This window comes from Bombilactobacillus mellis (genome assembly GCF_000967245.1).
Taxonomy (GTDB): Bacteria; Bacillota; Bacilli; order Lactobacillales; family Lactobacillaceae; genus Bombilactobacillus; species Bombilactobacillus mellis.
The window spans coordinates 562,770-620,440 of sequence record NZ_KQ033877.1 but is presented as its reverse complement, the minus strand read 5'-3'; the positions used below and the strand labels follow the sequence as shown (position 1 = coordinate 620,440).

Annotated in this window: 53 protein-coding genes, 7 tRNA genes, 1 pseudogene and 1 other annotated feature (1 of these 62 only partly in view); of the genes and pseudogenes, 19 read left to right on the top strand and 42 right to left on the bottom strand. The window is 33.1% G+C overall.

Features of this window, described 5'->3' with window-relative positions:
* Nucleotides 1-142 carry the beginning of an ABC transporter permease gene (locus JG29_RS03035; RefSeq protein ID WP_045922425.1) on the bottom strand. Its footprint begins 1,070 nt before the window's first position, so 142 of the gene's 1,212 nt are visible here — the first part of the coding sequence; the start codon lies at nucleotides 140-142; the stop codon falls past the left edge of the window.
* A complete protein-coding gene (locus JG29_RS03030) occupies nucleotides 139-876 on the bottom strand; it encodes an ABC transporter ATP-binding protein (protein WP_045922424.1) in 738 nt (245 codons plus the stop codon). The genes JG29_RS03035 and JG29_RS03030 overlap by 4 nt, the downstream gene beginning before the upstream one ends.
* Nucleotides 877-974: 98 nt before the next feature.
* Here JG29_RS03030 and JG29_RS03025 point away from each other — a divergent pair, with 98 nt between their 5' ends.
* From JG29_RS03025 to JG29_RS03015, 3 genes are all read left to right on the top strand, one after another.
* Complete coding sequence (locus JG29_RS03025) at nucleotides 975-1,415, top strand: HIT family protein (protein WP_045922423.1); 441 nt, start codon at nucleotides 975-977, stop codon at nucleotides 1,413-1,415.
* A gap of 3 nt (nucleotides 1,416-1,418) precedes the next feature.
* A complete protein-coding gene (locus tag JG29_RS03020) occupies nucleotides 1,419-1,694 on the top strand; it encodes a hypothetical protein (RefSeq protein ID WP_045922422.1) in 276 nt (91 codons plus the stop codon).
* Nucleotides 1,695-1,806: 112 nt separating this feature from the next.
* Entirely contained in the window at nucleotides 1,807-2,730 is a 924-nt protein-coding gene (locus tag JG29_RS03015) for a peptidylprolyl isomerase PrsA (RefSeq protein WP_045922421.1), read from the top strand.
* Between the two features lie 92 nt (nucleotides 2,731-2,822).
* Here JG29_RS03015 and JG29_RS03010 read toward each other — a convergent pair whose 3' ends face one another.
* From JG29_RS03010 to JG29_RS02990, 5 genes are all read right to left on the bottom strand, one after another.
* Nucleotides 2,823-3,770, bottom strand: a complete 948-nt coding sequence (locus tag JG29_RS03010; protein ID WP_045922420.1) for a 3'-5' exoribonuclease YhaM family protein — start codon at nucleotides 3,768-3,770, stop codon at nucleotides 2,823-2,825.
* Between the two features lie 4 nt (nucleotides 3,771-3,774).
* Complete coding sequence (locus JG29_RS03005) at nucleotides 3,775-6,249, bottom strand: ATP-binding protein (RefSeq protein ID WP_045922419.1); 2,475 nt, start codon at nucleotides 6,247-6,249, stop codon at nucleotides 3,775-3,777.
* Nucleotide 6,250: 1 nt separating this feature from the next.
* Complete coding sequence (locus JG29_RS03000; protein ID WP_045922418.1) at nucleotides 6,251-7,438, bottom strand: metallophosphoesterase family protein; 1,188 nt, start codon at nucleotides 7,436-7,438, stop codon at nucleotides 6,251-6,253.
* Nucleotides 7,439-7,533: 95 nt separating this feature from the next.
* Nucleotides 7,534-7,875, bottom strand: a complete 342-nt coding sequence (locus JG29_RS02995; protein WP_045922417.1) for a YlbF family regulator — start codon at nucleotides 7,873-7,875, stop codon at nucleotides 7,534-7,536.
* Between the two features lie 17 nt (nucleotides 7,876-7,892).
* Nucleotides 7,893-9,998, bottom strand: coding sequence for a transglycosylase domain-containing protein (locus tag JG29_RS02990; protein ID WP_084232514.1), 2,106 nt, complete (start codon nucleotides 9,996-9,998; stop codon nucleotides 7,893-7,895).
* A 33-nt stretch (nucleotides 9,999-10,031) separates the two neighbouring features.
* Here JG29_RS02990 and JG29_RS02985 point away from each other — a divergent pair, with 33 nt between their 5' ends.
* Nucleotides 10,032-10,895, top strand: a complete 864-nt coding sequence (locus JG29_RS02985; protein WP_045922416.1) for an RluA family pseudouridine synthase — start codon at nucleotides 10,032-10,034, stop codon at nucleotides 10,893-10,895.
* Here JG29_RS02985 and rbsK read toward each other — a convergent pair.
* From rbsK to JG29_RS02970, 3 genes and pseudogenes are all read right to left on the bottom strand, one after another.
* Nucleotides 10,888-11,820 carry a ribokinase gene (rbsK, locus tag JG29_RS02980; RefSeq protein ID WP_045922415.1) on the bottom strand — a complete coding sequence of 311 codons (933 nt, stop codon included), beginning with the start codon at nucleotides 11,818-11,820 and terminating at the stop codon, nucleotides 10,888-10,890. The two genes, JG29_RS02985 and rbsK, sit on opposite strands and share 8 nt — an antisense overlap.
* 198 nt (nucleotides 11,821-12,018) lie before the next feature.
* Nucleotides 12,019-13,728 carry an arginine--tRNA ligase gene (gene argS / locus JG29_RS02975; RefSeq protein WP_045922724.1) on the bottom strand — a complete coding sequence of 570 codons (1,710 nt, stop codon included), beginning with the start codon at nucleotides 13,726-13,728 and terminating at the stop codon, nucleotides 12,019-12,021.
* A gap of 956 nt (nucleotides 13,729-14,684) precedes the next feature.
* Nucleotides 14,685-15,120: pseudogene (locus JG29_RS02970) on the bottom strand (terminase TerL endonuclease subunit); the annotation flags it as partial.
* 370 nt (nucleotides 15,121-15,490) lie between these two features.
* On the opposite strand from JG29_RS02970, the gene JG29_RS02965 reads away from it, so the two are divergent.
* Together JG29_RS02965 and JG29_RS02960 are read left to right on the top strand one after the other, a co-directional pair.
* Complete coding sequence (locus JG29_RS02965) at nucleotides 15,491-15,664, top strand: type II toxin-antitoxin system HicA family toxin (RefSeq protein WP_045922413.1); 174 nt, start codon at nucleotides 15,491-15,493, stop codon at nucleotides 15,662-15,664.
* A 30-nt stretch (nucleotides 15,665-15,694) separates the two neighbouring features.
* Entirely contained in the window at nucleotides 15,695-16,111 is a 417-nt protein-coding gene (locus JG29_RS02960; RefSeq protein ID WP_045922412.1) for a type II toxin-antitoxin system HicB family antitoxin, read from the top strand.
* Nucleotides 16,112-16,501: 390 nt separating this feature from the next.
* Here the strand turns inward: JG29_RS02960 and JG29_RS02955 are convergent, their stop codons facing one another.
* Both JG29_RS02955 and JG29_RS02950 read right to left on the bottom strand, forming a co-directional pair.
* Complete coding sequence (locus JG29_RS02955; RefSeq protein WP_045922411.1) at nucleotides 16,502-16,699, bottom strand: hypothetical protein; 198 nt, start codon at nucleotides 16,697-16,699, stop codon at nucleotides 16,502-16,504.
* A gap of 45 nt (nucleotides 16,700-16,744) precedes the next feature.
* Nucleotides 16,745-17,503, bottom strand: a complete 759-nt coding sequence (locus JG29_RS02950) for a TVP38/TMEM64 family protein (RefSeq protein WP_045922410.1) — start codon at nucleotides 17,501-17,503, stop codon at nucleotides 16,745-16,747.
* A 175-nt stretch (nucleotides 17,504-17,678) separates the two neighbouring features.
* On the opposite strand from JG29_RS02950, the gene JG29_RS02945 reads away from it, so the two are divergent.
* Together JG29_RS02945 and JG29_RS08565 are read left to right on the top strand one after the other, a co-directional pair.
* Nucleotides 17,679-18,056 (top strand): DUF2513 domain-containing protein, encoded by a 378-nt coding sequence (locus JG29_RS02945; RefSeq protein WP_045922409.1) that lies wholly within the window; start codon nucleotides 17,679-17,681, stop codon nucleotides 18,054-18,056.
* Between the two features lie 343 nt (nucleotides 18,057-18,399).
* The gene (locus JG29_RS08565; protein ID WP_052696288.1) at nucleotides 18,400-18,603 is read left to right on the top strand and encodes a hypothetical protein; all 204 of its coding nucleotides are present in this window, start codon (nucleotides 18,400-18,402) and stop codon (nucleotides 18,601-18,603) included.
* Between the two features lie 289 nt (nucleotides 18,604-18,892).
* Here JG29_RS08565 and JG29_RS02935 read toward each other — a convergent pair.
* Nucleotides 18,893-18,963: transfer RNA gene (locus JG29_RS02935), tRNA-Gly, on the bottom strand.
* Between the two features lie 78 nt (nucleotides 18,964-19,041).
* Here JG29_RS02935 and JG29_RS08660 point away from each other — a divergent pair.
* Nucleotides 19,042-19,887 carry a YitT family protein gene (locus tag JG29_RS08660; protein WP_045922723.1) on the top strand — a complete coding sequence of 282 codons (846 nt, stop codon included), beginning with the start codon at nucleotides 19,042-19,044 and terminating at the stop codon, nucleotides 19,885-19,887.
* Between the two features lie 53 nt (nucleotides 19,888-19,940).
* Here the strand turns inward: JG29_RS08660 and JG29_RS02925 are convergent, their stop codons facing one another.
* From JG29_RS02925 to JG29_RS02885, 9 genes are all read right to left on the bottom strand, one after another.
* Nucleotides 19,941-21,296 (bottom strand): FAD-dependent oxidoreductase, encoded by a 1,356-nt coding sequence (locus JG29_RS02925; RefSeq protein WP_045922408.1) that lies wholly within the window; start codon nucleotides 21,294-21,296, stop codon nucleotides 19,941-19,943.
* Between the two features lie 572 nt (nucleotides 21,297-21,868).
* Complete coding sequence (locus JG29_RS02920) at nucleotides 21,869-23,128, bottom strand: BspA family leucine-rich repeat surface protein (protein WP_045922407.1); 1,260 nt, start codon at nucleotides 23,126-23,128, stop codon at nucleotides 21,869-21,871.
* A 1,401-nt stretch (nucleotides 23,129-24,529) separates the two neighbouring features.
* Nucleotides 24,530-25,225 (bottom strand): CPBP family intramembrane glutamic endopeptidase, encoded by a 696-nt coding sequence (locus JG29_RS08560; RefSeq protein WP_052696287.1) that lies wholly within the window; start codon nucleotides 25,223-25,225, stop codon nucleotides 24,530-24,532.
* Between the two features lie 44 nt (nucleotides 25,226-25,269).
* A complete protein-coding gene (locus tag JG29_RS02910; protein ID WP_045922406.1) occupies nucleotides 25,270-25,482 on the bottom strand; it encodes a hypothetical protein in 213 nt (70 codons plus the stop codon).
* A 225-nt stretch (nucleotides 25,483-25,707) separates the two neighbouring features.
* Nucleotides 25,708-26,022, bottom strand: a complete 315-nt coding sequence (locus JG29_RS02905; RefSeq protein ID WP_045922405.1) for a DMT family transporter — start codon at nucleotides 26,020-26,022, stop codon at nucleotides 25,708-25,710.
* 415 nt (nucleotides 26,023-26,437) lie between these two features.
* Nucleotides 26,438-26,686, bottom strand: coding sequence for a hypothetical protein (locus JG29_RS02900; protein WP_045922404.1), 249 nt, complete (start codon nucleotides 26,684-26,686; stop codon nucleotides 26,438-26,440).
* A complete protein-coding gene (locus JG29_RS02895) occupies nucleotides 26,673-27,563 on the bottom strand; it encodes an ABC transporter permease (RefSeq protein ID WP_045922403.1) in 891 nt (296 codons plus the stop codon). Before JG29_RS02895 ends, JG29_RS02900 begins: the two co-directional genes overlap by 14 nt.
* On the bottom strand, nucleotides 27,547-28,506 hold the full coding sequence (locus tag JG29_RS02890; protein WP_045922402.1) for an ABC transporter ATP-binding protein: 960 nt from the start codon (nucleotides 28,504-28,506) through the stop codon (nucleotides 27,547-27,549). Before JG29_RS02890 ends, JG29_RS02895 begins: the two co-directional genes overlap by 17 nt.
* The gene (locus JG29_RS02885) at nucleotides 28,503-28,691 is read right to left on the bottom strand and encodes a hypothetical protein (protein ID WP_045922401.1); all 189 of its coding nucleotides are present in this window, start codon (nucleotides 28,689-28,691) and stop codon (nucleotides 28,503-28,505) included. The genes JG29_RS02890 and JG29_RS02885 overlap by 4 nt, the downstream gene beginning before the upstream one ends.
* A gap of 692 nt (nucleotides 28,692-29,383) precedes the next feature.
* Between JG29_RS02885 and JG29_RS02875 the strand changes: the two genes are divergently transcribed.
* From JG29_RS02875 to JG29_RS02860, 4 genes are all read left to right on the top strand, one after another.
* Nucleotides 29,384-30,313 carry a ParA family protein gene (locus JG29_RS02875; protein ID WP_052696286.1) on the top strand — a complete coding sequence of 310 codons (930 nt, stop codon included), beginning with the start codon at nucleotides 29,384-29,386 and terminating at the stop codon, nucleotides 30,311-30,313.
* A complete protein-coding gene (locus JG29_RS02870) occupies nucleotides 30,303-30,716 on the top strand; it encodes a hypothetical protein (RefSeq protein ID WP_045922399.1) in 414 nt (137 codons plus the stop codon). The genes JG29_RS02875 and JG29_RS02870 overlap by 11 nt, the downstream gene beginning before the upstream one ends.
* Nucleotides 30,703-31,494, top strand: coding sequence for a hypothetical protein (locus JG29_RS02865; protein WP_045922398.1), 792 nt, complete (start codon nucleotides 30,703-30,705; stop codon nucleotides 31,492-31,494). Before JG29_RS02870 ends, JG29_RS02865 begins: the two co-directional genes overlap by 14 nt.
* Nucleotides 31,495-32,065: 571 nt before the next feature.
* Nucleotides 32,066-32,983 (top strand): hypothetical protein, encoded by a 918-nt coding sequence (locus JG29_RS02860; RefSeq protein WP_045922397.1) that lies wholly within the window; start codon nucleotides 32,066-32,068, stop codon nucleotides 32,981-32,983.
* A 965-nt stretch (nucleotides 32,984-33,948) separates the two neighbouring features.
* On the opposite strand, the gene JG29_RS08760 is transcribed toward JG29_RS02860, so the two are convergent.
* The 5 genes from JG29_RS08760 to JG29_RS02835 form a co-directional block, all read right to left on the bottom strand.
* Complete coding sequence (locus JG29_RS08760; RefSeq protein ID WP_156961608.1) at nucleotides 33,949-34,125, bottom strand: hypothetical protein; 177 nt, start codon at nucleotides 34,123-34,125, stop codon at nucleotides 33,949-33,951.
* Nucleotides 34,126-34,584: 459 nt separating this feature from the next.
* Entirely contained in the window at nucleotides 34,585-34,821 is a 237-nt protein-coding gene (locus tag JG29_RS09010; RefSeq protein WP_427846149.1) for a BspA family leucine-rich repeat surface protein, read from the bottom strand.
* Nucleotides 34,822-34,950: 129 nt separating this feature from the next.
* The gene (locus tag JG29_RS02845; RefSeq protein ID WP_052696285.1) at nucleotides 34,951-36,096 is read right to left on the bottom strand and encodes an FRG domain-containing protein; all 1,146 of its coding nucleotides are present in this window, start codon (nucleotides 36,094-36,096) and stop codon (nucleotides 34,951-34,953) included.
* 116 nt (nucleotides 36,097-36,212) lie between these two features.
* On the bottom strand, nucleotides 36,213-36,392 hold the full coding sequence (locus JG29_RS02840) for a hypothetical protein (protein WP_045922395.1): 180 nt from the start codon (nucleotides 36,390-36,392) through the stop codon (nucleotides 36,213-36,215).
* A gap of 169 nt (nucleotides 36,393-36,561) precedes the next feature.
* Entirely contained in the window at nucleotides 36,562-37,533 is a 972-nt protein-coding gene (locus JG29_RS02835; RefSeq protein ID WP_198139889.1) for an LAPAL motif-containing putative phage structural protein, read from the bottom strand.
* 1,132 nt (nucleotides 37,534-38,665) lie between these two features.
* Between JG29_RS02835 and JG29_RS02830 the strand changes: the two genes are divergently transcribed.
* The 3 genes from JG29_RS02830 to JG29_RS02820 are packed head-to-tail and all read left to right on the top strand — an operon-like array spanning nucleotide 38,666 to nucleotide 40,889.
* Nucleotides 38,666-39,394: a lantibiotic protection ABC transporter ATP-binding protein gene (locus JG29_RS02830; RefSeq protein ID WP_232297074.1), complete on the top strand. Its 729-nt coding sequence runs from the start codon at nucleotides 38,666-38,668 to the stop codon at nucleotides 39,392-39,394.
* A 2-nt stretch (nucleotides 39,395-39,396) separates the two neighbouring features.
* A complete protein-coding gene (locus tag JG29_RS02825; RefSeq protein ID WP_045922393.1) occupies nucleotides 39,397-40,155 on the top strand; it encodes a lantibiotic immunity ABC transporter MutE/EpiE family permease subunit in 759 nt (252 codons plus the stop codon).
* Complete coding sequence (locus JG29_RS02820; RefSeq protein ID WP_045922392.1) at nucleotides 40,152-40,889, top strand: lantibiotic immunity ABC transporter MutG family permease subunit; 738 nt, start codon at nucleotides 40,152-40,154, stop codon at nucleotides 40,887-40,889. The genes JG29_RS02825 and JG29_RS02820 overlap by 4 nt, the downstream gene beginning before the upstream one ends.
* Before the next feature lie 467 nt (nucleotides 40,890-41,356).
* Here the strand turns inward: JG29_RS02820 and JG29_RS02815 are convergent, their stop codons facing one another.
* Both JG29_RS02815 and JG29_RS02810 read right to left on the bottom strand, forming a co-directional pair.
* A complete protein-coding gene (locus JG29_RS02815; RefSeq protein ID WP_045922391.1) occupies nucleotides 41,357-41,557 on the bottom strand; it encodes a hypothetical protein in 201 nt (66 codons plus the stop codon).
* A gap of 428 nt (nucleotides 41,558-41,985) precedes the next feature.
* A complete protein-coding gene (locus JG29_RS02810) occupies nucleotides 41,986-42,522 on the bottom strand; it encodes a helix-turn-helix domain-containing protein (RefSeq protein WP_232297073.1) in 537 nt (178 codons plus the stop codon).
* Between the two features lie 846 nt (nucleotides 42,523-43,368).
* Between JG29_RS02810 and JG29_RS02805 the strand changes: the two genes are divergently transcribed.
* Nucleotides 43,369-44,220, top strand: a complete 852-nt coding sequence (locus JG29_RS02805; RefSeq protein WP_052696284.1) for a DUF3862 domain-containing protein — start codon at nucleotides 43,369-43,371, stop codon at nucleotides 44,218-44,220.
* A 446-nt stretch (nucleotides 44,221-44,666) separates the two neighbouring features.
* Here JG29_RS02805 and JG29_RS02800 read toward each other — a convergent pair.
* Nucleotides 44,667-44,750 (bottom strand) — tRNA-Leu (locus tag JG29_RS02800).
* Nucleotides 44,751-44,809: 59 nt separating this feature from the next.
* On the opposite strand from JG29_RS02800, the gene JG29_RS02795 reads away from it, so the two are divergent.
* Nucleotides 44,810-45,658: an NAD(P)H-hydrate dehydratase gene (locus tag JG29_RS02795; RefSeq protein ID WP_045922389.1), complete on the top strand. Its 849-nt coding sequence runs from the start codon at nucleotides 44,810-44,812 to the stop codon at nucleotides 45,656-45,658.
* 73 nt (nucleotides 45,659-45,731) lie between these two features.
* On the opposite strand, the gene JG29_RS02790 is transcribed toward JG29_RS02795, so the two are convergent.
* The 4 genes from JG29_RS02790 to JG29_RS09005 form a co-directional block, all read right to left on the bottom strand.
* Complete coding sequence (locus JG29_RS02790) at nucleotides 45,732-46,079, bottom strand: carboxymuconolactone decarboxylase family protein (protein WP_045922388.1); 348 nt, start codon at nucleotides 46,077-46,079, stop codon at nucleotides 45,732-45,734.
* Nucleotides 46,080-46,189: 110 nt separating this feature from the next.
* Complete coding sequence (locus JG29_RS02785; RefSeq protein ID WP_045922387.1) at nucleotides 46,190-47,854, bottom strand: putative polysaccharide biosynthesis protein; 1,665 nt, start codon at nucleotides 47,852-47,854, stop codon at nucleotides 46,190-46,192.
* Between the two features lie 36 nt (nucleotides 47,855-47,890).
* Nucleotides 47,891-50,311 carry a leucine--tRNA ligase gene (gene leuS, locus JG29_RS02780; RefSeq protein ID WP_045922386.1) on the bottom strand — a complete coding sequence of 807 codons (2,421 nt, stop codon included), beginning with the start codon at nucleotides 50,309-50,311 and terminating at the stop codon, nucleotides 47,891-47,893.
* 38 nt (nucleotides 50,312-50,349) lie between these two features.
* Nucleotides 50,350-50,554 (bottom strand) — a binding site (T-box leader).
* A 44-nt stretch (nucleotides 50,555-50,598) separates the two neighbouring features.
* Nucleotides 50,599-51,720, bottom strand: coding sequence for a glucosaminidase domain-containing protein (locus JG29_RS09005; RefSeq protein ID WP_052696283.1), 1,122 nt, complete (start codon nucleotides 51,718-51,720; stop codon nucleotides 50,599-50,601).
* 92 nt (nucleotides 51,721-51,812) lie between these two features.
* Here JG29_RS09005 and JG29_RS08550 point away from each other — a divergent pair, with 92 nt between their 5' ends.
* Nucleotides 51,813-52,439, top strand: coding sequence for a phosphatase PAP2 family protein (locus tag JG29_RS08550; RefSeq protein ID WP_052696282.1), 627 nt, complete (start codon nucleotides 51,813-51,815; stop codon nucleotides 52,437-52,439).
* On the opposite strand, the gene JG29_RS02765 is transcribed toward JG29_RS08550, so the two are convergent.
* The 8 genes from JG29_RS02765 to JG29_RS02725 form a co-directional block, all read right to left on the bottom strand.
* On the bottom strand, nucleotides 52,378-53,871 hold the full coding sequence (locus JG29_RS02765; protein ID WP_084232508.1) for an MDR family MFS transporter: 1,494 nt from the start codon (nucleotides 53,869-53,871) through the stop codon (nucleotides 52,378-52,380). The two genes, JG29_RS08550 and JG29_RS02765, sit on opposite strands and share 62 nt — an antisense overlap.
* Before the next feature lie 9 nt (nucleotides 53,872-53,880).
* Nucleotides 53,881-55,080: a methionine adenosyltransferase gene (metK, locus tag JG29_RS02760; protein ID WP_045922385.1), complete on the bottom strand. Its 1,200-nt coding sequence runs from the start codon at nucleotides 55,078-55,080 to the stop codon at nucleotides 53,881-53,883.
* Nucleotides 55,081-55,183: 103 nt separating this feature from the next.
* A complete protein-coding gene (locus JG29_RS02755) occupies nucleotides 55,184-56,365 on the bottom strand; it encodes an SAM-dependent methyltransferase (protein ID WP_045922384.1) in 1,182 nt (393 codons plus the stop codon).
* Nucleotides 56,366-57,236: 871 nt separating this feature from the next.
* A tRNA-Val gene (locus JG29_RS02745) sits at nucleotides 57,237-57,309 on the bottom strand.
* A 3-nt stretch (nucleotides 57,310-57,312) separates the two neighbouring features.
* A tRNA-Glu gene (locus JG29_RS02740) sits at nucleotides 57,313-57,384 on the bottom strand.
* A 17-nt stretch (nucleotides 57,385-57,401) separates the two neighbouring features.
* A tRNA-Val gene (locus JG29_RS02735) sits at nucleotides 57,402-57,474 on the bottom strand.
* 3 nt (nucleotides 57,475-57,477) lie between these two features.
* Nucleotides 57,478-57,549: transfer RNA gene (locus tag JG29_RS02730), tRNA-Glu, on the bottom strand.
* Nucleotides 57,550-57,571: 22 nt separating this feature from the next.
* Nucleotides 57,572-57,662 (bottom strand) — tRNA-Ser (locus JG29_RS02725).
* Nucleotides 57,663-57,671 lie beyond the last annotated feature (9 nt).

Sequence of the window (57,671 nt, the reverse complement as noted above, 5' to 3'; positions counted from 1 at the left end):
TTAAAGCTTGTGAATACCAAAATCCCACTGCTCCCAACATAAAGATAAGGGCAATAATAAAATATTCATTAAAAACTAATTTTAAAAATTTTCTCTGTTCTTTAACGTGATTTATAAAACGTTGCTGCCATAAGGCTTTCATCCTTGGGCATCCTCCTTGGACATTTGCACATATAATTCCTCAAGATTAGCTGCATCCATCTGAAATTCTTTTTGAATTTGTTCCAAAGTACCTTGAGCCCTAACTTGACCATGATTAAGCAACACAAAGCGATCGGCACTTTGTTGGGCATTTGTTAAAATATGAGTGGACATCAAAATGGCCGCGCCCTGCTGCTTCTTGTCTTGAATTAGTTTTAACAAGTCTCGAACAGCTAGTGGATCTAAACCGGTAAAGGGTTCATCAATAATAAATAATTGTGCGGGTGTCACAAAAGCACAAACAATCATAACTTTTTGCTTCATTCCCTTAGAAAAATTAATCGGAAACCAGTTTAATTTATTATCTAAACGAAAAATTTTTAAAAGTTTTTGTGCTTGCGGCCAGGTTTTTTGCGGATCCAAATTATAAGCCATCATGGTTAATTCTAAATGCTCTTTCAAAGTCAATTCAGGATATAAAACGGGTAACTCCGGAACGTAAGCTATTTTTTGACGATAGGCTTGAATGTCATCAGCTAAGGTCAAACCATCAACAGTAATCGTTCCTTGTTGCGGCTGCAAAAGGCCCATAATATGTTTGATTGTGGTGGATTTACCCGCACCATTTAAGCCAATTAAAGCCACAGTTTGTCCATTTTCTACTGTGAAACTTTCATGCTGTAAAACTGGTATGCGACCATAGCCGCCGGTCAAGTTTGTTATTTTTAATGTCATAAATTTAACCCTACTCTCTTCAAATCGGCTGTAATTATGATAGCATTAAATATGAATAAGTTGGAATTTTTATTCATATTTTAAAGGAGGTTTTTTCAATGAGTAACCCTGAAACGGATTGTGTTTTTTGTAATATTATTGCCGGTCAAATACCTAGTTATACCGTCTATGAAGATGAGGTAGTTAAAGCCTTTTTAGATATTTCACAGGTAACACCCGGACACGTACTTTTAGTCCCTAAAAAACACGTTAAAGATATTTTTGAATATGATGCACAGCATGCAGGAACAGTTTTTGCGCGAGTTCCCAAAGTTGCTCGGGCCATTCGCGCAGCTAATCCGGAGATTCAAGGTATGAATATATGTATTAATAATGGTAAAATTGCTTATCAATCAGTCTTTCATTCCCATATCCATCTTGTGCCACGTTATAGTAACGAAGATGGTTTCCAAATGAAATGGGCCGATAATACCGATCAATATGATGAACAAAAACTCACGCAAATTGCCCAAAAAATTGCCCAGCAGATAGGAGAATAAATCATGAAAAGTCTATTATCCGGCTTTTTAGTGGGAGCAACTCTGGGAACTGTCGGAGGCTTTTGGCCGCAGCCATTAATCAAAAACTCAGCTGAAGACTCTCTCAGTTCTTGGCCACAACAGTTTAAAATTATTACTAACCAGCTCAAACAAGATGTAGTTCCTACTGTAAAAGAAATACAACAAAGTATTGCGGAAAGCAAGCTGCAAATTGATGATGATTTAAAGCAAATAATTAACTCAGCTAATAACCTAAAAACGGATTTGCCGAAAAAATAGTGAAATTTATGTGAAATTTATTTTATAGTGCTATAAAATAAACTTAAAGTATGTTATCTTGATAGTTGTTATCTTGATAAGATAAAACTAGATTGGATGTGTGATAAAAGTTATGTCAAAAAAGTTAAATAAATTTATGTTGGCGCTGGTCGCCTTCTTGTCAGTTACACTTGTTGCCGGCTGTTCCAGCAACAAAGCTGTAGTTACAATGAAGGGTGGTAAAATCACTCAAGAACAGCTGTACCAAAAAATGAAAAAGTCTCAGGCTGGCCAACAAGCACTGCAGCAAATGATTATTTCTCAGGCTTTAAAAGATCAGTATGGCAAAAACGTCAGTGATAAAGAAGTCAATAAAGAATATAATCAATATAAAGATAAATACGGATCCCAGTTTGACAGCTTATTACAGCAAAATGGTCTAGATGCAGCTTCATTTAAAGATACCATTCGGACTAACCTGTTAACTAAAGTGGCAGTACGTAAGGAAACTTCGATTTCGCAAGCAGAATTAAATAAACAGTGGAAAAAGTATACTCCTAAAGTTACTGTGCAACACATTTTAGTTAAGGATGAAAGTACTGCTAAAGATGTGATTAAGCAACTGGATGATGGTGCTAGTTTTAATAAGTTGGCTAAGAAGTATTCTACTGATTCGGGAACCAAGAACAGTGGTGGTAAATTACCAGCCTTTAACAATAGTGATACCTCTTTGGATGCTAACTTTAAAAAGGCAGCTTTAAAACTCAAGCAGGGACAATATACCAAAGAACCAGTTAAATCTTCTTATGGTTATCATGTTATTAAGATGATTAAACACCCAGGTAAAGGTACTTTGAATAGTCACAAGAAGGAATTGGAAAATCAGATTTACGCTGCACGGATGCAAGATTCTGCCACTATGCAAAAAGTAATCTCTAAAGTCCTTAAACGTGCTGATATTTCGATTAAGGATAATGATATGAAGAATATCTTATCAGGTTATCTGGCTAATGACAAAAATGCTAAAAAATCACAATCCTCTTCTTCCAACAAATAATTAACTGCATTATAAAGTTTGTTTTAATTAAAAATAGCCTTAACTTCACAACCGAAGTTAAGGCTATTTTTTTCAGGTCAGAAACTCACTTTTTAATCCTTGAAATTAGGCACATAAAAACGGCGATTGTCCATTCCAAAAATACGATCGGTAAATTGACCCGGAGCCACCTTTTGTTGGGCTTTGGTAATCATATTTATGGCCGCATCCAATTCATCTAAACTGTGCAATACTTCAGCTTCTAATAATTGCGGCCTTTTTGGAGAGCCGTATTCATAAAGTCCATGGTGGGCAATAATCATATGTCTTAACAGCAGCACCTCTTCTGAATTAGCATCCAGATGCAATTGTTTACAGGCAGTCACGATTTCACCATCAATAATAACAATATGACCTAATAAATTACCTGCCAATGTATATTGCGTGTTCAACACACCGCTTAATTCACTGGTTTTGCCTAAATCATGTAAAATTACACCTGCTAGTAATAAAGACTGATTAATTTGCGCATAATGTTGACAAACATCTAAGGCTAAACGAGCAATGCTTAATGTATGATAAGCTAAACCGCCGGCATAATCATGATGATTCGATTTCGCCGCTGGATATTCAAAAAAGCTTTCTTGATGCTGCTTTAATAAAAAGCGAACAATCCGATTCCATTCCGGTTGCGTAATTTGAAACAATAACTCATTAATTTGGTCTTGTAGTTGCTGCTTCTGTAAAGGAGCATGTTTAATTAGCTGACTCCAAGAATAAGTCTCAGCAGCAGCTATTTTCATTGCAACAATTTTGATTTGTAAGCTGCCTTTATATAACTCGCATTTACCGGTCAAATCTACTACTTTACCTGCCGTAAAATTTAAAACATCTTGGGCAGTAGCATCCCAAAATTTACCGGGTAACTCAGCCGTTGCATCCGCAAAAATAATTGCTAAAAATTGTTTCTGATTGCGAGCTATACGGACATCCACTTGTTTGATTAAAACTGGTAATTCAAAATCCATTCCTGCTTGTAAATCGGCCAAATTTTTACTCATTGTTTTATCCTTTCAGTTTTAATACATGGTCCATCGGAAAAAGAGCTGCGGTCTTATCAGCAGTACAAACATAAATAACTTGGGTAGTTTTGGCTAAGTGCTTAATAATTTTACTAATGTTGTTCTGGCGAGATTGATCAAAATCTACCAAGGCGTCATCAATTAAAATCGGCATGACTGTTAAATCCGCGATTTCAGCAATAAAAGCCAAATCTAAAGCTAGATATAACTGTGCAGCTGTTCCCTGTGATAATTCATGAACGTCAAAAGAGTCATGATCTGCGGTTAATAAAACTAATTGATTAGGCGTAAATTTAATTTGGATATAGTGCCCATCAGTCAATAATTTAAAAAATTCTTCTGCTTGTTTGATTAAGCGGGGAAAACGATTAGCACTAGCAACATTTAAAGTTGTATTAATCCAATCTACTGCCATAGTATTACTCAGCCATTGTTTAAAAGTATCAAGTAAATCAGTATTATTAAATTCAATTGCCTGCACTAATTGCTGATAAGTATTATCATGGGCTAACTGTTGGGCCTGTGCTTGCAGCTGGGCTTGTTGTTGAGTATTCTGATTTAACTCTTGTTGCACTTTTTTTAAGTCCTGTTGGGCTTGGTGCTGTTTTTGCGTTAATTGCTGCGCACTGTTTATCTTTTGCAAATCTGCTAATACTAATTTGAGATTCTCTTCTAAGACCGCCAGGCGTTGGACTTGTTGTTGCCGCTTTTTTTGGTGTTGGATTAATAAATCCAATTCTTGATCAGTTAGTAAATGATATTTATGACGGAGATTTTGCAACTGTTGTTGTTGCTTATGCAAATCTTGTTTAAATTCATTTATTTTAGGTGCAACTTCTTGTAAATTAGCTGTTTGTAGTTTTTTTAATTCGACTAAATGTTGATATTTTTGATAACTGGTTGTAAAAAAAGCAAAATCAATTATTTGCGGCGCCTTCACAGACAATAACTGCTTCACTTGCTGCTGCCACTTTTGGTAAGAACAGTCATACTGCGCAATTTGTTTTTGATTAGCCTGCTGTTGCCGGCGCAAATGTGCTAATTGGGTTATGGTTCCCTGTAAAGAGATTACTTCTTGATTGGTTAATTCATCTACGCCAGCTTCATGTTTAAAATTAATGATTGGTTTTGTGAATTTTGTTGTTGCCCAATGAAATGGTTTCTTTGTCAAAAACCAAACATTTCCTAATAAAAAAAGGCATCCAACTATTGCTGGTAAGATCCAATGATGAGTTATTACCAGACCAGCAATCATTAAAAACGAGGCCACAATAACACTAACTAAGACAACCACTAGCGATTTCTTGCGCATCCGTGAGTGATTTTTTTTGAGCAATTGTTGAAAATTCTGCAATTGCTTTGTAGTTAGAGGTTGCGCTGTTGTCGCCAAATGTGGATTTTGTTGGAGCAACTCCTGTTGCTGCTGCTGTAATTGTTGCTGTTGTGGCTGCAGCGTGGTTTTTAAGTTTTGCGCTTGTGTTTGTAATTGTCCACATTGACGCTGTAAATTATCAAAATCAGTTTGATGCGCAGTAAAATATTCTAATTGCTGAGCTTGTTGCAAAGTAAGTTGCCGATTCTGCTGCTGGAGGCTATCTATAATTTGCTGATCCGTTTGTATTTGTTGTTTATATTTATAAAAATCCCTTTCCTCTTCATGACTAATCGCCAAAGAGGACTGAAGCTGTTGTTTTAACTGTTGCCATTCTGCATATTGCTCCCATTGTTGCTGTAGAGTCAACCAATAATCAACTGCCTGCTGCGCACTTTGTTGTTGCGCTCGCAGCTGCACTTGCTGGTTCTTTAATTGCTCTTTTTGACGAAGTAATTGCTGATAATGTTGGTTTTCCTCGGCTACTTGTTTTAAATTGTCATTTAATTCTTCTCTTTTTTTCAACAAAAGATTTAAAGGTTGTTTTCTGCCCCGCGGACGATATAAACTATTAGCCTCTTTTTGCATTTTTTGCCGCAACTGCAACCACTCATTGGAACCAATGACCCCCAAAGCCAAAATTCGTTCCAATAATTCATCCGCTGATAATTTATAAACTTGCTCTAAAGATTCACGATTGATAAAATTCGTTTGCGCAAATAAGTCAGCAGTCATCGGCTGTAGCCATTTTTGATAAAGTTCTGCCGAAACGGCTTGATTATTTTTAAAAACTTGTAATTTTTCGGTCTTTTTATTTTTTACCCGCTGAATAACCCACTGATTCTGTGTGGCATCTAAAGCATAAATCTCACCGCCATATTGATTGCTGATATGCGGCAAGTAGCGCCAATACTTTTCTTGACCGCGTGCAGATGCAAAACCAAATAAGATAGACCTGATAAAATACAACAATGTGGTTTTACCAGTTTCATTATTACCGCAAATAATTTGATAGTCCGATTGAAAATTTAATTGTGTATCTACCCAGCAGCCGAATCCATAAATATTTACACCTGTTATTCGCAACTTAATCCTCCATTTTATTTTGACTCATGGTTTTCAGTACGTCTTGTTTCAATTTGTTTAAAAAATCCTCCTCTTGTAATAAATCTTTGATGGGAGTTACTTGTTGCAACTTTCCCAATTTATCCGCAATATTATCAGGTGTAAAAATTTCCTGGGCTGCCTGCTGCCAAAAGGTTTCATCAAGGGATTGATAAATTGTACGCGAGTTAATCTGCGGCACTAGACTATAAATATAGTTAAAATGATCAGAAGTAATCTGTTGTTGTAAACTAGCCAGTAATTCACCTGAATTAACTAATTTTTGCAAGTCGGGATCTAAACATTCAAAATTCTCTAAGGTCAGAGTAAGCAAAGAATTATTTTTGTTTGCTATTTTTTGTTTTATTTGAGTTAACAGCTCATCCAGGTTAGTAACATTTTGTACGTCTAAGCGGCAATTGTGCCAAATAATACGAGCAATGGGACGAAATTCAACTGTAGTGGTCTGCCCATCCCACTCTACTAAATAATACCCTTTAGCCCCGCTTTCTTGCTGCTGACGTCCTTGTAAATTACCCGGATAAATGATATAAGGATTTTTACATAAAATTTGTTGTTGATGAATGTGTCCCAAAGCCCAATAATCATAGCCTTTATTCTGTAAATCCTGTAAAGTAAAAGGTGCATATGGATTCTGTTGAGCCACACCTAATTGACCGTGCAAAATACCAATTTGATAGTCCACATTGGATAAACGTCGTGGAAAATTCTGGGCCATATCTTGATAGATATGGTTTTTATCATAACTAAAACCACTAATAGCAATCCGTTGGTTTAAACCCAAATCCCAAGTTATAGTAGTAATCTTGGGACCAAAAACAAAGACATTGTTTGGATAAGTAATAATTGCTTTGGATGGGGTCCAATAATCATGATTTCCAAAAATAATTAGGACCCGAATATTTTTTTGCGCCAGTTGCTGAAATTTAGCCTGTAAATAAAGTTGCGCCTGTAAATTGCGTTGCACATTATCAAACAAATCACCTGCAATAATAATAAAATCTACTGCAAAATTGATGGCATCGGCTACTAATTGATCAAAAGTTTGGTAAATTGAATTGACTACGGACTCTTTGATCGCCGCCGGCAAATAAGTTAGCCCCTTAAACGGACTGCCTAAATGTAAATCAGCTGTATGAATAAATTTCATCTAATACCTCGATCACAGCTACACTACTGTCAAAAATTTTCTATTCTAAAACACAAAAAAGACGACACTTACCATAAGTATCGCCCCAATTACAATCATCCCTGATATATTTCAGCCACAGGTTTAGAAATTATCTTATTTAATTCTTCCATCATCGCATTTACTTTTCGTTCTTGTTCCATTAAATTTTTGATGGAATCAAACTTAGATAATTGTGTGGAGAGATCCTGTAAATTCTTAATTTCTTCATCAGTAATTTGTTGACCACTTAATTCTTTTTGTTGATAATCCAATTGCATCTTTTGTAATTTTTGAAAAAGGCTATAAGCCATAGCGTCGGCTTTCATCTGACTAAAAGCACCCTGTAGTCCCATAATTTCTGGAGTTTGACGCAATTCATTCTCCAATTGGTTGGCAGTGTCATAAACGTTGATCATTGATTATATTCTCCTTTTTAATGTCCTATAAAACCTTTGATTTGATTATACCATTGACTGACTCCCTGGCGAGTATTATTAAAATTATTAATCGTATCTTCCACTTTTTTCCGCATTTCCCCACTAAAGTTGTTAAACCAATCTTGCGGTGAATTATGCTGATTACGTTCCGCAATTACAGCAGCATCCTCTACTTGAAAAGCAGTATTTTTAGTATGCGGTAAAATATTTTCCAATTCATTTTTAAATAACGGAGCAATTCCTTGTTCATTACTATCCTGCAAAAAATGATTTTGATCAGTTTTATCAAAGCCAATCCAAGTAGCAACTACAATATCGGGCGTATATCCTACTATCCATTGGTCTTTAGTGCCAGAACCATATTCAGCCGGCACTTCAGTACTACCAGTTTTTCCGGCTAAACGATAACCATTAGGTTTAGCATTCTGGCCTGTACCTTGATCAAAGACCCCTAACATTAAACTCGTCATTGTTTTAGCAGTTGACTTGCTCATGATTAATTTCGGAGTATCATTATGATTTTGGGCAATCACTGCCCCAGTAGCATCAACAATCTTTGTAATAAAATGAGTATTAGCTAAGCGGCCTTCATTAGCAAAGGCAGTATAAGCACGTGCCAGTTGATAAGGGGTCAAACCAGTCTGCAACCCACCCAAGGCTAAAGCCAAATTGTGATCAGACTTCGGTACTTTAATGCCAAAGTTCTCCATAGCGGCTACGCCTTTGTTGATTCCAATTTTGTCTAATAACGCAACTGCCGGAATATTTTCACTTTGGGCCAACGCTTGATAAAGAGGAATTTCATCAGAAATTGAGCCGTCAGCATTAGTAGGAGTATAATGATTTTTACCAAAGCTGGTTACTTGATTGGGCAACATGGAATCTAATTTATATCCCCGCTCAATGGCAGGAGTATAAACTGCCAAAGGTTTGATAGTTGAGCCCGGTTGTCGATTCATTTGCGTTGCGCGATTTAAACTACGAAAAGCATGATGGCCGCGCCCTCCTACTATAGCACTCACACCGCCATTTTTGGGATTCACAGCAATGGAAGCGCCCTGAGCTAACGTGCCATCAGCAGCGTTAGCCGGAAATAAATAATCATTATCAAAACTGGCCTGCATTTTTTGTTGGACAGTCTGATTTAAAGAAGTGTAGATGGTATAGCCCTTATTTAAGATATCCGACTCCGATAAATGATACTTGGTTTCTGCTTCAGAAATCACCGCATCGAAATAAGAAGGATAACGATAGCCATTTTGTTTTTGGTAACCATTAGTAATAGTTAAAGGTGCTTTTTGTGCCAATTGCATTTGCTGAGATGTTAGTTTATTATTATCCCGCATTAATTGTAAAATTAAATTGCGTCGTTGCTTGGAATTTTGGGGATTACGAATCGGATCATAAAAGCTGGGATTGCGCAACATGGCCGCCAAAGTAGCAGCCTGACTGGCATTTAATTCACTTGCATCTTGAGCAAAATAGCGCTGGGCAGCATCTTGCACACCCCAGACGCCATTGCCAAAATAGGAATTATTTAAATACATTGATAAAATATCTTTTTTACTATAAACATGGTTAATCTCTACTGCCAAAAAAAACTCTTCCGCTTTTCGCACTAACGTCTGTTTCTGTGTTAATAATGCATTTTTGGCCAATTGCTGGGTAATAGTGCTTCCGCCACCGCTGATTTGATGATGTAAAAGAAAACCCAAAGCACTACGCGCGTAACCACGAATACTAAAACCATAGTTACGCCAAAATGTGCGATCTTCTGTTGATATCACAGCATTTTGCATTGCCGGGGAAATCCGCTCTAAATTAACATAGGTCCCTTTTTGAGCATATAGCGACCCGGCCTTATGTCCGGAATCATCCATAATTGTCGTTGTCGTTTGTAACGAGGCCTTTAAATTAGCAATGTTGGCTGTTTTTGCTCGAAAAGTCAAGATAACACTACAAACTAAAAAGAAACTTAGAAAGGTTAAAAGTAGCCACCGCCACAAGTGATAGCGTCTGAAAAAATAGTGGACAAATTGTCCTAACTTAGAGAACCAGTTTTTTAAATATTGTTGCAAACTTAGTTTTTCATTATGTTTCATAGTTAATATTTTACCATAAAAAGGAGTCAAGCCGTGTTTCTAGAACGCCACTTCATTATTAAGGATTTGCCTAATCCCCTAACAATTCGTACTGCGCTTAAAAAATGGTATTTACCCCGCAAATGGCAGCACAAATTACGGAGTCAACGCCGTATTCTTATTAACCACCAATATCGTCCTTTTAATACTCTTTTAGATAATGGCGATCAAGTAGACTTCAGCTTAGACCTCAATTTTAAAAATCAAAACTATTTAGCAGCAGCTCAGTATGATTTCTCTGTCTGTTATGAAAATTCCGATTTACTGGTCATTAATAAACCAGCAGGTATTAAAACCCACCCTAATCAACCGCAGGAAAATGATACTTTGTTCAACCAAGTTCGAACCTATCTCGGATTTAATCCGCTCATGATTCATCGTCTTGATAAAATGACCAGCGGCTTGATTATGATTGGTAAAAATCCGCTTATTATTCCAATAATGAATCGGCAGTTATCACAAAAAATAATGTCCCGCAATTATCTCGCCGTTACTCAATATAATCCTCAAGCAGCCCATGTTGGCTCTATTAAACGACCTCTCGGCCACGATCTGCTTGATCCCCGAAAACGGCAGATTACTTCTCAGGGCCTTTTTGCTTGGACAGATTATCGAATTATTCAACACAATCAAAAATATGCTTTAGTTCAGCTGCAATTGCATACCGGACGCACTCACCAAATCCGTGTTCATCTGCAATCTATTGGTATGCCAATTTTAGGTGATCCACTCTACGGAACAACAAGTACCCGCATGTATCTTCATGCCTATCAATTAAAATATCAGAGACCCTTTTCTCAAGACTTTCAGACCGTCACTATTTCTATTCCTGCTGACTTTTACCAACTAACTAATTAAAATAAGACTGTACTTGGTCAGCAGTAGGAATAGACGGCTGAGCTCCCAATTTCTGAACCGCCAAAGATGAAGCTCGATTAGCGTATAAAGTTGCCGCTACTAAGTTACTAAAATCAGTTTTCAAAACTGCTCCCAAAGCGCCAATAAAAGTATCGCCAGCAGCAGTCGTGTCCACTGCTTTAACTTTAAACGCGTCGACAAATTGATCAATTTTGTGTTGATTATCATAAATATAAGCGCCCCGGGCTCCTAACGTAATAATGGTCCGAGCACAGCCTTGTTTCTGGAAAAAGGCAGCAGCCTGCCGCATCGAATTTAAGTCCGTAACCGAAACATTGCTTAGCGCTTGAGCCTCTGTTTCATTAGGGCAGATTAAATCTGTAGCCGCTAATAATTGGGCGGGAATTTGATCCAGTGCGGGAGCAGGATTCAAAATAGTTTTGACTCCAACATTATGAGCATAAACAAAGGCTGCAGTGGTAACTTCTACTGGAGTTTCAAACTGACTAATCAAAAAATCTGCTTCTTTAATTATGGAATGAGCATTTTTTACATCGGTTAGTGATAAATTTTGATTAGCCCCACCGTAAACTAAAATACTATTTTGACCGGTAGTCGTTTGTAATAAAATATAAGCTTGTCCAGTATCTTTTTGGTGATCAACCACAATATGGTCCGTCTCGATATGATCTTTTTTGAGAGTTTCCAGTAAAAAATTTCCCGTCTCATCTTGACCCACGCGCCCGATAAAAGCGGTCTGAGCTCCACCAGCCCGCGCGGCTGCCACGGCTTGATTAGCACCTTTACCTCCGGGTGCAGAATTTTTCCCTGTCATACTCAAAGTTTCTCCTGGTTGTGGTAAACGGGAGATTTGCAGAATTGAATCTAAGTTTAAACTACCTAGAATAACGATTTTATTAGCCACTTTATTTACTTCCTTATCTTAATCTAAAGCTGATTGATTTTAGCCTACCATAGACGACTTTATTAAACAATTAACATTAATAGTTCCAGGTCAAATATTTCTCAGTCAACATTAAAATATTTATTTTTATTTTTAACCAAAAAAATACCTCATGATTACACCAGTAATCACGAGGCCAGATTAACTTACTTAATCACATTACATTTCATCTGGCGCTTGAACGCCTAACAGCCGTAAAGCTTCTTTTAAAACAATCGCAACGGCTTGAACTAAATTTAAGCGGGCTGCTAACTGGTCATCATCAACTAATACTTTAGTCTGTGCATAGTAATGATTAAAAGATTTTGCTAAATGCAAAGCATATTTAGCAATTACTGAAGGCTCTCTTAACTGTGCTGCCTGCTGTACGGTTTCTGGGAAATTAGCCAAATGTTTTAAAATGTCCCAAGTAACATCATCTACATCAGTATCAAACACCGCCGCTTCATCTTGAGCTTGTGGTCCAGCCTTGCGCAAGATGCTCATTGCCCGGGCATGAGTATATTGGACGTAAGGTCCAGTTTCACCTTCAAAACGGACTACCTCTTCCAAATTAAAATCAAAGTTATCAGTCCGATTATTTTTTAAATCATGGAAAATAACTGCACCTACACCTACAGCATGAGCCACCTGATCTTTATTAGCCAAAGTAGGGTTTTTTTCTGCAATTTGTTCTTGAGCTAATTGAACTGAATCATGTAAGACATTTTCCAGTAAAATTACTCGACCTTCTCGAGTAGAAAGCTTTTTCCCGTTAGCCGTAATCAACCCAAATTTAATATGTTCAATATCTTGGGCCCAAGTAAAGCCCATTTTTGCTAAAACGGCTTTTAATTGTTCAAAATGAATACTCTGTTCACTACCTACCACATATAAAGATTTTTTAAAATGATAAGTCCGTTTGCGATATAAGGCCGCCGCTAAGTCCCGTGTAATATATAAGGTAGCTCCATCAGATTTCTTAATTAGCGCTGGCGGCAGATCGGAACCTAAATCAACAATTTCAGCGCCCTTACTTTCCTGTAATAAGCCCTTATGCTCCAGTAGGTCTAAGATTTCATCCATTTTATCATTATAAAAAGCTTCCCCATTATAGGAGTCAAACTTAATTCCCAATTCATCATAAACTTTCATAAATGACTTTAAGGATTCTGAACGGAACCATTGCCAAAGTTGGGTAGCTTCTTCATCACCATTTTCTAATTTTTTAAACCATTCCCGTGCTTCTTCATCTAATTCAGGATGTTCTTTATCTAATTTATGAAATTTTACATAATATTTTTGTAAATTAGTGATAGGATCTTTTTTAACATCGGCTTCCGAACCCCATTTTTTATAGGCAACCATTAATTTACCAAATTGGGTTCCCCAATCACCCAAGTGATTAATTTTCACAGGGTGGTAATTTAGTTTATCTAAAATTAAGGCAATGGAATTGCCAATAACAGTCGAACGCAAATGACCCATTGACATTGGTTTAGCAATATTGGGTGAAGACATATCAATCGTGACGACAGAATTTGCACCCACAGTAGAATTGCCAAAGTTATTTTTTTGTTTAATAACTTCCTCAATAGTTGTGGCGGCGATATCTTTTCTTTGTAAAAAGAAATTAACGTATGGTCCTTGAGCACAAACTTGAGCAAATTGACTGCTATCCACCTCTTTAGCCAAGTTTTGGGCAATTTTTACCGGCGCCTGATGTAATTGCTTAGCTAAACGAAAAGTAGGAAACGCAAAATCACCTAATTGAGAATTTTTAGGTATTTCTACCATTTGTTGAACTTGTTCTGGACTGATTGTTATTTCGTCTAAATTTTTTAAAGCTTCGTAAACAGCTTGTTGAACCAATTGTCGAGCTTGATTAATTTTCAAATTTATCTTTCTCCTTAACAATTTAAAAAAGTCCCTTTCAATAAATTATGAAAGAGACGAGAAAACCCGCGGTACCACTCTAGTTGATTAGTAATAATCCACTTGAATTAAAAAATATTATAAAAAATACAAAGACGCGACGGTATTAATTAGGATCAGTTCTCACTCTCCTGACCTCACTGTCACTACAACTAACTTAACACTTTATTTCTTTGCGAACTTATAATAACTGAAAATCTCATTCTTTGCAACTTTTATTTAATTCGCTGCACAATCGCATATTTAACCGCTAAAAAGTTCCAAGATTTTTTAATTTAAATTGTTGAGCATGTGTAATTTTCGTTTGATAAGATTGCAAATCACTCTGCCAGCTTAAGTCTGAATAGGAATGTTTTTTAAATTTCTTGCTTTTTAATACAGTGTATTGTTTTATAAAATGTTAAGGAAAGGATGCAAGAGATGAACAAACACAAAAATGACTTTCTATTTTAGATTAAAACCTGAAAAAACACATAGCAAAGTAACATATATGAAAAATAGAGAACAAAAGTGTCATACTTTTAACCGAACAATAAATTAAAACATATAGGGATAATATTAAAAGAACATAGATTAATAGCTTATCAAATATAAATTCTATAAACCTATATTTAAGAAATATGTTTATTTTATTAAAGAAATGCATAATTATACATGAATAATAAAACACTATTATACTACTTACTCAATAAGAAAAATATTTGTTCAAAATCCATTAAAAATTACTTTGTTCAAGTTTAATCATAATTACTTCATTCATGGTTATTTTCATTATTATTCAAGCTCATTTTAATGCATTGGCATTATGGCCAATATTTGTTTGTATATTTTTAATATTTATACCAATAATAAGCAGTTTTTTAAATATCATCGTCCTCACCACTCATCATTCCTGATTTAGGATCATTGAATCAATCCAAAACCTGTTTTTCTGTCATTCTGTAAATTTGTTTGTCAGGATCATTAACGTCAGCAAAATCTTCAAAATGATACATTTCTTAATTGCATCCACCACATCAATTTTTAAAGTGGCTTTAGTCTTATCAACTTGAATGCCAATTTTATCTTAGAATATTCTGCATTTAACAATACCTTTTCCATAATTTTGTCATCAAGTCTAGTAACTGTTTCTTCAACAAATATCTTTTGCAAGAATTTAGTTGGGGCTTTTAACTCACTAGTACATTGTCGAATTGGTTCTAATGGCCAACCAGTATTTAGTTCTAATTGTTTAATTGTTGGTGTAGCACCCCAAGCATCATATCTGAAAAAGATAACTTCCAAATTATGCATGTCTATATAATTCAATAGCCATTGATAAACTTGTTCTTCATTAATTAATCCTTCTGTTTAATGTTTCAAATTATAAAGCATATTAATATTAACCTTGACAGCCCTCTGATATTCACACAACGCTTTATCAAAATTCTTTTTGTTAATCTTGCGATTATTAATTTTTATATACCTAACTACTGAGTTATAAAGTAGATCTACTATTACAAAATCCAAATCTTTTTAAATGACTTTACCGCCAACAACTATTTTAAATAGTTTGTCTTTAACATTACTTAGTAACATATACTCTTAATATTTTCTTTGCTTCTTTATCACTCATCTTTTACTACCTCTATTTTTAAAAAATTATTATCATAAATATGTCTTTTTCTATTATTTTATACGTGTAATATGGTATACTTATATTTATTGGGAGGTAAGTATGAAACGTCGATTACTTATTAAAGCTTTAGAAGCCGATGGTTGGAAATTAGTTCGTAACGGAGCTAATCACGATGTTTATCGAAAAGGTAATAAAACTGAACCAATCGAAAGACACCGAGAAATACCTGAAAGACTTGCTAAAGCTATCCTAAAAAGAAATGGGTTAAAATAACCCCTTTTTATGGAACGAAAGGAGTTCATTATGAAAAAAAAATTTCAAAATGTTGTTGATGCATACCCTGTAATTATTAGCTATGATAGTAATGAAACAGAATACCCATATTTTGCACATATAGTTGACTTGGATAGTGATACTACTGGTCAATCACTTGAAGATGTAATTAAAATGGCTAGATGTGCAATTGGAGATGAAATTATAGCCCGACAAGATGAAGGTTTGGATGTTCCCAAAGCCTCCCGCAATGTCCAGGCAGATAGTAAAGACGATATAGTCACCTATATTGATATTAATGTTAATAAATATCGTGCAACAATTGATAATCGTACTGTCAAAAAGACTGTTACAATTCCTAGCTATTTAAACGAATTGGGCCAAGAAAAAGGTATTAACTTTAGTGAGGCATTAACAAATACGCTACGAGAAAAATTAAACATTTAGCCACTAATATACGTGGCTTTTATATTGCTTTCTCATAGCTTTCGCAAATTCACATATTATATTGGACCGCCTCCTTAACTTTGGGTACAAAAAAGCACTCGAATGAGTGCTTCATCTTGTTGTTTAAGATTTGAAATCGTTCATAGTAAACTTTTTCAAAAAATATACTCTGTCTAAATTATCTCTACAAAAAAGAACTAATTTCTGTACTTGATTTGGAAACTCTCCATTGAAAGATTCATACACGATTATTTTAATTATCAAAATACTTGCAGAGCTTCTCGATGATATATAGCAAGGAATGCTATCTTTGTCCTCACAATAATTAGAATTAATATAATATTCCTCATCACTTTGACTTAATTTAAAATAGCTGTTTGTTATTCCTATTTATTCAATATTAAGATTCAAATTGCTAAAGTTACTTATATCTATTTCAATATCATCAGTCCAAATCGCTTTAGCTCTTGCGTTCTTACATACTAGTTTTAATCGCTGCCTATTTTGCTTAGAAGAAAAACGTAGAGAAACAACAACTAAAAATGCTGCTATTGCACTTGCCCTGTCCGCTATGCTACCCCATTCCATTAAACCATCTCAACAATTACCTAACTTTTTAGATATTAAATAATATTAATCGTGCCTTATATAAGTGTATCCTTTTTCTTTATAATTTTTTATTTTATCAAATTCATTTTTTCTGTTATCGAATTTTTCTTGATCAAATTTTTCATCTTTTACATATAAATAGTATTCATTATCTTTCAAATATGAATGTGCACCACTTATACCATCTCCATATGTAAAAAATACCTCTGTCTCGTCAACTGTGTAGCATTTAATATCAAGTCTATCTAAAATTAGATCATCATGATTATCCCATTGTTTATAGAATGCTTCATTCACTTCTCTAGATATTTTCATATCTATAATTTTTTTGTTTGGAAAAACATGTCCAATATTCTCTATATAAATATACTTATGTTTTTTATCATTGGATGCTTTATTAGATTCTTTCTCTATAATAAAGTAAGCTATTAATTGAGTTTTCAAAATAGGTAAATTATTTTCTTTTGTAGAAACAAATAAGTTAATAGAATACTGAATTTCATTCTCTATACTATTCCAACCACCATCTAAATTAAAATATGGCAATAAGTCATAAATTCTATTCTTATATTCTTTTTCTTTTTCCTGTGACATCTGATACCTAGCAATACCATAAGCTACAACACCTGACAAAATAGATCCTAAATAACCGCCCCAAAATCCTAACCAGCCGTCATTACTGCCAACACCAAAATCACCAACTGACATTAATAAATTAAGAATTAAAGGTATAATAAAGACAATTAATACACCAATGTACCAATACTTTTTTAAAAATTTCAATAAATTCTTCCATGATTTCCTCAATAATTCACCTCAGTAACATAATATTATTGAGGAAACAAAAAAGCCAGCTTGTCCAAGGCAGGCTTCTGTTTTGTCCATGAATTCATCCATATATCTTGCCTCCTTTAATTTCAAGTAATTTGCTATAATCACCTTAAAGGAGGTGATAGATATGGAACTTGATTATGATTTTGTGAGAGATTTATTAATCTTTTGCGCTGAAAGTAAGCATAAATTTGGCCCCACAAATAAAGAAACCATTGAATTTTCCAAAAGTAAAAATATTCCAATTAATCAACTTGCTTTTACCGTCAATAAACTATTTGAAGCCGGTTTTACAAATCACGAGGTAGAATATGCAAGTAATAAACCAAAAAGAGTTATGCCAGGTAATCTAACATGGGAAGGAAATGAATACCTAAATTCTATTAAGAATAAATCCACATGGAATAACATCAAAAAATTGATTTCTGAAAAAGGATTAAGTATTTCATTTGATGTTATAAAGGATGCAGCCAAAGCCTGCGTAAAAAATAGTCTCGGTTTATAGATTTTAGATATTTGAATAATTTAAAAGCTTTTTACTTCTCAGGAGGACTGAAATCTAAATCAGGAGATTTGAAGTTTTTAGAATTAAACGTGTCTGAAGAACTGAAACAGATCTGTATAGACGAAGCTTGTTTTAATAATATTCGTCAATACATGATTCTAACCGGTTTATTAACAGGATGTCGATACAGCGAAGTTACTGGTCTAACACGGGACAATATTAATCTCAAAACTAAAAGAATATCTATTGAAAAATCTTGGGACTATATAAAGAATAGTGGCTTTGAACTGACCAAGACAGATTCATCTGTACATACAATTAGTATTAATAATGAGTTAATTCAATGTTCCAGCAACTGAGACAAGAACAGAATGAATTCTTTTTTAAACATGGTTATCGTGACCCCTTAAACTTAGTTTTTCGGAATAATATCTTTACCATTAATTCGAACAACGGCACTAATAAGCCCTTTGCTCATATGCTGAAACAAATTGATGCTAATAATATACATTCCACGGTCTTAGACACACTCATGCATCCATTTTGATAGCAAAAAAGTTGGTATTGATTATATATCAGAGAGATTGGATCATTCTTCGATTCAAACTACTCCCCGTGTTTACTCTCATTTGTTAAAAGATCGACGTGATAAAGAAAATGAAAAAGCGATGGAAATTCTCGATAATCTTTGAAAATATCCATCGTTTTTTTTTATAATTTTAGACCAATTTTTTAGTTTGGCACAAATTGATATACCTTATAAGACCAAAAATCCCATTATATTAGCAAACACCCACCTCTACCAATCAACATAAAACATCCTCAACATAACAAAAAGCGGATGACGAGAATCGAACTCGCGACGCCAGCTTGGGAAGCTGAAGTTTTACCACTAAACTACATCCGCAAAACACAAATACTATTATACACAAAAATAAGCATTTTTGCTGAATTTTTTTATTTTTTTTGTAATAATATTACTGTTATGTTAAAAATAAGAAAAAGCCTATACTTAAAAAAAGCCGGACGTTTTCTCAGTATTTTAGTAGGATTAGAATTAATAGCCGTCAGTGTCTCGATGTTTTTTGCTCCACATAAAATCGCAGCTGGCGGGGCTACTGGTATTGCTATTTTAGTTAAAGAATTGTTAAATGTTCAAATGCCACTTACCCTACTAGTATTTAATATTTTTATGTGGATTTTGACTATGATATTTTTGGACAAAGCCCAAGCTGCCAAAATTACCTTTGGCAGCATTGTTTTGCCCATCTTTTTAGCTGTTACTCCCAACACTCAAGTTATTCAGGATGCCCTATTATCGGATATTATCGGAAGTATTCTTTTTGGCCTAGGGCTGTCTATTATCTATCGCATGGGATCTTCTGCAGGTGGGACTACAGTTCCACCGATGATTCTTAATAAATACTTCCATATTCGGAATGCTAATAGTTTATTTGTGATCGATGGCATTGTGTGTTTAGGAAATATTTTGGTTTCGGGTTGGGAACAATTCTTTTTAGCAATTCTCTCAGTCGGCATTTCAACTATCGTTTTAAACTACGTCCAAACCGGTCTCGATAAAAAATTAGTCGTTTACATTATGAGTGAAAACAAACTAGAAGAAATTAAAGCTAAACTCACTGCTCAAATGGCAATTGGCAGTACGGTTTTTGACGTTCGCGGTGGCCATTCTAATCAACCAAAAGAAATGCTGATGCTTGTAGCAGATACCCAAAGTTATGGTTCTATTTTAGATATCATTTATGATATCGATCAAAATGCATTTATTTTAACTGATAGTATCGCTGAAGTTCACAATGGCAGTTTTTAAAATCAAAAAAAGTGATCCCTTTTTGCTGGGGATCACTTTTTTATTTACTAATATTAATTTAATAACTGTCTTTGTGCTTTTTGAGCAGCGACGTTAATCACATTCCAAGGACGATCATAACCAGGCTGGAAGAAGAAATCAGCATAGGCTAAATCATTAACTGTCAAATGTTGCTGAATTGCTAATGAAATCGTATTAATATCAGCTGTAACATCTGCGGTTGACATAATCTGAGCTCCTAAAATGCGACCATCCTCAGGAGCATAGGTTAATTTGAATTGAACCTTGGCGTTTTGCTCTGCTGGAACAAAAGCGGGACGATAAGTATCTTCCAGATAAACTGAAGCCACTTTAGTTTGATAATTTTCAGCAGTAGCATCTTTAATACCGGTTGAAGCAAAATGATAGCTAAAAACTGACAGTGCAGAAGAACCGGAAACTGCTGGCGTTGGCTGAGTAGCTTTATTCAAATTTTTAACTGCGTAACGTCCCTGACGACGGCTATTCGTTGCCAAAGCAATCTTTGCAGTTTTTCCTGTTGGTGCAAATTTAACCAAGGTGGCATCTCCAACAGCAAAAATATCAGGTTGACTGGTTTGCTGGTATTCATCAGTTTTAATAGTTTTATCAGGATTTAATTGTAAAGTATCTGCCAACCACTCTGTATTGGGTTTAACTCCTACAGCTTCAATTACTAAATCTGCTGCGTAAGTATTTTTATCAGTTTCTACTTGAGTAACTTTACCATTCTCACCTACAAATTTTTGCACACGCTCTCCTAAAGCCAAAGTTACATTATTGTTTTCTAGTTCATCAGCCAGCACATCTGTAAACTCTGAATCCAAATAAGTACCCAAAATTCGTGGCAAAACATCAATCACAGTGACTTTTTTGCCTGCCTTAGCAAAAGCTTCAGCAGCTTCAATCCCAATATAACCAGATCCGACAACGACTACATTTTTAATCAGCGGCTCTACACTGGCCCGCTTTAACTTCATTGCCCAATCTCGGCCACGCATAAAATAAATATTATCTAAATCTTTTCCAGCGACATTTAATTCGATTGGAACTGCTCCTGTACTAATAATTAATTTGTCATAGGTTTCAGTTCTGGTAGAATCATCAACCAAATTGTGCACAGTTACTTGATGTTGTGCTGGATCAATGGCAGTTACATCTTGTTGCACAAAAACATGAACTCCCTTTTTCTCCATTCCTTCTTTGGTAGCATAGCGAACCGTATTAACATCTTTTACGACACCTTCGAGATAGAGCTGCATCCCACAAGAAAGAAACGAAATGAAATCGCCCTTTTCGTACCATTGAATTTCGGCATCAGGATAATCTTGTAAGAGCTCTTGAACAGCTTCAAAACCACCATGTGATGAACCAACTACAATAACTTTCATAAAATATGATCCTCCTTTTTTCTGCAACTACATTATAATCATTCTAATATAGAAATACAATAGGCGATTTGCAGATAAAAATTTAGTCAAACAATTTGTGGTTACAACAGCTTGTAAAGATTTCTCATCTAATTATTAAAGGTACCCAAAAATCACTTACCTCATTTTTTATAATATTTATTGTATTAAAAATTAAAAATCTAATTCTTATATGCGCCTATAATAACTATTAGTATAGATAATCAACTGAAAGTTGTTGTAACAATAATTTTATCAGAAGGTTCCACACCAGTAGAACATGTTGGATCAAATTTATCGTTATATAAATCTATAACTACATAATCTTCTTAAGTATTGTATAATCAAAACTTTTTATATAAGGATGTGCGTATATTATTTTTGTTTTCCTTACTTTATATCTCTTGTCTTGGATTCAATGTAATACAACTTTAGTCTAATTCTAAATTGAAAAAATTAAATACAAAAAAGCCACGCACTAAATAGCATGGCTGCAGTAAAAAAGCTGTTACTTTGAATAATTGCTTTTTTTCACTTAATGAGGAGTTTTTTAATTAATTATTATAGTAAATATCTACGGTTTGATCTTGAGTATTACCGTCCACGATTTGCTTATCTACCTTGGATGGCCTTGGTAAATCACCATTGTTTATTGCTAAAGCATTATATTCGTCCCAATAATCTTTTGTCCATTCACTATAAGTTTTAGTTCCGTCACTATTAACAGTCACTCGTCTATGAATGGTAGCCTTTTGAACAATTGAATTTATACCTTGATCATATGGTAAATGAATATTTATAGTTCTTGTTACAGTTTTATATTCAGTACTCATATTTATTAAGGGCTTCAGTTCGGGAGTATAAGTAATGGGTTCAGTTCTAGTTACATTTTTCATTTCATCAGAAGTTTTGAGGATTCCTTTATCTGAACCACTTGTAGCTATCCATGTGTTATTTGTCGCTACCATCGCATTTCCGTTTACATTAAAGATAGGATTATTAAGTAAGAATCTTGGAAAAGAAGTATTCTTGATATTAGGCCCTACAGTTAATTTGTTAATACCACGAGTTCCTAAAAATGCATTATATAAGAAGTTCTCATCATTTATATGAGTATTATCAAAGTTCCTAATATCGATATTATTGAGATACATTCCTTCAAACATCAGTTTAGCATCTTTAAGATGAGGTGTTACAAAATTGCTTAAATCAAGATTCCTTAATTTATAATCTGTTAGAAACATAGCAGTGAAATTTTCTACTTTTTTTGTATCAAAACTACTTAAATTGACTTTTTCTAAGTTATAACAATTCAGAAACATTGCCCCCATATCAGTAACATTAGAAGTATCCCAACCGCTTAGATCTAGTTCTTTTACTCCACAAACGTCAAACATTTGATGCATATTAGTTACTTGAGAAGTATCAAGATTAGAAAGACCAACAAATTCTTTGACTCGATTAAAATTGCCAAATAGACTAGAAGAGTTTTTGGGTGCTATCACACTGGGATCAATTACTAACTTAGTGATTTCCGTATTAAAAGGATACTTTATGTTATTAAATATAGCTCCAGGATCAAGTTGACCAGCATGAATAGTTAATACTCCCTCGTCACCGTCTTTAAATACATCCCATTTACAAGTGCCATCAACGCCCTGGTCAAGAACATTAGAATCTGCTTTAACTGCTTGTGTTGTTGTATCCGTCTGCGACGTGGTTACAGCATTTATTGGCTGTTGCATTAGCAAGAAGCCAAAAGCCAATCCTATAAAGGATCCTACAATATTTACATATTTACTTCTTTGATACATTGTCCTTCCCCCCCTTAAATGTGATACAACTTTAGTGTAATTTCAAACCCCAAAATTTCAACAAAAAAGACCTGTACTTCATGTACATGTCCTTCCAACTCAGTAAACAATAAATTAAATATCGAATAATAATTAAAAATAAACTAACTGCTTTAATAATACGATTGAAAACTTATCGACTTTCATTTATTTTTTGTTTGTTTGACAAATAATAAAGGAATGGAGATGCTCTTATTAAAATAAGCCACAAAGCATTAGAGATAATCCTCTTTTTTGAACAGTTGGACAACAGCATAACCACTTATTACCTAGACATGATTTTTTGTGTAATTATCCTGTTTAAATACCCGTATTTAGACGCTTATAACAAATCTTATATGTTATCAAATTTTGGCACAACTTCTAAGAATTAAAACAAGTTATAAATAAAGAAACATTTAAATACTATAGGTATGGCCTAATTTTTTGTATAAGATTTGCAACGTAATTTCGTATTAATTGAATTTTTTTCAAGTTTAATTTATCATGAAGTCGGTTTCTAAAAAATATAATTATTGGAGGTAGAAAAAAATGAAGTTAAAGATTTTACCAACAAAAATTGTGGAACTAACATTGTTACCGTTCGCAATAATCGCAGTTACCTAAAGCTTACTACCGCAATCATTGAGAAGCCAGTATCAATGACATAAACGGTCAAAAAAGTATCCAGTATATTGTTATTTATATATTAGTAGTCAAGCAACAATTAGCATAAATGCTTAACTTTTTGATTATGAAGAGAATAGTTGCCCAGTGATTGCTATTATAAATTAATTATTATTTCTATAACTTTAATTACAACTTTTTACCTTATAGATTTGATAATAATTTTGTGTTATATGGAATTATTTATCAACCTTTTTATAATTCTAATCTATTAGGAAGCCAGTAAAAACCATATTATTTGAGGGAGAAAATGAAGTTACAATTTTTATCTACAGCAATTGTGAATCTAGCATTATTACCAATTGCAACAACCATAATTACTTAAACAGCCAGAGATACGATCGTTGTTTATAAGCCAGTAGCAGCGATCCAAACAGTAAAATTAATTGCAATTGTTAATTATAATGTTAGCAGCCAAGCAACAACAAAAAGAGGCGCCCAGGTTGATGCTTCAGATGATATTTCAGGTAGTATAAGCAATTGCTCAAGATAGGATTATATTTGCAATACTACATATTCATTTGAAAAGATAAAATTATACAAGGGCGTATTCTATCAGATTGTTGGTGTTCTTGGCTCGACTAGCTGGATTGATAGCTTCGTCCGATTGTTATTGATAAATATAAATTAATATATCTATAAAAGCCCCTACTTAAGGGGCTTTTTATTATCCTGTATTATTTAATTTTTAAAAAGTTAATCATATAGTATATGCAACAATGTAACTAATAAATTATTTATCATATGTCCCAAACAAGACATCTTAATATCTTTAGTTTTTAAATAAATTAAACCAAAGCTTAATAAGGGAATAAATGAAGATAATCCATTAAAAGAAAATATTGAAAGTCCATGTGCGAATAAGAATAATAATGTAGTTATAAAAACATTAATATACACATTGAATGACTTGAGAATTCCTCCTTGGATAATACCTTGAAATAATAATTCTTCCAAGATGGGCCCAACAATTACTAAATGTAATATTAAGATAATTATTAAAGGACTTTGAACATGTAATAGTTTGTCAGAGAAGTTATCTGCTGGTCCGGAAGGAGTAGTTATATGAAATATATAATTACCAATATATAAAATAACAGTTTCTAAAACTATAGCTATTATTTCAATAATAATTACAAATTTAACATTTGATATTATAATCTTTGGTTCTAAAATATTTTTGCCATTTATTTTTATATAACTAATATAAGTTAATAAAAAAATAACAACGACGGAAATTATATAAAAAGAAAAGTGTGAAATTATATTTATTTTATTAATAGTTTCATTATTTAAGGGGCGCTCAAATAATGAAGGTATTTGTATTATAAAAGATAATATTAAGGCAACTAATAATTGGATAACAAAATTTACACTCTTTTTAAAAGCCATTATTTTCCTACCTTTTAAAAAATTGGTGAAAGTGATTAAAATTTTTATTTTTTTCTCTTCTTAATTATTTTGTATAAGTCGTAAACTGTATATGCTATTAGTAAAATAAATACAGTGTTGTATAAAATTCTTGGCATATTAGTAAAATTAAATATAGGCTTAGTAATATTTAATCCACAAAACGCAATAAAGATACAGCCTATGATTATTTTGATAATAAATTGTGCCTTTGTTTGCTTAGCATCCTTATCTGTCATTTTCTGATCCTCCTTAATTCTATTTTGTTTATAGTACTATATTAATTCATTTTATTAATTTTTAAACATTTATTTTTAATATATAAACGTCACGTATTCCCTTTAGCAACTTATATGGATCCTTAATTGGAAAACTTATCCTTCCATTTTTAAAATATCTAGAGTAATTCATGTAGTTATGGGAATGTGATTTGTTTCAGTGTAATAATAAAACACTAATATATATTAGCTTGTCAATTTAATACCAATAATACTAATTACCAATAAGATAATGAAAATAATAGTCGTTACTGATAATTGATCTTTAAAAATAAATACACCAATCAAAATTGAACCCACTGCTCCAATACCTGTCCAAACTGGATAAGCAATGCTTAGATTCAAATGTTTAGTAGCTTGTGCCAAAAAAATAAAACTTAATGTTATCCCGATAATTGTCAAAATAGAGAAATTTAATTTACTAAAACCATGGCTTAATTTCATAGTAGTTGCCCAGAAAACTTCAAAAAAGCCAGCAATCAATAGACTAATCCAACTCATAAAAAGCTCCCTTCAAAAAAAGCAATTAACAACTCTCACGTTGGCCTAAGAGAATTGGTAATTGCTTTAGCGTCCGGCGACGCACATTATATTTTTATTTCTTATAATATAAATTATTAATGTCTAAATTTCAAGAACTCTATCCACTTAAAAATCAATATAATTCAGTTAAGTCTACCAAAACTATGATTGATTTTACTTTTTATTATCAACATCCTTCTTCTGATTGCTAAACTTTCCTATTCTTTCTACAAGCAAAGTAATATGTCTGAAGCAAAAATCCAGTATTTTTAATCATTTTTTGTCCTACCACGTAGAGATTGACATAAGTTATATTATCTGTTAATTTTAGACAAAATAAAAAGGCCATGTACATGACCTTAAAAGATAATCGCTAAATATAATTCTGAACTAGTTAGTATTCATAAAACCCTTTGACTTCTTTACTCCCAAAAATTAATTGCTGGATTTTAACTGATTCCTTAGTTTTACCCATCATCTCACAGAGAGTGGCAATTGTTGCACCTGATCTGTTACTGCTATCAGTCAATAAAAAGCCACGATAGACGTGCTCAACTGGTGCTATACTTCGAATGGCATATCGAAAGAAACTCGAACAACCAATAATTGCTCCAGATTGCTGTTTATGATTATCTCCGACCATTTATTTTTACCAACTTGGTGATAATCACATCTAAAACAATCAAAGCAGCAATTAAAATACCCATATACTCCAAAATAGTCATATTTGTAAAATGTGTGCCATTGGGAAACCGTAACAAGACTCCATAGTCGATTTCATAATTGGTTCGAATCTGATTAGGTGCGTTTTTGAATACTTCACTTAAAGAATTTTTCATAATGAGTTGCTTAATTGCTGAATTTATCGGTGTTAAGGGAAACCATGTAATAATATTTTTAATAGAAGTCGAAACAGAGCCAATAGAAATATAAACACCTGTTAAAAACCCAATTGCAGTTCCAATAATCGTACTAAATGATGCAAATTGGGAGTTAGTTCTAATTAAATACATAATTGGATAGACAATTAATAATGAAAGAGTAGATGAAACTATAATTAACAACATAACTTTTAATGTTGTTGTCCATCCTATTAATAACCCAGTTCCACCAATAAGTACCACAATCGATATCGCATATAACATAAAAGTAATTAAAGATCCAATCAATATCGCAGCAATCATATAACTGATTTCAATTTTAATTGGACTAAGGAGCGTGAGCATAAAATCATCAACTCTATGATGTTGTCGATCATCCACGGACACTCCGTATGCACCTAGAGTTGCCGACATACTAGTAATTGTTACTAATCCCGCAATAAGCCAGTAATTTACCATTGTCACAACATTTGATGGTGCATTCTTGACATTCATTGCTGCTTTGATACCATCAATTTGCATTTGGCCTAAAAAGACTTTATATAAAATCAGCAAAATGAGCACCGATAAAAGCGAAAGAAAAAATGCCATTCGATCTCTTACAAAGACTTTCATATTTCTTTTAATTAATGCCAGCATCGGTCTTTCCTCCTTCGATATTACTGCCTTCATTGTCTAGTAAGTTTAGATAAGCCCTTTCCAAGGTAGCATGATACACTTGGAAATCATTTATTTTCGCTATTTTTTTAATCTCTGTTAAAAGGTCAATCATTTCTGAGGGTTCTTGAATTGACACTGTTAATCGGGCATTTTTCAAGTCCTTGCTATACTGATACTTACCATTCAGACGACTCAAAACCGTTTTAACATCACTAAGATCATTTAATTTTATTGAAAGTTGTGTTTTAGAGTGATCTTTTATAAATTGATCAACATCTCCGGTATAAAGAACGTTTCCCTTTAAAATGACGGAAATTTGATCACAATCTGACATTTCTTCCAGATAGTGGGTCACCAAAATCACAGTAAGGTTATTTTCATTATGAAATCTGGAAATGGCTTGCCACATTCCTGACCTAGTTTGCGGATCGAGACCTGTTGTTGGCTCATCTAGTATCAAAACTTTCGGATCATGTAGCAGCGATCTCACGACCTCACACTTACGTTTTTGGCCCCCGGACAAAACGGCATATCGCTGTTTTAAAATGCCCTCAATATTAATATAATCATTTAAAAAATTAATCCTATCATTAATATTTTTTTTGCTCATGCCATACATTTTCCCTCTGGACATGAGATTTTCATAAACTGACAAAAGGGGGTCTAAGTGGTTTTCCTGAAATACAACACCCAGAGAATTTTTTATTTCTAATTTGCTGAGTTTATCATCGTCATGGATCCAATCACAATTGCCACCGTCTGCCGAAATGTTCCCAATCATTATGTTAATTAATGTTGATTTTCCGGCTCCATTAGGACCAATGATGCCGTAGAATTTACCCCCTTCAAAAGTCAGATTTACATCATGTAGGACATAAGATCCAGAAAATTTTTTTGAAACATTCCTAACTTTTATTCTCATTTTTGAGTCACCAGAACCCTTCCATTGTCCACCATATCATTATCTTGATTGATAACCTTTTGCGTTGTTGGTGTAGCTGCCTGTAACGTGTTTACTGTCTTAGTTGACTGTTGTATTAACAAGAATCTCCAAGCTAAGCCTAAAAAAGCTCCCGCCATAGTTAGGCGCTTACTTATTTGATACATTGCCCTTTCTCCTTTAATATGTAATATAATTTTAGTGTAATTCTAAATTAGAAAAATTCAATACAAAAAAGACCATGTACTTCATGTACATGACCCTTTAAATCGGGAAATGATAATTTAGATATAGCATAATGCTTAAAAATAATCTATATAAATAACCTTTACTTATAAAAATAAATTTTGATATTATTTTATCATTTGATAAAAATATCTGCATTTATATTACCCGTATTCTAAAGAAAAGACGCAAATAATTTTTATCAAGGAAATTTTCAAGATGAGCGTCAAAAGCTTTTCAATATTCAATAACGTAATGAAGAATTATCAGATAAAGCAAGACAAGACCTCCTCGCTTATCTCCGAAAGGGGGGAAGAATTTACGATCTTTAAACAGACTATGCAATGTCACTACCAAAAAAGAACTAACAAACAGGTAGCAAAAAGTGAAAAATACTAGCGCAGAAAACAAAGAATTAACGGCACATGTTCAAAAATTAAGTGATTTTCTTGAGAATTCTAATACCTCTAAAAAATAACAAGAAAGAGAGCGTACATAAAAATAAGCCTAATAAAAGTTAGTGACATTTTTGAAGGTAACAAAAACAAACTACAATTAATAGAGTATAATTATATTAGAAGATAGTAATAGTATAGTTGCCTTAAAAATGATTAATTTACGAGGAGAGATTTTTATGACTGCAACAATTATTTCAATTTTAAATATGAAAGGCGGGGTTGGGAAAACAACTATCACAACAAATATTTCTGTTGAATTATTCAATAGAAATGAACGCGTATTAGTTATAGATGTAGATCCGCAATTTAATTCTACACAAACCCTTATGAAATTTTTTGAAAAAAACCTTGATAACTATTTTAATCTTAGAGATCAAGGCAAAACATTGGCCCGTGTTTTTCAATCTACAAATCAGTCCCGTGGAATTGGAAATTCCCAATTAGCGACTATTAAGACTCCCGCAGCTTCTATCATACATACACTAAGTCCTAATAATAAAGGTAATGATAAAGGTGGTGTATTAGACATCATTCCTGGTGATATGGGATTAATAGTTGATATAAACGACACTGCTTCTGACAAATTTAAATCTTTTATCAAGAAGAATAACTTAAAAGATAATTATGATTATATTCTTATTGATTGTCCTCCTACTTGGGGACAACTAACTTCAGTAGCACTTTCAACATCTGATTACTACTTGATTCCAACAAAACTTGATGAATTTTCTACAATTGGTATTACTCTTCTGGCCGAACTACTTTCAGATAAAGTTAACTCTGTTAATAAACCTCTTAAAAATCTTGGAGTAGTTTATATGTTTTTGAAAAAAAATAAAGCGAAAGATGGTATCGCTCGTGACCAGAAAAAATTTCGCACTGATATCGAAAATTACTTTACTGATACGATGGAAGAATTAGTAGATTCAAAAGTTAAACCTTTTGATACACTTTTTTATAATTATGAATATCTTATAACTAAGTCAGCCCTTTATTTTGATGAAGCAATAGAAACCCGTCATCCTAAACATAAAAAAAAGATCCATGACCTAGTGGATGAAATTCAAAACAGATTAGCGGAGGGAGCTCAAAAGAATGAGTTATGATATCAAGTTTCTATTCGATTCATCCATGAGCATGGAAATTAGAAAATATTACTTTATGGGCATTAGCACTCAAATTATATTGGACAGATCTCTTTTTAGTTCAAATGATTCTTTACACCCATTAATCACTATTTTTGAAGATTTTTTCCAAGTCAAAGATAAAGATGGCAACGATGGATTTAGACCATATTTATTTAGTTCAAGAACACTATTATGTGCACGGATAAATCGTCTTATTTCTAATGAAAGTGATTCAACAAGATTAAAAAAATTGTTTGAATCTTTCTACAATTTTTTTAATGATAAGCCTTATGAATCCCCTGCAAGCCACAAAAGATCTAATAATTCAACATTATTGCAGGATATGAAGAAAGGTCTAAATAGAAAAAATGGATCAAGATAACAAGGATGAAAATTTCAGCTCACTAAGAAATTTTGGACTAGTAAATCAATTAACAGATGATCGTGGAAACTTTTTGGATCTAATACAGTGTAACTTATTGAACTACAATGACAATTTTGAGTTAAAAAAACCAATTTCTTCAGTTCATGCATTGCTTTTTATACTTAAAGACCTTAGTGCTGATATTTTTAATACGGAAAATGATTCAAACGTATTAACTCTTGCCCGCACTAAAGCAATAGAATCTATCATAGACGCTTTAATGGATCATGAAGTAAATTGTAAAATTAAACAACGATTATTTTTAGATGTTTATATTAGGTTATTATATGAGCATTTGAATATATTAAATCAATCAAAAAGGGCAGGCTTTTCACAACGCATTGATCAAATGACTAAATACTGTTGCTCAACTCTTGGATATAATTCCAAAAGCAAGCTCAATGAACTACAGCAGTCATCCAAAAAACATTATTGGCTTTTATCTGACACTTTGCATGGAAGAAAGTTAATACCACTAAATAAAAACCTATCTGATGATCTTCAATCAATCTTTAGCTCCAATCGCTTTACAAATAACATATCAGAGTCATATCAATTTTTAGAAAACATTAGCGAGTCTTGTAAGATCGTTTTGAAATGGATGTTTATAGTTTCTCACTTTATACCTACCAGTCATTCCAGTCATTTTTCACCTTACAAAGTTAATATTTATATTGATATGCTCAAAGAGATCTGTTCTTTTGAGCCATTATTAATTTATCCCAATGATAATTAGTATTATATAAGTGCTATAATCTTCAAATACTCCCTTAAAAAGCTTATTAAAATAGACCCAACATCTAATAAATTTGTAGATACATTAGATGATTCTTACATTGAAGCAAAACTAGATGCTGATACAAAGAAAAGTTTAGTTTAAAAGAAGAAATTGAAAAATGATTCAGAAACTTAAAGGTATAATAAATAACAAAAGTACAAATTATACTTTTGTCATTTATTTTGTTTTATTGATAGGCCAGGATTCCAATAAATAGCATAGATTATATTTTAACATATTTTTTTAATATATTTATGATATAAGTTATCAGCAGTCAAATAGCTGGAATTAATAATTAATTGCACAACATCATATAATGGTATTACAAAAGATATTTTTCTTCTAAATTATGAGTCATTAATATTACTTATTGAGAAAAATATATAGGCAGGATCCTTATTTTACACTCATCTTTAAAAATAATATATTTAAGGTTTATCAAAATATAATTATTAATATTATAAATATGGTTTTTTATAATAACTATTGACGTATAATTAATTATTAAAAGGGAGGAATCAATCAATATATGGCATGTATTAACAATCAACAAGAAAATTCATCGAAAAATTCAGAACTCATAGGTTTTATTAAATTTAATGATTATCCCAAAGACCTTCAAAACGGAGAACTTTTCTTAAGTAAAGAAAGTACTTTTATGTATCAAGATCCACCGATAGGAGATCCCTTTGAAGGTTTTTTATTAAATAAGAAAGACCCTATAACGTCTTATAAAGATATATTATCATGTTACTCTAAAAATAGCGAATCATACATTTCATGTTTCACTGCATTGTATAAAAGCGATTTCGAAAATGGATATATAAAAAAAGATACAGTTGATAGACTTAAAAAATTAGATAGTAATAATAAGGAAAGAGCAGCGGTAATTTTCCCTGAAGGTGTTATTACCTTGTGTTTTTATAAATTATTGTGCATTTTTTTCTATTTAAGACAAAAAAAATTAGATCAAAAGAGTAAAGAGTACTATGCAATGGAAAAAATCTATAATCTCGACGAATTAGACGATTTCGATAATTTCGACAATGTAACTATAAAAGCTGGTTTGATAAAATATATAGATATGCAGGTTGAAGAAAGTAGAACTTTATGTAAAGATGATAAAGAGAAATTAGAAAAATGGAAACCTTCAGATAACGATCTTAGTTTATTTGAAAAATATTTATATAAATGCTTTTTTGAAAAACCAAAGAAAAATGGAAAATACCGCTATGATATTCAAAATGAGTATAAAGTTGTATTGACTATTTTCGCTACTGAAAAAATTAAAATGCCTGAAAACATAAAATTGAAATTAGATTTTTTCCATGAAGGAATTAAAATTTTTAAGCATAATGAACTAAATAAAATAAGCATATCTGACGTTATATATTCTACTTGTGGAGCTGGTGGAAAGCTAAAAAGTGCAGAACTTATATACAAATAATAGTGTAATATATGAGAATTAGATATTTTTTGCTAAATGTAGAGATTTCGTTATATTTAGAGTTCTCACTAAAATTAAAGATCCCGTTAGTTTTATTATATATATTCTTAACTTGTCTATTTCTGTTCATTGTTGTTGCTTAGTAAACGTGGCAATTAAAATCGAGAAAAATTACTAGAATTATACTCTAATTTATCTAACAGACAAAATGCCTATTGGAATGTAAGAAATAAATATTTTGAAAACAATTAAAAAATAGATAAAAATGGTCAAAAAATCTTATAATAATGTCAAAAAATCTTATAATAATGTCAAAAAATAAATTCATTTATGTATTAATTTAATAATTTTATATTAAAAAATTATAAAAAGCCCCATTTATTTAAGAATGGTGCTTTTTATATTTATATCTGCACTAGAGAAAACGTTCAAGATTTAGACTAGTATTCTTATGGTATAGAAAGCTTAAATTATGTAAACTATTAAATCCTAGTAAGATTATTAAGTTAATGTTTTATATAACAAAGTATGAGAGTTCTCAGCATTTCACAAAACAAGTATTATATTATAAAAAACTCATAGATAGGCTTTTATATTGGCAATGTTTCAGACAAAAAGAGGAGCATAATGAATAACATGGATGGAAATAAATAAAATTAATTCTGTTTTTACGCAACTTGTTGAACAAGAAAATATTAACCTGAAAGCGTCAGAAAAAGTTCATGAACTACGTGAAAATGTGGGAATGAGCCAAAGATAATTCGCTAAATTAGTCGATAAACATCAATCAAGTATTGCCAGAATAGAAAATGGATCAATAATGTGTATACTAAAGTGCTATCCGAAATTGTTCAAGAATTGCTCAAGCAACACATCAATTCTTAATAATTACTTTTAGTTCTACGTTTTAACCTCTGAATTTCAATTAATAAATATCTAGTTGATTATATTAAGTTATCAAAAACTTAAAGATAGGATTCTGTAATAGAAACATTTACAGTTTGGTCTTGAATATTCCCGACTTGCCTATCTACTTTGGCTGGTCTTGGATTTCCTGCATCTGTATCGGGAGCATTATATTCGTCACGATAATCTTTTGACCATTCACCGTAAGTTTTAGTTACATCTTCATTAATAGCCACTTGACGATGGATTGTAGCCTTTTGTTTAAAAATTACTGTCTCATCTATATCATTATATTAGGATGGATTTTAATAGTTCTGGTAACAGTCTTATATTCTAAATAGGGATTTATTAGAATTTTATTTTCTAATATATATATGTCACTGGTTAAGTTCTTTTAATACTGGTTATTTCATCAGGAGTTTTTTAGCGTCCTTATCGGCCCATTTAAAGCAATTCAATCTTATCCTGTTGAAACCCTATTAATACTATTGTTATCAAATATCTCTTCTGTTAGGGGTTGAGGAAAATATTGATTAATAAGTTTGGAACCTATCGTTAATTTGCATATATAACTAATTTCAAAATATTAATATAATTTGAACTATCAAAATTTCTCATATCCACATAGTCAAGATGGTCCCCACCAAATATCATATTTGCATTTATAAGATTAGGTGTTTCAAAATCACTAATATCTAATTTTCGTAGTTTTCGACATTCAAACAAAAAACCGTTCGATACATATTTTTAGTATTAAAATTCTTTACGTTTACTTTTTCTAAATTAGGGCTATCTGCAAACATACCCTGCATATTATTTATTTGAGAAGTAACGAAATTAGAAAGGTCAACAAATTCTCTGAAATTGTTAAAACCAGAAAATAAGTAACTAAAAATTTTTGGTGCTATGACATCAGTCTCAATAACAATCATAATAATTATTAATTTATTGAAATATAAAGCCATAATCAAGCTGTCCGGCGTGAATAGTTAATACTAAATCATTTTCTTTCTTAACTTCTTTACAATGAAAAGGTCCATCTAAACCTTGATTAACTACTTTTAATAATTAGCAAGAAAATCATCACTTACATATTTAGCAATATTCTCACTGTCAGGAAATAAAGTAGCTCTATTAATACCACATTTTATATCTAAATCTTTAAGAATTGACTTTTTTTTACATAAAGGAATGGTAATTGATAAATTTTTCAGGACTAGTCTTTTTTCTATATCATAATTGATTTTGCTTAAGTCTTCTGTGCTTTCGTAATTAGTATATTCATATGGTTCAAAAAGGAAATAACCACTTTGAGCATTAATTCTAGGATTATTAATATTGGGACGAACAAAAAAAGGGTGCAGCAATCCTAAAAAATCAATTACACGAGGAAAATATCCAATATCTTTACTAATAGAGGAATAAAGAGACTGTACCTGTTCCGAATAGTTCAATTCATCATAAGCGTCAGACACCGTTATAAAGGCTTTATAAAATTCTTTATCACCACAATATGAGAAAATAGGATTATTAATATATCGTTCGAAAGATATGTTTTGATTACTAATCATATACTGACGTTTCAAACAATAGAAGAAATTATAATACTTACCAATCATTTCAATATCATTAGAATCATTAGAAATACTTGAAAACGTTTTTTCGACTTTTTTCTTAAAATTATGAATTCGATAATAAATATTTGACTTAATATCTCCACTCATCAATGCCAAAGTAGATAATATTTCAACCGTATCATTATCAATAGAATTATAATAACAAAATTGATTTTTAGAAATACCAACTGGTTGCTCTTTATTAGTCAAAAAAACATCAATAATACCGTCATCATCTGAAGAAAGACAAGCAAAATAAAGAGCAACTAATATATTACTTGTGACATCTAAAAGTCTAGTAGGTAACCCAAAATGTTGCATGTAAGAAAGCCTGGAAAAATTATTATCGAGACTATTAAGATTACATATACGCATATATTCACTAGTTAAAGTATATTCTTCCACCTTGTTTTTTTGGCGATATAAACTTGCCAAATATTTAGTATTACTATACCTCTTCTCTTGACCTCTATACAGAAACAAATGAGGCAATTGCCTGCCATCAGCAGACATTTTAGAATTTAAAAGATCCATTGGTTCATTTAAAACTTCTGAAATGGAATTAGCATAACGACAATTTTTACAAGACAATATAACCACCCTATATACATAAAAACTAAATTTACTTTTTAACTGTTAATAACCCCTGAATAATTATTTCATTATATATAACTAAATTCTAAAAATATAATAAAATAATAGATTGCTCAAGTGTTTTCATTAATACCTTGGTCGACAACCTTAGAAGCCACTTTAACTACTTGCGTTATTGGTGTAGTTGCCTGTGACGTGTTTGCTGCCTTAGTTGACTCTTGTGGTAACAAAAATCTCCAAGCTAAGCCTAAAAAAGCTCCCACCATAGTTAGACGCTTACTTATTTGATACATTGCCCTTTCTCCTTTAACCTTTAATATGTAATATAATTTTAGTGTAATTCTAAATTGGAAAAATTCAATATAAAAAAGGCCATGTACTTCATGTACATGACCCTTTAAATTAGGAAACGATAATTTAGATATAGCATAATGCTTAAAAATAACCTAATTAGCTTAAATATTAATTATTATCTTTATTATTAGATTTCAAATTTTTATTAATGCTTTTATTTTCTATTTTATTCTGGATTTTTACTGAACTAGTATCCATTATATCAAATTTAAGTTGTTGTCCGCCAATATTATGTTCTAATACCTTAACAATAGTATTTTCTGTTTTCAAGTTCCCACTTTTATCTATATACTGTTTGGTTCTTAAATTAACTTTAAGAGTATCCGTTGAACCAAATAATTGTTGATTTTTCTTTACTTCTGATAAAAAATTTTTATCTTCAATATTAGCAAAAAAATGATTTGAACCATCTGAAAATTTCCATTTACCATGTTCAAAAGCAATATTTTCGATTTGAAGGTATTTAGTTGTCTCTACGGTTCCTAATTCTTGCTCCAATTCAGGAATATCAAAACAAGAATACTCATTTTTGGCAATTGTTATTTGTTGGTTTTTATTATGATAAAAATTAATTCTTTCAATTCCATCTTTTGTAAGAGGACTTATACTTTTTTGAATGCTTTTTCTAATATTAACGTTTTGATAAGCATCTAAAGTCTCTTCAGGAATTGTAATTTTAGTACCATCGTCAAAAGTTATTTTTATATTTCCATTCTGTAGTTCTTGTTTTTTCTTTATTTTATGTTTAAAAGATTTTTTAATTAAGTTTATTAATCTAAAAATGATATCTACATAAGCTGCAAGATTAGCAATTGCAACACTGTTATTATTGTTTAAAAGATCTATTGCTTTTGATATAAGATCAGACCCACTAGCTAATACTAAATCAATAATAAATGATCCCTTTTCGCTAGCTACTATATCTAATGATAGAGTTTGTTCATTAGGATTTACAAGCTTTTGAATTTGTTGAAAAGTATCAGATAGTGCTATTAAAGAGGGGGCTAAATCAGCTACAGGTATACGATTTTCTTGCAAACCTTCACCATCATAATGGACAGAAAGATTATATTTTGCCATTTTTTACCCTCCCTTATCTGAATGATATATTCTATTATAGATTAGCTAAAATAAGTGTCAATTAAATTTTATATATCTAACCTTATGTAGAAATTTTGTTATTCTTTTAGCCAATAGTATTAAACTTATTGTATAAGGTACTGACGTCATAATTGCTGTAACTGCCTTGAAATTGGGCGATAGACTAATATTGTCAAAAATTATTAGAGCTATAACTCCATCTTTCCTGTTGGGTCATATTGTGGTTATATCAAAGAAAATATCGAGCCAATTTTACTGATAAATCTTAAAATGAAGCAACATTACCGTTAATAAAGTAGACATTCTTAAGGTAAAGCTATATATTTACAAATCAGTCTCAAAGAAAAAAGCCGAAGAAATTATTGAAATGAATGTTACAGCGAAAGCTAACCGTAATCTTGACTAATGCTATCATGATCAGAAAATTGTTATAACAGATAGTGGACAACAACAAGATGCAAGCTTGGATGCAATTTATGGATATATAACTAATTAGGGTGAAAAAGTTGTTAATGTAGCCTCAAAGACTGAAGATATAATTGTTCCTAAAAAAGAAAATTTTGCAGAAGATAATGCTCATCATGAATATAATAAACTATCCAGTTATATTAAAAACTCCACTTATTGAAAAGTGAGGCTATTTTTATATATCTGCAAATATTCAAAGCTTGGACTAATTATTCTATCGCTGTTTACATATTTATCACCATCTAACTGTACAATCAAAATAAAAATAATTGATCTATTAAACAAATTGTCTTTTATTTAATTGGTAATAAGATTAAGTTTTAAATAAGTTCGGATATAAAATAATTTTCCTTTATAACTCTTTCAGAATGAATTTTCCACAAATATGTATTAATTGTATTATTATGCGTATAAAAAATAGAAATAGTTGGACAGCAGGTTTTCAGCACAGTTGAACATAGACATCCAATTGTCCAAGTCTGTGACAGAAGTCTCAAAGCGCTGGACTTATTTTTCGTACTGAACCTTACTCAAAAGTCACATGTTAAATAACTTAAATAAAAAATCTTAGATTTTTCTGAATTTTAAGAATATCTTTAATTTGACTGTTTCCCCTATTTCTACATTAAATTGGAGTATGATAATGAAAATGGCAGTTGATTTAAGGAGATGGACCTATATGACACAAAATATCCTTGAAACAAAAGAACTGAGTAAAACCTATCGGAGAAAACAAGCTCTTAAATCTGTTTCTATTCATGTGCCCAAAAACAAAGTATATTGTTTAATTGGACCTAATGGAGCAGGCAAAACGACTATTATGAAGATCATTTCAGGTATGATTACGGCTACCAGCGGCAGCGTTGAAATTAATGGCCATCCTTGGAGCCGACAAGATCTATTAACGATTGGATCTTTGATTGAAAATGCCCCTTTATATGGCAACTTAAGTGCACAAGATAATTTAAGAGTGATTACCACTATGTTAGGCTTGCCGGAGTCACGGATTTCAGAAGTCTTAAAAGCTGTTAATTTAGCTGATGTAGGCAGCCAACCGGCCAAAAATTATTCATTGGGTATGAAACAACGACTAGGAATTGCCCTAGCCTTGATTAATCACCCGCAACTCTTAATTTTGGACGAACCAACAAACGGGCTTGATCCTTTAGGAATTCAAGAATTACGCCAAATTATTAGTGACTTTAAAGATCAGGGGATCACCATCATTATTTCCAGCCATATCTTGTCGGAAGTTGAACATTTAGCAGACTATATTGCGTTTATTAATCATGGAGAGCTTAAGCTGGAACAGGCTTATGATAAAACAACAGATTTAGAAGCCCTCTTTAATCAAGTTGTTCAGGAGGTATAGTCATGGCACGCTATTTCAAAGCTGAGGTACTTAAGCTCCGGCATAATCACTTAGTGCGGGCAATTTGGCTTTTTCCTTTAATCGGGATTTTGGTAGCTTTAGGGTTTAGTGCTCTCGGCGGTACAGAAATTCTTAAGCTTAGTGATGAAACAATCATTAATCACTGGTCAATTATTTGGATCAATGCTTTAATCGCCACTTTAGCCGGAACTATTGACCGCAACGAAAAAAAATCCACTCGTTATATGATCTATAGTGGTCGAGCTGTTAGTTTAAGCCGAATCGAGTTGACTCGTATTGGGTTGATTGCGGTAATGACTTTGATTAGTACTTTAATTGTTAGTGTTGTATTGATTCTAAACTCATTATGGCTAGATACACCTAGTATTACTTCGTTGGGTAACTGTCTGCTGGCAGTGGGGGTTATTTGGTTAACCACTTTATGGCAAATTCCGTTTTGTCTTTGGCTGTCACGTAAAACAATTTTCTACGTACCCATTATTTTAAACACGCTAGCACCCCTTTTGATGGGCACAGGTATTGCGACCACTGACAGCTGGCTGATTTTTCCATATGCTTGGGATTTGCGTATTTTGATGCCCATTACACGCATGCATATTAACGGAATTCCACTACCTGCTAATAGCACATTTTTAAGCAGTCAATCCATACCTCTGGGTCTCATATTAAGCTTAATCTGCTTTGTGGTCCTGAGCGGCTTAGCTAGTTGGTCCTTTAAAAGACAGGAGATTACTAAATGACAACCATGATTCAATTAAAGCGCGCTATAAATAGTAATTTTATTAAACAAAAACGGGGCCTCTTCCCGTTACTACATTTACTTGCCACTATCCTGTATCCATTAGTCTTAGTCCTTTATCTGCGTTCACGTTTGTCCATAATGACCGTTAATCAGATCAGTTTTATTTTCTTTGAATTACTAGCCATGGCTTTACCTTTGCCAATAGCCATTATTGCCAGTTTATGTCGTGATCAAGAAGAAAAAGCCGGTAATTATAAAAATTTAATTAGTCTTATCCCATCTCGAACCATCGCCTTTTGGGGGCAGGTGCTGATGGCTTGGCTTTCATTTGCTGTATGTGTTCTAGTGGCAACTGCAATTTTTGCATCTGGTTTTGCAGTTTTGAAAAAGCCCTTATCGTTTGGATTATTGAGCTTAATGGTTATTCTGACAGTGTTTTTTAGCCTCGCACAATATATGATCTACTTCACAGTTAGCTACTTAACCAGTGTTGCAGCTACTTTGGGTATAGGTATGGCGGGAATTATTATCGCCGCCTTATGTGAGACTTCACTTGGAGATAGAATCTGGTGGATTTTGCCGTGGTCCTGGATTGCACGAATGTTAAAGCTATTGCTCGAAAATCCACAGCAGATGTTACTTATGCTTGGCTTTTTGCTAGTTCTTACTGTCCTAGTGTTTATATGGTCAGGTCTCACAATTAGTAAACGCTTTAAAAGCGGGATGAAATGATTGGACACTTATAAAAAATTGTTAGGATAAAATTGAACTTAGTTAAACTAATATTTTGGCAAAATCATATGATTGAATTTGCTGATGAAAATAAGCTTATACCATTTAATAAACCTGTAGAAAAATTAGCCGATTGTTACATTGAAACAAAATTAAAGAGAATTTAAAGGTATAATTTATAATTACTACTGCTATAAATTTTTCTTTGTTATCATATCTCCACATATCTATTGCTTTTATAAAATCGTTAAAAAAACTGGTTTATTTATAAAACATTGCTTATCTTAAATTTGCATAATTAACTTATTTATGAGTAAGAATGAGCAAGTTGAAATACCTGCAAGACAAGTTCTTACCATAAAATTCCAGTCATAACGTTTATTGTAACGACTCAAAAAAATCTAAAAATGTCAGCTAACCGATAAAAAAGGACGGATATTAGATCCGTCCTTTTATCAAAACAAATTTTATTCACGCTTTATAAAAATAGAGTAGCCCATGGAAATAATTCCCATCACCAAAAACAAAAGTGAGAACGAACCAGATAATGCTAACTCATTATTATTTACAACCAAATTAATAAACGGCTCTTTTGCAAAAACTCCTAATAGCAATGCAATAAAAAGAAAAATACCCCCAATAATTCTCCAAAATGTTTTTTTATTCATTTCTGCTTCCCCTCTTTTTAGTCTGTCTCCTTATCAATGCCAGTTCGAACATATCAATATTTTTGATGACTATCGTCAAAATCGGACGATACCTAAGAACAGAATCAGTGATTTTCATATTAGATAAATTGTACTCATTACCATAAAGTATAACAAATAGCTTTAATTCTTACATATTAGCATGCTTATCAAGCAAATTACAGACATTTTATCTTTGACATCAGGCGTGACATAACCATAATATCAAAATTATTTAGCAAAGTGAGATCAGGTGTAGCATAATTAGGTTTTTATCTTGTTAAATTGCACCTAGACAATAGCTGCTTTTTTGAAATTTACATATTTCAAACAACTTCTATATCGTTTTCTATCTAATTTGTTCACTTAGTAATTGAACTAATTTGCTCCATTGCATGTTTGACAACCCATTAATGATATTTGTCAAACTTGCTTGCCACTGGGTGTAATTCATTATCTGTAATATTATAATTATCAATTAATAAAGTACTTAAACGATTTTCTATCGCAGCTTCGTTTTGGAGCATTCTAATTGAGCTGATTATAGTTGATCGGTCGCTTATATTAAAATTTGAATGAACTAAAATCTCTTCTAAATCATAAGAGATACTAGATTTTTCCTTCTCAACAATTAGCAAGTGCACCCAAAGACTTAAAGGATCAATATTCAAGTTTTTATCTTCAATTAAAGTCGGCCATCCAAATAAATAATTAGATACTTGCGTCGAAAAATCGCCATCTTGTAAATATTTGGCTGCATTGACAAGTTGTTGATCGGGTATATCTTTTTTTTCTTTCCACATACTTAAAGTGCTCTGAGCTAGATGCATATTTTCTGCTGCTTCTTTTGCAGAAATGTGTTTCTGCTTTAATTTAGTAAAAAAGCTGCTTGCTAAATCTTCTTTAGTTACTGTCCTATGCAAAACATTCATCCCCATAAAATTCATTTTTATTACTTAAAGTCCTGTAACAGTTCTATATGATTTAATTATTAAAAATTAAAAACTCTTTCTTTACCTTTAAGAAAGTAATGTATTTACATACTTAATTCTTTTAGTTACTTACTAGATGTTTGAATATTTGGAATTTATCCATTCCTAACAATAAAAACGCTTAATTAAGCAAGATCGCTTATTTCTGGAAGATTTACTCAATCAAGATTACCCTTATCAATTGTTTAAGCTTTCATCAAACATCAACAATTTTATCTCCTTATTAGTTAGTACATTTACATTATAATTGTAGTGCAAAAATTGATAGTGGGAATAACTTTTGTTTAAAGTAAAAACATCATAAATTAAATTATCAATGGTTAAACAATTAGAATATGACAACTAAGAGATTTGCTAAATAACCGGTATTACAAATTTCATATAAATTAATTAGTTAAAAGACATACAGGACTCATAAGACTGATATATTAAAATTTTTATGCTTAGACATTGACATATTAATAAAAGATTTTGCTGGAGAATTAAATTTTTCAAAACGAACAGTGAGCAATTGTTTTTTAGTTAGTAAGTAAAGAAATCCTTTAAAACATATGTAAATGTCCTATACGATTATATAGTTTATTATCAAGAAGCCTTGCCAGCAAGCAATGATCCTAAAATCCAGGATAATACCAAAAATCTTTTAACAAAACCAGATGGCAAGATCAATATATAATAAAAATTAGTTATTTAAATTAATTATTTATTTTTTATATGTTTATAAATTATAAATGCTAAAATTAAATCAAATGACAAATTTAAAGATTTTAAAAAATATTAATACATAATGGAGTAATCAAGATGAGAAAAAAATTTAATACTGAAAAAAGAGAACAGCCTCTACCACCAACTAATAATGGGTACCCACCTAATAATCAACAATATCCTAACTATAATGGCAATTATCAACAGCCACCGCAACCTAATGGTAATTATAATCAGCAAGGTTATTACCAACAACCTAATGGTTATCAATATTCCAATGGTGGGTATCAACAACCACCGCAAAAGTCTAAAAAACCTTTTTATAAAAAATGGTGGTTTTGGCTACTGGCTGTTATTTTAATTTTATTCATTACAGCGGGAATAGGCTCTGGTTCATCATCAAAACAAAATAAAAGTTCCAATAATTTAAAAACTGAAAATGTACAAAGAAAAGAAAAAAATCCAAAAGCAAATGGTCCTAGTCTAGAAGATTATAAAGCTATACAGCTTGGAGAAAATGACGGCACTAGTGAAAGTGAACTAGAATCAAAATTTGGCAAACCTTCTACAACATCTAGTCAGACAATACAAAATGTTAAGGCTGAAGAAAAAATCTGGGATAAAATTCAAGGCGGAGAATTTGGCGGTAATTTTTCTGTAGGGTTTTCCAATGGTAAAGCAATTTCAAAAACTATTACCGGCCTAAAAGTACAGAGAAATAAAAAAATTTCATTGCAGGATTTTAATACAATCCAAAATGGACAGAGTAAAGAAGAAATATTTAATAAGTTTGGTAAACCAAACCAGTATTCAGAAAGTAAGATTGGTAATCAATCAAGCGAAATGGATTCTTTTACCTCAAACATCAAAGGAGAAACTGGGGCTAACTTTAATGTTACCTTTACGAACGAAAAAGTTAGCGGAAAGTCTCAAACGTCAATGAAATAGTTCTTTCTATAATAACAAGCCCCTTTTAAGGGCTTTTTTATTGTTCAAAGCAATCAATATAAATAAGTATAATTTAGATCATCTACAAGAACCTCAATAAATACTTTCAGAATGTCATAAAATAGTTGCTATTAGACTATTCTTTTAACAATATATGTCAAATCTCTCAAATTTTACCGATAATAGCGTCTCGCTCATTGAAGATAATGTATCCTTATTAACTTACAACTCACCTTTTTCAGCAGCTAATTTTTCTCTGATTAAGAATATTAAATTTTTGGACTCACCGAGAATTCTAGTTTCTTAAAATCAAACAATTGAAGTTAAGCGCGCTTAGGTTTATCATGAACACAGATTTAAAAAGTTTCAAACTGCAACAAAAAAGCCTTAAAAACCATGTTTTAAGACTTTTCTAATTTTATCTAGTCAACTTAACTAATGAATATTGCCGCTGACAGGAGTCGAACCTGCACATGGAAAACCATACAGCGACCTGAACGCTGCGCGTCTGCCAATTCCGCCACAGCGGCTTTACAAATATACATTTTATCAAATTTTACGTTACTTGTAACTAGGAAATTTAAAAATTATGGAAAAACTTACAAAAAATATTTTATCCCAAGTCATTCAAACACGACCCCAGCAGTCCCATAAGGGTACTTTTGGCAAAGTATTATTAATAGCCGGCAGTGCCAATTTTGGAGGAGCGGCAATTATGGCTGCTACTTCTGCAGTTTATTCGGGTGCAGGTTTAGTGAGCGTGGCTACGGATCCCAGTAATTTTACCAGCCTCCATGCTCAATTACCTGAGGCGATGGTTTTAAACCTTAATAACTTTGAACAAGTTTTCCAGCTTTTGCCAACGGTAGATGTTATTGCCATCGGACCAGGTTTAGAAACTTCAGCTGCTAATAGTAAATTACTAATGGCAGTTCTTAATCGTATTCAAGAGCAGCAATACCTTATTATTGATGCTTCCGCCTTAAATTTAATTGCGCACAATAAAATTGATTTCACTGTCTGTCAGGCTCCAGTAGTATTAACCCCCCATGTTATTGAATGGCAAAGATTAAGTGGATTAAATCCTCCCCAGCAAACTTTCTATAATAATCAAAAAGTATTCTCAGAAATTGCTCCAAACCAGGCTGCTTTGGTACTTAAGGGTGCTCCAACGCATATTTACTTTAATAATGATCAAAATATTTATGAAAATACCGCTGGTTCGCCGGCTATGGCCACTGGGGGTATGGGTGATACACTAACCGGTATTATAGCCGGCTTTCTGGCCCAATTTTCCCCTTGGCAAGATGCACTTTTAGCAGCAGTTTTTTTGCATAGCTACATTGCAGAACAACTGGCACCAAAGCATTATGTAGTCTTACCTTCAATGATTACCCCACAACTTCCATTCTGGATGGCTAAATTTGCTGCTCAATAATAAATATCAAACTTTAAAAATATCCCTTTAAAATATTTTAAAGGGATAATTTTTATTGAAAGTAATTCAGCTGTTATTGCTCCTGATCTTGCAAGTATTTAGCAAAAGCCAAAGCTTTGGCTCCATAAACGGTTGAAGGACCGCCACCCATTAAAATAGCCACATCAACTACTTCGGCTAATTGTTCCAGTGTCACACCGTTTTTTAAATTATTGCGGACATGCGCCATAATACATCCTTCACACCGATCAGCAATCGCAATCCCTAAAGCAATCATTTCTTTAGTTTTAACATCTAGGGCGCCTTCTCGCATCGTAGTTTTTAATAAGCCGCTAAAAGCTTTCATTTCTTCCGGAGACTGCTGTCTTAAAATAGCTGCTTCTTGATTAGATTGTTCATATTTTTCACCATAATCAGTCATTTAATTCACCTCTTTTCAACTGCAATTATATTAAACCGCAAACCGCAAGCGGTTGCAATCATTCCGAATAATAAAAAAACTCAATTTTAGATCAAATTGAGTTTTTTATTTTATTTAATGTGTAATTTCTGGCGCCACAGAGCTACTCGTGGGCCGACGATTTTTTCTGCAATTCGGACTTTTAAAACACAATAACCATAAATTAAAATACCGATTATAACTTCAATGACTAATAATACTACAGATAAAATCCGGTTATTAGGAGCAATAAATTGATATCCAGCATAATCAACTGCTATAACTACCAATAACATAAGAATTGAAAGTAATAAAATTCCCATTGTTCGCCTTAAAGTTTGCCGAATTTCAAAGCCAAATTTAAAACACAGCAGCCGCAGCATTAACAAAGAAGTCACTGACATTCCAATTCCCGTAGCCATTAGCGGTCCAAAGGTCTTAAACGCATAAACACAAGGATACTGCACAACTATTTTTACAATAAAACCGATGATAAAATATTTAATAGCCAAACCATTTTGATATAACCCCTGCAAAATGGCTGATAAAACCGTAAATAAGGCTAACAAAATAGCAATTATTGAATTAAACTGTAAAATATAAATTCCTAGTTGGTCGTAACGATAAAACAAAATATACAAAGGTCGCGCCACAGCATACATTCCTAACGCTGAAGGCAACATAACTAGGAAAAATAATTGTAAAGTATTACCAATTTGGTCACTAACATTACGCCAATCTTTGCGTGAATAGGCCGCTGACAATAAAGGAACTGCGGTGATAGCTAGAGCAGTTGATAATGACACAACAATCATAATAATCTTGTTGGTATTAAAACCAAAGAGTGCATACAGCGAACTCAAAGTATCTTCAGAAAAATGGTGGAATGAGTTCATCATATAGCTAAAGGTCGATTGATCAAAGATCTGAAATAAAACAATGCCTGAATCTAAAATAATAAAAGGTAAAGCCTGACTCCAAATTTCTAAAAAGAAATTTTGTTCATCAACGGCAACTACATTGCTGCTGTTCTGCGACAATTTTCGCAAATGTGGTAATTGTCTTAAAAAATACCAGACCAAGATGCCTAAACCAAAAAGTGCTCCAATAAAAGCTGCAAAAGTAGACTGCGCCACTGCACTAATATAGCTTCCGTGCTGAATTTTCATAATAAAATACGTAGCTGCCAATATATAAATTACCCGTGCTACTTGTTCAATAAATTGGGAAATAGCTGAGGGAGCCATCTGGGCATAACCTTGAAAATACCCCCGGACAATACTCATTATCGGAATAATTAATAATGCCCAGGATAAAGCCCGTAAAATCGGGACAACTTTTTGATCACCACCCGATAAAACAATCGCTAAAAATGGTGCTCCAAAATACATAATAGCTGCCGTAATTAGTCCTGTGATGGCCATAATTTTTAAACCCTGCTTAAAGAGCTTGTTGCCGACAGCATACTCATTAATAGCATTGTAATGAGCAATTTGTTTAGAAATTGCCCCCGGAATGCCTGCCGTAGAAATAATTAAAAACAAACTATAAATATTGTAGCCCTTGCCAAATAAAGAATTTGCTAACTGGGCAGTTAATAAGGACCCAAACCAGTTATTCCACGGAATAACATAAACTGCCCCCAGTATGCGGGAGAAAATACTCCCAGCAGTCATCCAAGCTGACCCCTTAATTAAAGTTGCTTTGCTTTGCGAGCTATCTTCAGAAGTCTTGGCTGTTTGACTTGCATTATCCATCAAATTTGTCCTCTCTGATTTAAGTTATCAAAGCATTTATTTTACTACAATATTAACAATTTTATTAGGAATCGCGATCACTTTTACAACTTTTTTATCATTAATAAACTTTTGTAACTTCGTATCAGCCAAAGCTATTTTTTCTAATTCAGCTTTAGAGGTATTCAATGGTACCTTAACTTTATTTCGTAATTTACCATTCACTTGTAATATAATCTCCACATTATCTTCAAAAAGATCCTGTTCCTGGTAAGTCGGCCAACTAGCATAGGTCAAAGATTCATTATGACCTAATTTTTGCCAGAGTTCTTCCATCATATGCGGTGCAATCGGAGCTAACAGTTTAACAAAACCTTCCGCATATTCTTTCGGCAAAAATTGAGCTTTTTGAGCAGCATTAGTAAAGACCATCATCTGCGAAATAGCCGTATTAAACTGCAATTTTTCATAACGTTCTGTCACGATTTTGACGGTTTCATTATAAGTTTTCTTTAACTCGGGATTGTCTTTTTCAAGGATAAAATCATGCCGTAAAGTATTATCATCATCATTATTAATGTACAAGCGCCATACTCTTTCCAAAAAACGATAGGAACCGGCTAAGCCATCTTCACTCCAAGAAATAGAAGCATCTAAAGGCCCCATAAACATTTCGTACAAGCGTAAAGCATCCGCACCATATTCTTCTACAACATCATCAGGATTAACCACATTTCCTTTAGATTTGGACATTTTTTCATGATTTTGACCTAAAATCATCCCTTGGTTAAACAATTTTTGGAATGGTTCTACTGTAGGAACGACACCAATATCATATAAAAATTTATGCCAAAACCGAGCATACAAAAGATGCAAAACTGCGTGCTCAGCCCCACCAATATATAAATCGACCGGCAGCCAAGCTTTTAATTTATCATAATCAGCCAAAGCCTGATCATTGTGGGGATCAACATAACGCAAGAAATACCAAGAGCTTCCAGCCCATTGCGGCATTGTGTTAGTTTCCCGACGACCTTTACGACCATTTTTGTCGACTACGTTGACCCAATCCGTCAAATTAGCTAGAGGACTTTCCCCATTACCAGATGGTTTAATATCAGCTTCTGCTGGCAAGCGTAAAGGCAATTCTTCTTCTGGTACGAGGGTAGTTTCGCCATCTTCCCAATGAATAACCGGAATCGGTTCACCCCAGTAACGTTGCCGAGAGAAGACCCAGTCACGTAAACGATAATTAACTTTTTTGTGACCGACTTGGTGCTCTTCCAGCCAGTCGATAATTTTAGCAATTGCTTGTTGTTTATTTAAATCATTCAAAAAGCCGGAATTAATATGCTTCCCGTCGCCTGTATAGGCTTCTTGAGTTACATTTCCTCCAGCAATAACAGGGATAATAGGCAATTTAAATTTTTGAGCAAAATCAAAATCGCGTTGATCATGAGCCGGAACCGCCATAATAGCACCAGTACCATAAGTTGCCAAAACATAATCGGAAATCCAAATCGGTACCTGTTGGCCAGTTACTGGATTAATAGCATAAGCCCCAGTAAAGACACCAGTCTTGTCAGTATTTAAATCAGTTCGATCCAGATCACTTTTTCGACTGGTTTCAGCTTGATATTCTTTGACGGCTGCTTTTTGCTCCGGAGTTGTAATCTGATCAACTAATTCTTTATCGGGAGCCATTACCATATAAGTAGCACCAAAAATAGTATCTGGACGAGTAGTGAAGACAGCAAATGATTGTTGCGAGTTAGCAACTTTAAAAGTAATTTCAGCACCAGTAGAACGGCCTATCCAATTGCGCTGCATATCTTTGATACTTTCCGGCCAGTCCAACAGATCTAAATCATCAATCAGTCGATCAGCATAGGCAGTAATTTTTAACATCCATTGACGCATTGGTTTTCTATAAACGGGAAATCCTCCGCGCTCCGTTTTTCCGTCGATAATCTCTTCATTAGCAACTACCGTACCTAAATCCGGGCTCCAGTTAACTGGAATTTCTGCTTCATAGGCTAAACCTTTTTTGTATAATTGTTCAAAAATCCACTGCGTCCATTTATAGTAACTGGGATCAGTGGTATTAACTTCTCGCTGCCAATCATAAGAAAAGCCCAAGGAATTGATTTGTTTTTTAAAGGTATTGATATTTTTCTGGGTAAAATCCCGCGGATTATTACCGGTTTTAATTGCATATTGTTCAGCTGGAAGTCCAAAAGCATCCCATCCCATCGGATGTAATACATTAAAGCCCTGCATCCGTTTCATGCGTGCAATAATATCTGTTGCTGTATAGCCTTCTGGATGGCCCACATGTAAGCCCTTGCCGGAAGGATAAGGAAACATATCCAGTACATAGAAATTTTTTTTATTTTTGTCATTAGTTGTCCGGAAGGTTTGATGCTCTTTCCAGTAAGCCTGCCATTTTTTTTCAATTACATTATGGTTATAACTCATATGCTCCTCCTTATAAAAAAATCCTATTGCTATATTTGCAATAGGACGAATCATCGCGGTACCACCTAAGTTTTGTGTCTGGAACACAACCCTCAATGTAATTAACGATACCCCGTAAATATCTACTAATTTCAATACTTAAACTTGAGAACGAGTTCATTATTAGCGCCTTATGGAATTGCACCTGTCATCCACTCTCTGTCAAAGCATCTAATAACTACTAATTTCTCGCATTGTTTGTTAAATATTAATTAATAATACCTAGTATTATAAGATAACTAGTACTCTTATTTCAATACCGTATCCGAATTTTTTTGATCTTCGGTTTGCTTTTGCGACTCATAACTATCCTTATTAACATTGACTGACGGCTCAGATTTGCTGGAGGAATCATCAGTATCCTTATCTTTTTTAACAGCTATGACATTTTGTTTTTTACCTAAAGAGCTGTAATCTTTAACCAATGGAGCTTTAGGAACAACAGAAGTTTGAGTAATTTCCTTATTAAAGTTAATTGCCATACTTAAAGCATCATAAGCCGGTTTAGGCATTATTGAAGTTTCCTGAGTCCGTTGAGCACTTACAGGATGATCGTAATGATCCAAAATAATAACCGGCGCTTGTTCTTTTTGATAGGCATTTTTCGCAAACGCACTGGTCTGAGTTTGATTAACTAACAAACTCACCTGATTAACCACAATATCATTTGCACTCGGTTGATTATCAGTTCCGGTAAACTGGTCAAAACGAGTTAAATTATATTTTTCAATCATATCATTTAACTTTTGATCGTAATTAGTATCAGAAGCATAATGACCAGTTAACGCTTTCGTAGCATCTTGATAGGTTTTAGCATTACTGCGCCAAGTAGGGCCATACAATTGCTCATTAGAACGTAATACCCGAACATAATCTTCCAGTGATTCTTTATAGGAAGGATACCGCCGAAATCCGGAATTAATCGCATAGAGATTGCCGCTCCCGTCATCTTCTTGGGTACTTAATTTTACGCTCTGACCCTGATAAGTACCTTTAACTCCAAACAAATTATAATTAGGGGCTTGAGCTAAACCACTAGTCCCCCAGCCGCTTTCTAATAAAGCCTGGGCAATCATTACTGAAGCATATAAATCATTATTATTGGCTAATTTTTGAGCTGAGAGCCCTAAATAATTTAAAAAGGTTACGTCACCATAACCTGTCGAAGTAATGATATTATTCTTCAGATCGTCAGTATCATTAGCACCAAGAGTCATTGGTGTAGTTTCCGCTTGCACATTAAGAACAGTGTGCGCATTAAAAATGCCACTTATAAATAACAAGCCCATTACAAATAAGGCCGCACAACAACGACTTAAAACCTTTTGTAGAGGTTTTTGCGTTCTAGTACAAATTATTTTACAATTCAATTGTACAATCTCCCCATATTATTTAAGCAAAATTTACTCTTCTAGCATTAATCATACTAGTTTTTTCACAATAAAACAAGGAAACCCGATAAATGAAAAAAAACATCAAACTACTTTCTTTAATAATTAGTTTATATCTTTTATTTTTGCTAATAACTCTGTTAGTAGTCCAGAAAAATAGTCTTATCCCGCAGATCGATTATTCTGCTTGGCAGTTGTTACATTCTTCTAATCCAATTTATTTAAAATTTTTTCAATTAATAACTAATCTGGGACAACCACTTACAGTTGTACTTCTAGCAATTTTAGGCAGCTTTTTGGTAAACAAACAACAAAGAATTTTTTTATTGACCACTATTATCATTAATACCGTTGGTAATCACTATTTCAAATATCTTATTGGTCGACCGCGTCCACAATTTCCTCATTTAGTAAAAGTCCAAGGCTATAGCTTCCCTAGTGGTCATGCAGTGGCAATTACCACTTTGGTTTTAGTTTTACAAATCATTATTTGGCAAAATACCAAAAAACGATTAGGGCTTTATTTATTAGCTCTAATCGCTCTTTTAATAATGGGCAGCCGTATTATTTTACAAGTACACTTTTTTAGTGATGTCTTAGCTGGTTGTTGTATAGCTACCGCCAACACCTTATTAATTAAATATCTGCTTTTTGATAGTCACTTAACAATTTTTGATTCTTCGAATCAAAAGAGTTAATGATAAATGCTAAGAGTAAAATTATTAAACCGACCACATAAATACTGTGTAAGCCGGAAAATACTATTTGGCGGGCCACACCTAAATACTTGGTTGGTACTTGACCAGCAGTTGAAGGATTAATCATCTTGTTAACCATATTAAAAGTTAAACCACTGGTATGACTAACTCCTTGAGCCAATTTCCAATTCATAATAATGCCGAAAACAGAAACCATTAAGGTTTGCCCCAGACTCCGCGCTAAGGTGTTAAAACTAGTAGCAGTCCCGACTTCGGCCGGTGAAACCACACTTTGTGAAGTAACAGTTGAAGTGGTTACTGATAAACCAAAGCCAAAACCATAAATTGTTGAAATTAACAAAAAAACATAAAAAGCTGTTTTTAAAGGTAAAAATAAATAACAAATACAGCCGGCAATTAAGAACATTAAAGCGATAGCCGTCAAGCGATGCGGCGGATATTTAGCGATTAATTTTCCCGAAGCATAAGAACCTAATAACCACACCACCGAACTAGGAGTTACGGCAAAACCACCCAACGTTGGCGGTAATCCGAGAACACTCTGCATCCAAATAGGAAGATAGGCCTCAAAACCAATTAAAAATCCCGAAATCAACAGCATAGTTGTATTTTGAATGACAAAGGCTTGATTAGTGAACAAATTAATTGGCAATACCGGATCAGCTTGTTTTTTCTCCACTTTTATTAAGAAAAAGAAGGCTACAGCAGCCAATAACAAAAGTACAAGACTTAAAACTAAAGTCTGCATGTTGTTAAGATTTTGCAAGCCCAACATCAAAAATACTAAGGCCAAGGTTAGAAGGACAATTCCCTGATAGTCAATGGCCTGTGACTGGGCTTTAATATCTTCATGTAAAAACAGCTGAATTAAAATAATCGTAATTAAACCAATCGGAATATTAATGGCAAATACCCAATGCCAACTCAATTTTTCTACAATAAAGCCACCTAAAAGCGGCGCCACAATTGAAGCAATTCCCCAAGAAGAACCATTTAAGCCAATCATATTAGCGCGTTTTTCCAGAGGATAGATATCTGCCAAAATCGTATAGGTCAATGGTTGAATCGCGCCAGCACCTAAACCTTGCAAAATTCGAAAGAAAATCAGTTGCAACATTGATTGTGAAATGCAGCACAGAAATGAGCCAACGACAAAAATGATTAGACCGATATTCATTAAAATCTTGCGACCATAACGATCAGATAGCTTACCATAAATAGGAGTGGTTACAGCACTCATAAGCAAATAAATCGAAAATACCCAATTCATCAAACTTAAGCCGTGCAAATCCCCGATAATGGTGGGCATTGCCGTTGAGACAATTGTTCCCTCAATTGCTGTCATAAAAGTTGCAATAAAAACAGCAATTGTAACTAATTTTACATTTGTTTTTTGCGCAGTTCTCTTCACATAATCAACCTACTTTTCAATAATTTCCTGCAATAATTTAACTTTATCGAGTTGCTCCCAAGGTAGTTGAATATCAGTTCTGCCAAAATGTCCGTAAGCAGCTGTTTGTTCATAAATGGGCCGCTTTAAATCCAACATTTTAATAATACCGGCCGGTCTTAAATCAAATACTTTTCTAATCGCTGTGATAATCTGTTCATCACTATATTTACTGGTATTAAAAGTATTTACATCAATGGATACCGGGCGCGCTACCCCAATCGCATAAGCTAATTGAATCTCAATTTGTTGAGCAATGCCGGCTGCTACGATATTTTTTGCAACATAGCGGGCCGCATAACTAGCAGAACGGTCAACTTTAGTAGCATCTTTGCCCGAAAAAGCACCACCACCATGATGAGCAAAACCACCATAGGTATCAACAATAATTTTCCTTCCGGTTAAACCGGTATCACTGCTGGGACCGCCTAAAACAAAACGTCCGGTCGGATTAATTAAGAATTTAGTTTTTTCATCTAATAACTTATTAGGAATTACTTTTTTTATAACTTGTTCAATAATATCTTGTTTTAAGTCCTCTAATTTGACGTCAGGATCATGTTGGGTACTTAAAACAACCGTATCTACCCGCAAAGGATGTCCATTATCGTCATATTCTACTGTCACTTGGGCTTTAGAATCAGGTCGTAAGTAAGTGAGAATTCCTTTTTTGCGGACTTGTGTCACTTGATAAGTCAACTTATGAGCTAAAACTATCGGCAATGGCATATATTCCGGGGTCTCATTGGTTGCATAGCCAAACATAAGCCCCTGATCGCCAGCACCAATTTGATCCAAAGGATCCTGATCTTGGCGGCTTTCACGTTTTTCCAGAGCATCATTAACACCTTGGGCAATATCTGGTGATTGCTGATCCAAAGCGACAATGACTGCGCAAGTATCCGCATCAAAACCATAATCGGAACTAGTATATCCAATTCGGCGGATGGTTTTTCTTGCAATTGCCTGAATATCTACATAAGCACTAGTAGTAACCTCTCCTGCCACTAAGACTAACCCAGTAGTGACTGTTGTTTCACAAGCCACTCGGGCCTCTTTATCCTGGGCAATAATTGCATCCAAAATAGCATCACTAATTTGATCAGCAATCTTATCAGGATGTCCTTCTGATACTGATTCCGATGTAAAAAAATGTTTTTCTTTTTCCAAAATATATTTCCCCCTTAATTAGGTTACAGGTAGACTTTTCAGTCCCATCAGGAATTTTAATGTAACATTACTAGTATAACAAATTATTTATGGCAAAACATTATTAGTTTTGATTTTGATAAATGTAGTCTCTGGTCAAAGGCAGATTTTGCCCTGAAGGTCCCTTAGTAAGTAAATACTGCATCACATCAATATTTCCTGATGCAAAAGAAGCAGCACAGGCTTGTAAATATAAGTCCCACATACGGACAAATCTTTCACCCATCATTTCTGTAATTTCAGGCAAATGATCATTAAAATTATGATCCCAAGTTTCAGTAGTTTTTTGATAATGACGGCGTAACATTTCTAAATCGCTGATCTGTAAGCCTGCATCCAAAATGTTTTGAATATTTTCAACTACTCCGGGAATATAGCCACCTGGAAAAATCCATTTATCAATCCAGGCATTGGTAGCTCCTTGGCCTTGACGTGTAATGCCATGAATTAATGCTGCTCCATCTTCTTTCATAAATTTAGCAACATCCGCAAAATAGCCGGGTAAATTTTCGGAGCCCACATGTTCAAACATTCCGACAGAAACCACATAGTCCCATTGACGCCCAACCAATTCGCGATAGTCAGTTAAAAGAACCTCTGCACTATCTGTCAAATTCAAGTCCTTAATTTTTTGAGAAACAAAATTATACTGCTCTTCACTTAAAGTAATGCCGGTAACTTTCAAATGATACTTTTTCGCTGCTATAAGCATTAAGGTCCCCCAACCACAACCAATATCAACTAAAGTTTTTCCGGGTTGCGGATTTAACTTTTTAATAATATGATTAACCTTGTTTAATTGGGCCGTTTTTAAATCATCATCAGGATGCTCAAAATAAGCACAAGAATAAGTCATGGTCTCATCTAGCCACAGCTTATAAAAATCATTACCTAAATCGTAATGTTCTTGCACATAGTTTTCATTATCACTTTCGGAATGCTTGCGGTGAGGCATAAATTTCTTTAATTTCTTATTATAAAAGAAACTATTCTTATTATTATAAGCCGCCAGAATTAAATCTTCGATACTGCCCTTTATCTCAATTTTTTTATCCATGTAAGCTTCGCCTAAAGCTAACGAGGCATTATTCATGATATCTTTAATAGCGACGGGTTCATTAAAAATTATTTTTATTTGCGGAGTGCCCTCACCGTATTTTTCAGTGGTATGATCCCAATAAGTAACTTCAATCGGGATACTGAATGAACTTTTTAATAACTGTTTATAAAAATTTTTTTCTAACATCTAATTATAGCTCCTAATTTAAATTCAATACTCAAACACTACACCAAACCCCAATCATCTTCAATAGTTAAAACTTAGAACCACTACTTAAAATAAAGTAAGGAAGAAGCTAAATGCAAATATTTCGTTCATTAATTTCAACTTTCATCTCCTTTATCAGTGTTACTCTTTTCCCGTTAATTTTAACTGCAAAATACCCTTATCACTATGATCAATCGACTTTAATATCTTTAGTAATGGTTTTTAGTATTATCTTATACATTAATTTTTTTATTCCCTTACATCCTAATAAATATTTTAATATTGTCTATTTAATTATCATGACCCTTCTTGTTTATCAAAATTATCGAATAATCTTTTCAATTCAACTTGTTATCCTCTTCTTTTGCCAATTATTTATCGCTTTCATCGCAAACCGTTTTGAAAAAATTCAAAATCTGCTTTGCCTTTTTGTAATACCCATATTTACTACAGTTTTATTAATTTATTCACTGTTTCATTTTATAGCTCCGAGTAACATTATTATTACTATTTTAATTAACTTTTTAGTACTGCTGCTGCAAATCAATAAAACCATTAAAGAGCAATTGCTGGCATTAATCAGTATCATTATAATTCTTATAGCCTTATACCTGCTGAAATATTTGAGCATGATTACAGCCGTGAGTTATCTTTTAATTTATCTGGCCAATTTATTAATCAGTAAATATCTGTCCAATCGATTCAAGTCAGATAAAAATTCAATCTTTAGAATTATCTTTTCCTTACTTAACCTAATTTCTTGATAAGACTTTGAAATTATTGCTCTAATAATTAAATAAAAAAATCTGCCTTTCCTTACAGAAAGACAGACAATATCATCTATTATAAATGGAAGTTACAGGACTTGAACCTGTGACCCTCTGCTTGTAAGGCAGACGCTCTCCCAACTGAGCTAAACTTCCAAATGACCCGTACGGGATTTGAACCCATGTTACCGCCGTGAAAGGGCGATGTCTTAACCACTTGACCAACGGGTCAAAATATAAATAACAAATGGAAGTTACAGGACTCGAACCTGTGACCCTCTGCTTGTAAGGCAGACGCTCTCCCAACTGAGCTAAACTTCCAAATGACCCGTACGGGATTTGAACCCATGTTACCGCCGTGAAAGGGCGATGTCTTAACCACTTGACCAACGGGTCAGATATAAATAATAAATATCAACGGAGAGTAAGGGATTTGAACCCTTGATACAGAGAAAATTCCGTATACATGATTTCCAATCATGCTCCTTCAGCCACTCGGACAACTCTCCAAATATAAA

Bases quoted from the DNA above. Each gene is read 5' to 3' on its own strand.
- JG29_RS03020 (WP_045922422.1), top strand. From the start codon at position 1,419: ATGAAAAGTCTATTATCCGGCTTTTTAGTGGGAGCAACTCTGGGAACT.
- JG29_RS08660 (WP_045922723.1), top strand. From the start codon at position 19,042: ATGTTAAAAATAAGAAAAAGCCTATACTTAAAAAAAGCCGGACGTTTT.
- JG29_RS02860 (WP_045922397.1), top strand. From the start codon at position 32,066: ATGGCATGTATTAACAATCAACAAGAAAATTCATCGAAAAATTCAGAA.
- JG29_RS02955 (WP_045922411.1), bottom strand. From the start codon at position 16,699: ATGGAATGGGGTAGCATAGCGGACAGGGCAAGTGCAATAGCAGCATTT.
- JG29_RS02995 (WP_045922417.1), bottom strand. From the start codon at position 7,875: ATGATCAACGTTTATGACACTGCCAACCAATTGGAGAATGAATTGCGT.
- JG29_RS03010 (WP_045922420.1), bottom strand. From the start codon at position 3,770: ATGAGTAAAAATTTGGCCGATTTACAAGCAGGAATGGATTTTGAATTA.
- JG29_RS02870 (WP_045922399.1), top strand. From the start codon at position 30,303: ATGAGTTATGATATCAAGTTTCTATTCGATTCATCCATGAGCATGGAA.
- JG29_RS03030 (WP_045922424.1), bottom strand. From the start codon at position 876: ATGACATTAAAAATAACAAACTTGACCGGCGGCTATGGTCGCATACCA.
- JG29_RS02835 (WP_198139889.1), bottom strand. From the start codon at position 37,533: ATGGCAAAATATAATCTTTCTGTCCATTATGATGGTGAAGGTTTGCAA.
- JG29_RS02815 (WP_045922391.1), bottom strand. From the start codon at position 41,557: ATGAATAAAAAAACATTTTGGAGAATTATTGGGGGTATTTTTCTTTTT.
- JG29_RS02960 (WP_045922412.1), top strand. From the start codon at position 15,695: ATGAAAAAAAAATTTCAAAATGTTGTTGATGCATACCCTGTAATTATT.
- JG29_RS02875 (WP_052696286.1), top strand. From the start codon at position 29,384: ATGACTGCAACAATTATTTCAATTTTAAATATGAAAGGCGGGGTTGGG.
- JG29_RS08550 (WP_052696282.1), top strand. From the start codon at position 51,813: ATGAAAAAAAACATCAAACTACTTTCTTTAATAATTAGTTTATATCTT.
- JG29_RS02840 (WP_045922395.1), bottom strand. From the start codon at position 36,392: ATGTATCAAATAAGTAAGCGTCTAACTATGGTGGGAGCTTTTTTAGGC.
- JG29_RS02905 (WP_045922405.1), bottom strand. From the start codon at position 26,022: ATGAGTTGGATTAGTCTATTGATTGCTGGCTTTTTTGAAGTTTTCTGG.
- JG29_RS02945 (WP_045922409.1), top strand. From the start codon at position 17,679: ATGGAACTTGATTATGATTTTGTGAGAGATTTATTAATCTTTTGCGCT.
- JG29_RS02910 (WP_045922406.1), bottom strand. From the start codon at position 25,482: ATGACAGATAAGGATGCTAAGCAAACAAAGGCACAATTTATTATCAAA.
- JG29_RS02865 (WP_045922398.1), top strand. From the start codon at position 30,703: ATGGATCAAGATAACAAGGATGAAAATTTCAGCTCACTAAGAAATTTT.
- JG29_RS02920 (WP_045922407.1), bottom strand. From the start codon at position 23,128: ATGTATCAAAGAAGTAAATATGTAAATATTGTAGGATCCTTTATAGGA.
- JG29_RS08560 (WP_052696287.1), bottom strand. From the start codon at position 25,225: ATGGCTTTTAAAAAGAGTGTAAATTTTGTTATCCAATTATTAGTTGCC.
- JG29_RS02965 (WP_045922413.1), top strand. From the start codon at position 15,491: ATGAAACGTCGATTACTTATTAAAGCTTTAGAAGCCGATGGTTGGAAA.
- JG29_RS02925 (WP_045922408.1), bottom strand. From the start codon at position 21,296: ATGAAAGTTATTGTAGTTGGTTCATCACATGGTGGTTTTGAAGCTGTT.
- JG29_RS02795 (WP_045922389.1), top strand. From the start codon at position 44,810: ATGGAAAAACTTACAAAAAATATTTTATCCCAAGTCATTCAAACACGA.
- JG29_RS02810 (WP_232297073.1), bottom strand. From the start codon at position 42,522: ATGAATTTTATGGGGATGAATGTTTTGCATAGGACAGTAACTAAAGAA.
- JG29_RS02820 (WP_045922392.1), top strand. From the start codon at position 40,152: ATGACAACCATGATTCAATTAAAGCGCGCTATAAATAGTAATTTTATT.
- JG29_RS03025 (WP_045922423.1), top strand. From the start codon at position 975: ATGAGTAACCCTGAAACGGATTGTGTTTTTTGTAATATTATTGCCGGT.
- JG29_RS08565 (WP_052696288.1), top strand. From the start codon at position 18,400: ATGTTCCAGCAACTGAGACAAGAACAGAATGAATTCTTTTTTAAACAT.
- JG29_RS09010 (WP_427846149.1), bottom strand. From the start codon at position 34,821: ATGATTGTTATTGAGACTGATGTCATAGCACCAAAAATTTTTAGTTAC.
- JG29_RS02790 (WP_045922388.1), bottom strand. From the start codon at position 46,079: ATGACTGATTATGGTGAAAAATATGAACAATCTAATCAAGAAGCAGCT.
- JG29_RS02900 (WP_045922404.1), bottom strand. From the start codon at position 26,686: ATGGTCGGAGATAATCATAAACAGCAATCTGGAGCAATTATTGGTTGT.
- leuS (WP_045922386.1), bottom strand. From the start codon at position 50,311: ATGAGTTATAACCATAATGTAATTGAAAAAAAATGGCAGGCTTACTGG.
- JG29_RS02890 (WP_045922402.1), bottom strand. From the start codon at position 28,506: ATGAGAATAAAAGTTAGGAATGTTTCAAAAAAATTTTCTGGATCTTAT.
- JG29_RS03000 (WP_045922418.1), bottom strand. From the start codon at position 7,438: ATGAAATTTATTCATACAGCTGATTTACATTTAGGCAGTCCGTTTAAG.
- JG29_RS03015 (WP_045922421.1), top strand. From the start codon at position 1,807: ATGTCAAAAAAGTTAAATAAATTTATGTTGGCGCTGGTCGCCTTCTTG.
- JG29_RS02990 (WP_084232514.1), bottom strand. From the start codon at position 9,998: ATGAAACATAATGAAAAACTAAGTTTGCAACAATATTTAAAAAACTGG.
- JG29_RS02755 (WP_045922384.1), bottom strand. From the start codon at position 56,365: ATGTTAGAAAAAAATTTTTATAAACAGTTATTAAAAAGTTCATTCAGT.
- JG29_RS02830 (WP_232297074.1), top strand. From the start codon at position 38,666: ATGAAAATGGCAGTTGATTTAAGGAGATGGACCTATATGACACAAAAT.
- JG29_RS02825 (WP_045922393.1), top strand. From the start codon at position 39,397: ATGGCACGCTATTTCAAAGCTGAGGTACTTAAGCTCCGGCATAATCAC.
- JG29_RS02785 (WP_045922387.1), bottom strand. From the start codon at position 47,854: ATGGATAATGCAAGTCAAACAGCCAAGACTTCTGAAGATAGCTCGCAA.
- JG29_RS02885 (WP_045922401.1), bottom strand. From the start codon at position 28,691: ATGTATCAAATAAGTAAGCGCCTAACTATGGCGGGAGCTTTTTTAGGC.
- JG29_RS02895 (WP_045922403.1), bottom strand. From the start codon at position 27,563: ATGCTGGCATTAATTAAAAGAAATATGAAAGTCTTTGTAAGAGATCGA.
- JG29_RS02805 (WP_052696284.1), top strand. From the start codon at position 43,369: ATGAGAAAAAAATTTAATACTGAAAAAAGAGAACAGCCTCTACCACCA.